35 protein-coding genes and 4 pseudogenes are annotated in these 42918 nt (G+C 56.1%); 24 read left to right on the top strand and 15 right to left on the bottom strand.

Going from position 1 to position 42918, the window contains the following annotated elements; all coding sequences use genetic code 11:
* Positions 1–176: 176 nt before the first annotated feature.
* Complete coding sequence (gene orn, locus HA48_RS15565) at positions 177–725, bottom strand: oligoribonuclease (RefSeq protein WP_128602139.1); 549 nt, start codon at positions 723–725, stop codon at positions 177–179.
* A 102-nt stretch (positions 726–827) separates the two neighbouring features.
* On the opposite strand from orn, the pseudogene rsgA reads away from it, so the two are divergent.
* From rsgA to mscM, 3 genes and pseudogenes are all read left to right on the top strand, one after another.
* A pseudogene (gene rsgA / locus HA48_RS15560) lies at positions 828–1876 on the top strand (small ribosomal subunit biogenesis GTPase RsgA).
* A 93-nt stretch (positions 1877–1969) separates the two neighbouring features.
* Entirely contained in the window at positions 1970–2866 is an 897-nt protein-coding gene (gene asd / locus HA48_RS15555; protein ID WP_128602138.1) for an archaetidylserine decarboxylase, read from the top strand.
* Between the two features lie 15 nt (positions 2867–2881).
* The gene (mscM, locus tag HA48_RS15550; RefSeq protein ID WP_128602137.1) at positions 2882–6217 is read left to right on the top strand and encodes a miniconductance mechanosensitive channel MscM; all 3336 of its coding nucleotides are present in this window, start codon (positions 2882–2884) and stop codon (positions 6215–6217) included.
* Positions 6218–6265: 48 nt separating this feature from the next.
* Here mscM and mdh read toward each other — a convergent pair.
* Positions 6266–7200, bottom strand: a pseudogene (gene mdh / locus HA48_RS15545) (malate dehydrogenase).
* Positions 7201–7621: 421 nt separating this feature from the next.
* Here mdh and argR point away from each other — a divergent pair.
* The 4 genes and pseudogenes from argR to yhcN (HA48_RS15525) all read left to right on the top strand — a co-directional run bounded on the left by argR (position 7622) and on the right by yhcN (HA48_RS15525) (position 9567).
* A pseudogene (argR, locus tag HA48_RS15540) lies at positions 7622–8090 on the top strand (transcriptional regulator ArgR).
* A gap of 489 nt (positions 8091–8579) precedes the next feature.
* Entirely contained in the window at positions 8580–8843 is a 264-nt protein-coding gene (yhcN, locus tag HA48_RS15535; RefSeq protein ID WP_128602136.1) for a peroxide/acid stress response protein YhcN, read from the top strand.
* A gap of 88 nt (positions 8844–8931) precedes the next feature.
* On the top strand, positions 8932–9198 hold the full coding sequence (locus HA48_RS15530) for a YdgH/BhsA/McbA-like domain containing protein (RefSeq protein ID WP_128602135.1): 267 nt from the start codon (positions 8932–8934) through the stop codon (positions 9196–9198).
* A 102-nt stretch (positions 9199–9300) separates the two neighbouring features.
* Entirely contained in the window at positions 9301–9567 is a 267-nt protein-coding gene (yhcN, locus tag HA48_RS15525) for a peroxide/acid stress response protein YhcN (protein ID WP_128602134.1), read from the top strand.
* Positions 9568–9626: 59 nt separating this feature from the next.
* Here the strand turns inward: yhcN (HA48_RS15525) and HA48_RS15520 are convergent, their stop codons facing one another.
* The 5 genes from HA48_RS15520 to aaeX form a co-directional block, all read right to left on the bottom strand.
* Entirely contained in the window at positions 9627–9896 is a 270-nt protein-coding gene (locus HA48_RS15520) for a barstar family protein (protein WP_128602133.1), read from the bottom strand.
* A 16-nt stretch (positions 9897–9912) separates the two neighbouring features.
* The gene (locus HA48_RS15515) at positions 9913–11367 is read right to left on the bottom strand and encodes an NAD-dependent succinate-semialdehyde dehydrogenase (RefSeq protein ID WP_128602132.1); all 1455 of its coding nucleotides are present in this window, start codon (positions 11365–11367) and stop codon (positions 9913–9915) included.
* Positions 11368–11478: 111 nt separating this feature from the next.
* Positions 11479–13431 carry a p-hydroxybenzoic acid efflux pump subunit AaeB gene (aaeB, locus tag HA48_RS15510; protein WP_128602131.1) on the bottom strand — a complete coding sequence of 651 codons (1953 nt, stop codon included), beginning with the start codon at positions 13429–13431 and terminating at the stop codon, positions 11479–11481.
* An 11-nt stretch (positions 13432–13442) separates the two neighbouring features.
* Positions 13443–14372, bottom strand: coding sequence for a p-hydroxybenzoic acid efflux pump subunit AaeA (aaeA, locus tag HA48_RS15505; protein WP_128602130.1), 930 nt, complete (start codon positions 14370–14372; stop codon positions 13443–13445).
* Positions 14373–14381: 9 nt separating this feature from the next.
* Complete coding sequence (gene aaeX / locus HA48_RS15500) at positions 14382–14585, bottom strand: p-hydroxybenzoic acid efflux pump operon protein AaeX (protein ID WP_021508145.1); 204 nt, start codon at positions 14583–14585, stop codon at positions 14382–14384.
* 264 nt (positions 14586–14849) lie between these two features.
* On the opposite strand from aaeX, the pseudogene aaeR reads away from it, so the two are divergent.
* A pseudogene (gene aaeR / locus HA48_RS15495) lies at positions 14850–15766 on the top strand (HTH-type transcriptional activator AaeR).
* Between the two features lie 338 nt (positions 15767–16104).
* Here aaeR and tldD read toward each other — a convergent pair.
* The 8 genes from tldD to csrD form a co-directional block, all read right to left on the bottom strand.
* Positions 16105–17550: a metalloprotease TldD gene (gene tldD / locus HA48_RS15490; protein WP_128602129.1), complete on the bottom strand. Its 1446-nt coding sequence runs from the start codon at positions 17548–17550 to the stop codon at positions 16105–16107.
* 64 nt (positions 17551–17614) lie between these two features.
* The gene (gene yhdP / locus HA48_RS15485; RefSeq protein ID WP_128602128.1) at positions 17615–21433 is read right to left on the bottom strand and encodes an AsmA2 domain-containing protein YhdP; all 3819 of its coding nucleotides are present in this window, start codon (positions 21431–21433) and stop codon (positions 17615–17617) included.
* Positions 21434–21478: 45 nt separating this feature from the next.
* On the bottom strand, positions 21479–22948 hold the full coding sequence (rng, locus tag HA48_RS15480; protein ID WP_128602127.1) for a ribonuclease G: 1470 nt from the start codon (positions 22946–22948) through the stop codon (positions 21479–21481).
* Positions 22938–23531 (bottom strand): Maf family protein, encoded by a 594-nt coding sequence (locus HA48_RS15475; RefSeq protein ID WP_128602126.1) that lies wholly within the window; start codon positions 23529–23531, stop codon positions 22938–22940. Before HA48_RS15475 ends, rng begins: the two co-directional genes overlap by 11 nt.
* 8 nt (positions 23532–23539) lie before the next feature.
* Positions 23540–24028 (bottom strand): rod shape-determining protein MreD, encoded by a 489-nt coding sequence (gene mreD / locus HA48_RS15470; protein ID WP_128602125.1) that lies wholly within the window; start codon positions 24026–24028, stop codon positions 23540–23542.
* Positions 24025–25059 carry a rod shape-determining protein MreC gene (gene mreC, locus HA48_RS15465; RefSeq protein ID WP_128602124.1) on the bottom strand — a complete coding sequence of 345 codons (1035 nt, stop codon included), beginning with the start codon at positions 25057–25059 and terminating at the stop codon, positions 24025–24027. Before mreC ends, mreD begins: the two co-directional genes overlap by 4 nt.
* A 147-nt stretch (positions 25060–25206) precedes the next feature.
* Entirely contained in the window at positions 25207–26250 is a 1044-nt protein-coding gene (gene mreB / locus HA48_RS15460) for a rod shape-determining protein MreB (protein WP_003855260.1), read from the bottom strand.
* A 310-nt stretch (positions 26251–26560) separates the two neighbouring features.
* Positions 26561–28507, bottom strand: coding sequence for an RNase E specificity factor CsrD (csrD, locus tag HA48_RS15455; protein ID WP_128602123.1), 1947 nt, complete (start codon positions 28505–28507; stop codon positions 26561–26563).
* A 31-nt stretch (positions 28508–28538) separates the two neighbouring features.
* Between csrD and HA48_RS15450 the strand changes: the two genes are divergently transcribed.
* From HA48_RS15450 to HA48_RS15375, 16 genes are all read left to right on the top strand, one after another.
* Positions 28539–28775 carry a hypothetical protein gene (locus HA48_RS15450; RefSeq protein ID WP_128602122.1) on the top strand — a complete coding sequence of 79 codons (237 nt, stop codon included), beginning with the start codon at positions 28539–28541 and terminating at the stop codon, positions 28773–28775.
* A gap of 30 nt (positions 28776–28805) precedes the next feature.
* On the top strand, positions 28806–29810 hold the full coding sequence (gene msrP, locus HA48_RS15445) for a protein-methionine-sulfoxide reductase catalytic subunit MsrP (protein ID WP_128602121.1): 1005 nt from the start codon (positions 28806–28808) through the stop codon (positions 29808–29810).
* Entirely contained in the window at positions 29811–30413 is a 603-nt protein-coding gene (gene msrQ / locus HA48_RS15440) for a protein-methionine-sulfoxide reductase heme-binding subunit MsrQ (RefSeq protein WP_128602120.1), read from the top strand.
* Between the two features lie 232 nt (positions 30414–30645).
* On the top strand, positions 30646–31098 hold the full coding sequence (gene aroQ, locus HA48_RS15435) for a type II 3-dehydroquinate dehydratase (RefSeq protein WP_128602119.1): 453 nt from the start codon (positions 30646–30648) through the stop codon (positions 31096–31098).
* 21 nt (positions 31099–31119) lie between these two features.
* The gene (gene accB, locus HA48_RS15430) at positions 31120–31590 is read left to right on the top strand and encodes an acetyl-CoA carboxylase biotin carboxyl carrier protein (protein ID WP_128602118.1); all 471 of its coding nucleotides are present in this window, start codon (positions 31120–31122) and stop codon (positions 31588–31590) included.
* An 11-nt stretch (positions 31591–31601) separates the two neighbouring features.
* Positions 31602–32951: an acetyl-CoA carboxylase biotin carboxylase subunit gene (gene accC / locus HA48_RS15425; protein ID WP_128602117.1), complete on the top strand. Its 1350-nt coding sequence runs from the start codon at positions 31602–31604 to the stop codon at positions 32949–32951.
* 71 nt (positions 32952–33022) lie between these two features.
* On the top strand, positions 33023–33265 hold the full coding sequence (locus HA48_RS15420; RefSeq protein ID WP_128602116.1) for a YhdT family protein: 243 nt from the start codon (positions 33023–33025) through the stop codon (positions 33263–33265).
* Positions 33255–34700, top strand: coding sequence for a sodium/pantothenate symporter (panF, locus tag HA48_RS15415; protein WP_128602115.1), 1446 nt, complete (start codon positions 33255–33257; stop codon positions 34698–34700). The genes HA48_RS15420 and panF overlap by 11 nt, the downstream gene beginning before the upstream one ends.
* Positions 34701–34711: 11 nt before the next feature.
* Entirely contained in the window at positions 34712–35593 is an 882-nt protein-coding gene (gene prmA, locus HA48_RS15410) for a 50S ribosomal protein L11 methyltransferase (protein ID WP_128602114.1), read from the top strand.
* 179 nt (positions 35594–35772) lie between these two features.
* Positions 35773–36501, top strand: coding sequence for a carbonic anhydrase (locus tag HA48_RS15405; RefSeq protein ID WP_128602113.1), 729 nt, complete (start codon positions 35773–35775; stop codon positions 36499–36501).
* A gap of 311 nt (positions 36502–36812) precedes the next feature.
* Positions 36813–37778, top strand: a complete 966-nt coding sequence (gene dusB, locus HA48_RS15400) for a tRNA dihydrouridine synthase DusB (RefSeq protein ID WP_128602112.1) — start codon at positions 36813–36815, stop codon at positions 37776–37778.
* Positions 37779–37802: 24 nt separating this feature from the next.
* A complete protein-coding gene (fis, locus tag HA48_RS15395; protein WP_003855228.1) occupies positions 37803–38099 on the top strand; it encodes a DNA-binding transcriptional regulator Fis in 297 nt (98 codons plus the stop codon).
* Positions 38100–38627: 528 nt separating this feature from the next.
* Positions 38628–39653 (top strand): amino acid ABC transporter substrate-binding protein, encoded by a 1026-nt coding sequence (locus tag HA48_RS15390; RefSeq protein WP_128602111.1) that lies wholly within the window; start codon positions 38628–38630, stop codon positions 39651–39653.
* A gap of 66 nt (positions 39654–39719) precedes the next feature.
* Positions 39720–40898: an amino acid ABC transporter permease gene (locus HA48_RS15385; RefSeq protein ID WP_128602110.1), complete on the top strand. Its 1179-nt coding sequence runs from the start codon at positions 39720–39722 to the stop codon at positions 40896–40898.
* 15 nt (positions 40899–40913) lie between these two features.
* Positions 40914–42014, top strand: a complete 1101-nt coding sequence (locus HA48_RS15380; RefSeq protein ID WP_128602109.1) for an amino acid ABC transporter permease — start codon at positions 40914–40916, stop codon at positions 42012–42014.
* Between the two features lie 8 nt (positions 42015–42022).
* Positions 42023–42784, top strand: a complete 762-nt coding sequence (locus tag HA48_RS15375) for an amino acid ABC transporter ATP-binding protein (RefSeq protein ID WP_128602108.1) — start codon at positions 42023–42025, stop codon at positions 42782–42784.
* Positions 42785–42918: the final 134 nt, after the last annotated feature.

Below are 42918 nucleotides of genomic sequence, written 5' to 3'. Positions count from 1 at the left end.
CGCTGCGTGTTGACACTGTACTGCCTGCATACCGCTGTAAATTCTTCACCGGTACGGGGTGCGCATTATACGAGAAATCTTTTCCGCCGCAAGCGTTCAAAAGCAAAATTTTGCGCTTTCTGCGCGTTTGCTGCTTTAATCGGCAACCTGATGATTTCCTGCGCACCCGCTGCACACTACAGCTGCAGGAAGTGCTCGCGATAATAGGCCAGCTCAGCAATGGATTCACGAATATCATCCAGCGCCTGATGCGTTCCGGCTTTTTTGAAGCCTGGCAGAATGTCTGGCTTCCAGCGGCGCGCCAGCTCTTTCAGCGTGCTGACATCCAGATAGCGGTAGTGGAAGTATGCCTCCAGCTCGGGCATGTACTTAAACAGGAAGCGGCGATCCTGGCCGATGCTGTTGCCGCAGATAGGCGACGTGTTGGCAGGCACCCACTGCTGCAGAAATTCCAGGGTGGCCCGTTCCGCTGCCCGGTCGTCGTGCTGACTGGCTTTAACGCGATCAACTAAACCGCTGCCGGTATGCGTCCGCACGTTCCAGTCATCCATCAGCGCCAGCTGGGCATCAGACTGATGTACTGCCAGCACCGGCCCTTCGGCCAGAACGTTGAGGTTAGCGTCCGTAACGATCGTCGCGATCTCAATAATACGATCGCGTTCCGGATCCAGACCGGTCATCTCCAGGTCGATCCAAATCAAATTGTTTTCATTTCCCGCTGTCATGCGTGCTCCACTCGTTGCCAAAGTCGTCATTAGCCTGCTTTAAGGTGTATCATAGACGTTTTGCCCAGCGGGGCGAAGCCTGGCGAAAGCCTGAGAGGATGCGTGAGCAAAAATAAACTGTCGAAGGGTCAACAACGTCGCGTAAGCGCTAACCATCAGCGTCGTCTGCAGCAACGGAGTGAAAAGCCGGAACCGGATGACAGCCTGTTTGGGGAAGCGACCGAAGGCGTGGTGATCAGCCGCTTTGGCATGCACGCAGATGTCGAGGATCATGCCGGCGCCGTACATCGCTGCAATATTCGCCGTACTATTCGCTCGCTGGTCACCGGTGACCGGGTGGTGTGGCGCAACGCCAATGAAAACGGCGGCAAAGGGATTGTTGAAGCGGTACATGAGCGCCGGACCGTACTGACGCGCCCGGATTTTTATGACGGCGTAAAACCGATCGCAGCCAACATTGATCAGATCATTATCGTCTCGGCGATCCTGCCGGAGCTGTCGCTCAACATTATCGATCGCTATCTGGTTGCCAGTGAAACGCTGGGCGTTGAGCCGCTGCTGGTGCTGAACAAAACCGATTTGCTGGATGATGAGGCGCGCGCGTTTGTCGATGAGCAGATGGATATCTATCGCCACATTGGTTACCGCGTGCTGATGGTATCCAGCCATGCTAAAGACGGACTGCGCGATCTTGAAGCGGCACTGACCGGGCGCGTCAGCATTTTTGCCGGGCAGTCGGGCGTAGGTAAATCCAGCCTGCTGAACACGTTGCTCGGGCTGGATGTCGCCGGCAGTGAGATCCTCACCAACGATGTCTCTGATGTCTCCGGCCTTGGCCAGCACACCACCACGGCTTCGCGTCTATATCACTTCCCGCACGGCGGCGACGTGATTGACTCACCCGGCGTGCGCGAGTTTGGTTTATGGCACCTTGAGCCGGAACAAATTACCCGCGGCTTTGTCGAATTTCGTGAGTTTCTTGGCAGTTGTAAATTCCGCGACTGCAAGCACGATAACGATCCCGCTGCGCCATCCGCGAGGCAGTTGAGAACGGGATTATCGATATTTCGCGCTTCGATAACTACCACCGGATTCTTGAGAGTATGGCGCAGGTAAAAACGCGTAAAAACTTTTCCGCCAGCGAAGATTAACGAGTACAACGGCACAGTCGCCAACAGACCGGGGCACTGCTACAATCCGCCCCCTTTTGTATAAACCCAACGTTACTAAGCCAGGAGGCAACGGTGTTTGATCGTTTTAAACTCGGCCTGAATCATATTCTGCCTAAAAAGGCGCTAACCGAACTTGCCGGTTGGGGTGCCAGCCGTCGCGCTGGCTGGCTGACCAAAGCGGTCATCGACGTGTTTGTCTGGTACTACAAAGTCGATATGGCGGAAGCCAGCAAGCCGCATACGGGCAGCTACCGTACGTTCAACGACTTTTTTGTGCGTCCTTTAAAAGAGGGTGCGCGTCCGGTCGATCCGGATGCCTCTCTGCTGGCGCTGCCTGCCGATGGCGCAATCAGCCAGCTGGGACACATTGAAGGCGATCAGATCTTTCAGGCTAAAGGCCACCACTACACGCTGCAGGCACTGCTGGCAGGTAACGACGACCTGGCGGAAAAGTTTGTTGATGGCGAGTTTGTCACCACTTATCTTGCGCCGCGCGATTATCACCGCGTGCACATGCCGTGCAACGGCATCCTGCGTGAAATGACCTATGTGCCGGGCGATCTCTACTCGGTAAATCCGCTGACCGCGCGCAACATTCCTAATCTGTTTGCCCGTAACGAACGCGTGATCTGCGTGTTCGATACCGATCACGGTCCTATGGTACAGATCCTCGTTGGCGCGACCATCGTGGGCAGCATTGAAACCGTATGGGCCGGCACCATCACGCCACCGCGTGAAGGCGTGATCAAACGCTGGCGCTATCCGTCAGCAGAGCATGATGGCGCCGTTGTGCTGCTGAAGGGCCAGGAGATGGGCCGCTTTAAGCTGGGATCGACCGTGATCAACCTGTTTGCGCCTGGCCGCGTGAAGCTGGCCGAGAGCCTGGAAGCCGAAAGCAAAACCCGCCTTGGTCAGCCGCTGGCTATCGCCCTGCCACAGCCTGGCGAAAGCGCCCCGCTCGCCGACTAACCGGAAAACACCGCCGTGCGCCCCTCTCTTCTCCTGCTGCTGAGCCTGATGCTCAGCAGCCCGGCTTTTGCCGCCTCCGTTCCGCAAGCCAGTCAGCTCAAACAAGATCTGGATGCGGCCAAATCCGCCAAAAGCACGCCAGCGCAGACCGAACAGGTACAGGCGCTGGAAGCCGCCATCAACTTCCTCTCTGAGCGGGATGAGTCGCTGGAACGCGCGAAGCAGTATCAGCAGGTTATTGATGACTTCCCGCGGCTGGCGCGTGAGCTACGGCAGCAGATTGCTACGCTGACGGAGACCAGTAAACCGGTACGCAGCAACATGAGCAATGCCGAGCTGGATCAGGAGATTCTGCAGGTCAGCAGTCAATTGCTGGAGGAGGGGCGCCAGGCGCAGCAGGAGCAGGATCGCGCACGCGAGATCAGCGATTCGCTGTCGCAGCTGCCGCAGCAGCAAACCGATGCCCGGCGGGCAATGGCGGAGAGCGATCGCCGCGCGCAGGGTGCCTCCGCCGCTGCGTCACCTGTCGCGCAGGCGCAAATTTACGCCCGTCAGGCTGAGACCGCCGCCAATAAAGCGCGCGTCGATGAGCTGGAGCTGGCGCAGCTCTCGGCAAATAATCGTCAGGAGCTGGCGCGCATGCGGGCTGATGTGCATCAGCGCAAAGCCACGCAGCTGGATAACTATCTGCAGGCGCTGCGCAATCAGCTCAATAATCAGCGTCAGCGCGAAGCCGAACTGGCGCTGGAGCGCACAGAGCAGCTGGCGGAAAATAGCGGTGATCTGCCCGCTGCCATCAGCGATCAGTTCCGGGTAAACCGCGAACTCTCCACCGATCTCAACCAACAGGCACAGCGTATGGATCTGGTGGCGTCGCAGCAGCGGCTCGCCACCAATCAAACGTTGCAGGTGCGTCAGGCGCTAAGCACGCTGCGCGAACAGTCACAATGGCTGGGCGTATCGAACCTGCTCGGTGAAGCCCTGCGTGCGCAGGTGGCTCGCCTGCCGGAGATGCCTAAATCGCAGCAGATCGACAGCGAAATGGGCCAGCTGCGCGTGCAGCGTCTGCACTATGAAGATCTGCTGGAGCGCCAACAGGCGCTGCGCCATGAGAAGCAGCCTGACGGCACGCCGTTTACCAGCGAGCAGACGCGCATTCTTGAAGCGCAGCTCAGGACCCAGCGCGAGCTGCTGAATTCACTCATCTCCGGCTGCGACACGCTGATTCTGGAGATCACCAAACTCAAGGTCTCCAACACTCAGTTGCAGGATGCGCTGGTGGAAGTGAAAGAGGCGACGCATCGCTATCTGTTCTGGACCGCAGACGTCAGCCCGATGGGCCTCAAGTACCCGCTGGAGGTTGGCCGCGATCTGTCACGTTTGCTCTCTCTGGATACGCTCGGCCAGATGGGTAAAGCGCTGGCGATGATGTTTACCAATAAAGAGACGGTGCTGCCAATTATCGGGGCCATACTGCTGGTGGGCTTTAGCATCAGCTCACGCCGGCACTACAACGCCTTTATGGCCCGTTCAGCAAGCCGCGTGGGCAAAGTGACGCAGGACCGCTTTAGCCTGACGCTGCGCACGGTGTTCTGGTCCATTCTGGTTGCCGTACCGTTGCCGGTGCTCTGGGCCGCGCTGGGCTTCGGCCTGCAGCACGCCTGGCCCTATCCGTTTGCGGTGGCGATTGGTGATGGTATTACCGCCACGCTGCCGCTGCTGTGGGCATTTATGATCAGCGCCGCTTTTGCCCGTCACGATGGCCTGTTTGTGGTGCACTTCCGCTGGCCGCAAACCCGGGTCACGCGCGCCATGCGCTACTACTCGCTGACGGTCGGCCTGATTGTGCCGCTGATCATGCTGCTGATCGCTTTCGCTAACCTCGACGATCCGCAGTTCTCCGGCACGCTCGGTCGCCTGTGCTTCATTCTGATCTGCGGTGCACTCAGTATTGTTACCGTAAGCCTGAAGCGCGCCGGCATTCCGCTCTATCTCGATAAAGAGGGCAACGGCGAGAACTTTGTTAACCGGATTTTGTGGAATCTGATGATTGCCATCCCGCTGGCGGCGGCACTGGCCTCGTGCATCGGTTATCTGGCGACGGCGCAGGCGCTGCTGGCGCGCCTGGAGACCTCCGTAGGCATCTGGTTCTTCCTGCTGGTGGTGTATCACATCATCCGCCGCTGGATGCTGATTCAGCGCCGCCGCATTGCCTTTGATCGCGCCCGTCAGCGCCGTGCCGATATGCTGGCCAACCGCGCGCGCAGTGAAGAGGAGAAAGAGCAGCAGACGGCAGCCAACACCGATACGGTGGAGATCGAGGAGCCGGTTATCGATCTCGATGAGATCAGCGCCCAGTCGCTGCGGCTGGTGCGGTCGATTCTGACGCTGATCGCGCTGGTCTCGGTGATTGTGCTGTGGTCGGAAATTCATTCGGCGTTCAGCTTCCTGGATAACATCCCGCTCTGGGATGCCAGCACCACGGTGCAGGGCGTTGAGAGCGTGCAGGCGATTACGCTGGGCGCGGTACTGATCGCCATTCTGGTGTTTATCATCACCACACAGCTGGTACGTAACATGCCGGCTGTGCTGGAGCTGGCGCTGCTGCAGCATCTCAGTCTGTCACCCGGCACCGGTTACGCCATTACCACCCTGACCAAATATGCGCTGATGCTGATTGGCGGGCTGATTGGTTTTTCCATCATTGGCGTTGAGTGGTCGAAGCTGCAGTGGCTGGTAGCAGCATTAGGTCTGGGGCTGGGCTTTGGTATGCAGGAGATTTTTGCCAACTTCATCTCCGGCCTGATTATTCTGTTTGAAAAGCCGATTCGTATCGGCGATACCGTCACGATTCGCGATTTGACCGGCAGCATTACCCGCATCAATACGCGCGCGACCACCATTACCGACTGGGATCGCAAAGAGATTATCGTGCCCAACAAGGCCTTTATTACCGAGCAGTTTGTTAACTGGTCGCTATCGGATTCCGTGACGCGTGTTGTGCTGACCATCCCGGCGCCGGCACAGGTGAGCAGCGAAGAGGTAACAACCGTGCTGAAACAGGCCGCAGAGCGCTGCACCTACGTGCTGGATACGCCGCAGCCCGAGGCGTTTCTGGTGGATCTGCAGCAGGGTATTCAGCTGTTCGAACTGCGCGTGCACGCCGCAGAGATGGGGCACCGTATGCCGCTGCGCCATGAGCTGCATCAGCTGATTCTGCGCGGCTTTGAAGAGCACGGGATTGAGATGCCGTTCCCGCCGTTCCAGGTACGGATGGAGACGCTGGGGCGCAAAACGCCGGCCGGCAATAGCACTTCATCGAGTCAGACGTTTAAATCTGGCGGTCTGTAAAACGAAAACGCCCGGCACAAAGCCGGGCGTTTTGGTCTCTGCGAACGGTTATTTCACAAACGCTTCGCCCTGCTCAATATCTTTTTTCAGCGTATCCAGCATGCCATTCAGGGCCTGCTGCTCGAAATCACTCAGGGCCCCAGCGGACGACGCTCGGCAATACCTGATTTGCCCAGCAGCAGCGGCTGCGAGAAGAAGCGCGCATATTCACCCTCGCCTTCAACGTAAGCACACTCCACCACATTGGCTTCACCTTGCAGGGCACGCACCAGGGATAAACCAAAGCGCGCCGCGGCCTGGCCCATCGAAAGGGTAGCCGATCCGCCACCCGCTTTAGCCTCAACCACTTCGGTGCCGGCATTCTGAATACGCCGGGTGAGATCGGCCACTTCCTGATCGCTGAACTGAACACCTTCTACCTGTGACAGCAGCGGCAGAATCGTCACGCCGGAGTGTCCACCCACAACCGGGACTTCAATCTCAGTTGGCTGTTTCCCCTTCAGCGCTGCCACAAAGGTGTTGGCGCGAATCACGTCGAGCGTCGAGACGCCAAACAGGCGGTCCTTATTATACACGCCCGCTTTTTTCAGCACTTCAGCTGCAATCGCCACGGTGGTGTTTACCGGGTTAGTAATAATACCAATCAGCGCCTCAGGCGCGGTCGTGGCAACCTGCTCAATCAGGTTACGTACGATACCGGCGTTGACGTTGAACAGATCGGCACGGTCCATACCCGGTTTACGGGCTACGCCGGCTGAGATCAGCACAATATCGGCACCCTGCAGCGCAGGTGTGGCATCTTCACCACTGAAGCCTTCAACGTTTACGGCAGTGGGGATATGGCTGAGATCGACAGCCACGCCCGGCGTTACCGGGGCGATATCGTAAAGTGAGAGGTCTGAACCTGCGGGTAATTGCGTTTTAAGCAGCAGAGCGAGTGCCTGGCCAATACCACCAGCTGCACCGAGAACGGCAACTTTCATCCTGAACTCCTTATTAAGGTGGGGCAGAGATATGCCGAAAATCCATCAGGTTACGAGTTTAATCAACTTCACAGGCGATAGCGACACAGCTGTCGCGCAATAACATTACGCCGCAATCGGCTCCCGAGACATCTCTCCTTCAGAAGTCGCCTGAATGATCCAGTCGCAGCCAGAAGACTATGGACGGCAATGATCATCGATTTTGTTGTTACCACATCAATAATATAACAACTTTGCAACCTTCGCTCTGCGCGCCAGCGCGCGATTTTGGTGCAAGATAAAATTCTGTTATTATGCCCGCCCCGCAGCACGATGCCGCGAATCGCTCATCAGAGTCATTGCATAAAAATTCATCTAAATGCATAATAATTTATCTGCCGTGGGCCTGTTGCCTGCTGCAACCCTCTTTTATTGGTAGCTTATGCGAAACCCATCAAAACAAGACGACCTGATCAAGGCGTTTAAAGCCTTATTGAAAGAAGAAAAATTCAGCTCCCAGGGCGAAATTGTGCAGGCGCTACAGGAAGACGGCTTCGAGAACATCAACCAGTCGAAGGTTTCTCGTATGCTGACCAAGTTTGGCGCAGTACGTACCCGCAATGCGAAAATGGAGATGGTCTACTGCCTGCCCGCCGAGCTGGGCGTGCCGACGACCACCAGCCCGCTGAAAAATCTGGTGCTGGATATTGATTACAATGACGCGCTGGTGGTAATCCATACCAGCGGGTGCCGCGCAGTTGATCGCCCGTCTGCTGGACTCTCTCGGCAAAGCGGAGGGTATTCTCGGCACTATCGCGGGTGATGACACCATCTTCATTACGCCGGCGCGAATGTTCACCGTGAAGCAGCTGTACGACGCCGTGCTGGTTTTATTCGAACAAGAGCTATAAAACCCTGCTTACTGCCGGCAGCCTGGCTGCCGGTTGCCTTTCCTCTATACGTATTTCCCCGATTTACACGTATTAACTCTTTGTTTAATCACATGCTTTTGCATATAGCCTGTTGTTATCAGCGCCCATCCCTATTGGTACGACCTTTTAGCCTCTTTAACCTTATGCGCTATTTTACGCTGCTTTACATATTTTGCTCAGCCTTTTTCCCTGGGTATGACGCACCAGCCAGCGCGATCGCCCATGATCTTTCGCACAAAAAGATAATTTGATGCAGATCATTGTTTTTACAAATAAATAGCCGCTTTTGGTTAAGGTTTAGTCGTTTTTAATAACTTCAGGTTCTAAAAAAGTGCCATAAGGATAAAGAATAACAACCAAACATTATTAGCCGAATATTAATTTCATGTGTGATTAGATCTATACTTCTTTTCGTGATGCAAATCACACTAACCATAAAGAGAAAAACAGCAGACGAGGAAAAATACCATGAGCATTAAAACTACTATCGCAACTTTGAGTGTTCTATCTGTTCTGTCATTTGGTGCATTCGCAGCAGATTCTATTAATGCCGAACAGGCGGCGAATCTGCAGTCCGTCGGTACCATCAGCGTTAGCGGCATTGGCGGTGCGCCGATGGATATCCATCAGCAGCTGAACGCGAAAGCTGATGCGCAAGGTGCTAAAGCCTACCGCGTAATTGAGGCCTACAACGACAACAGCTATCACGCGACCGCTGAACTTTATAAATAAGGTTCAAATTAAGCGCAGTGTGAACGGCAGCCCTTTTGAGAGGCGTTTGCCCCTCAGGTTGCCCGGTAAAATTTCAGGAGAGTGAATCATGAAAACTACATTATCTGTTGCTGTATTGAGCCTGGCTTCCGTGCTGTCGTTCGGTGCCGGCGCCGCTACCCTGGTGACCAATACCCAGGCCGAAAATCTGCAGCCGCTGAACCAGACCATTAGCGTAAGCGGCGTGGATGGCGATCAGACCAACATCCGTCAGGTACTGTCACAGAAAGCGGATGCTCAGGGTGCCAGCCACTACCGCATCATTGAGAACAATCAGGACAACACGTTCCACGTGACGGCTGAACTCTACAAATAACCCAAACTGTATATCCGGCAGACGTGCTGTAGCCGGTAGAGATCGACGACCCGCTTACCCTCTTTGTGCCGCAGGTTGTTGATTGAAATGAGGAGACGAACAATGAAAATCAAAACAACCATCGCAACTGCTGGCCTGCTTTCTCTGATCGCATTTGGCGCGTCTGCCGCGCAGCTGGTGACCGATGAAGCAGCGCAGAATCTGCAACCTACTGGCCAAACCATCACCATTAGCGGTACCGGCGGTTCGCCTATGGATTACCGTGCGCAGCTGTCGCAGAAAGCGGATGAGCAAGGTGCCAACGCGTACAAAGTGATTGAAGCGCGCACCGGTGACAGCTACCACGTAACCGCAGAGCTGTACAAATAATTCCTCGTCAATACTGACGAACCCTTTGGCCCCGCCGTGCGGGGCCCTTTTTGGTTCTGTTACTGAATATTAAAGCGGAGCTGGCCCTCCAGCTCCTCTTCAGCTTCATCAAACAGTAAAATCAGCGCACCATAGCGGCGTTTCTGCCCTCTTCCCAGGTTGACGAACTCAATATCCAGCGGCAACGGCAGTTGCTCACCAATAATCACCTCCCAGAGATCGTCAAGATCGTTAATGGCCAGATCGGCCAGGGCAAAACGATCGCTAAACTGCCGGTAGAAATGCGCCTGATCGACAATTTCATCGAAGTCGAAACGCTCGCGTCTCATGGTAACGCCCTCTTACTTATGCCAGCCCGCCAAGGTGCAGCGCTTTCACTTCCAGATACTCTTCCATGCCGAGTACCGAACCTTCACGCCCCAGTCCTGACTCTTTCACGCCGCCAAACGGTGCCAGCTCCGTGGAGACCGCGCACTCATTGATACCGATCATTCCGGCTTCCAGCGCCGCTGATACGCGGAATACGCGCTGCAGATTCTGTGTATAGAAGTAGGCGGCCAGACCATATTCGGTGTTGTTCGCCCGCGCAATGACATCCGCCTCGTCATCAAAACGGAAACAGGCGGCAACGGGTCCAAACGTCTCCTCCTGCGCCAGCTGCATGCCTTCATGGGCATCGGCAATTACCGTTGGCTGCCAGAAGTTGCCGCCGAGTGCGTGGCGCTCACCACCGGTCAGCAGCCTGCCGCCTTTACTGATGGCGTCCTTAACGTGCTCCTCCACCTTCTCCAGCGCAGAGGTGGCGATCAGCGGACCGACTACCACCCCCTCTTCCATGCCATTGCCGACTTTCAGTTTCCCCACGGCTTCGGCCAGCTGATTAACGAAGCGATCGTAGATGGCAGTGTGTATATAGAAACGGTTTACGCTCACGCACACCTGACCGGCGTTGCGGAATTTGTTCGCAATCGCACCCTGGACGGCAGCATCAATATCGGCATCCTCAAACACGATGTAAGGTGCGTTGCCGCCCAGCTCCATAGAGACTTTTTTCATGGTTTCGGCGGCGTTGCGCATCAGCGTTTTACCGACTGCGGTTGAGCCGGTGAAGGAGATTTTGCGGACCGCGCTGGAGGCCATGATGGCATCGCTAATGGCGTGCGTATCACCCGCTACCGCATTGAGCACGCCGTCTGGCACGCCCGCTTTCTGGGCCAGCGCTACCAGCGCGAAAGCACTCAGCGGCGTATTATTCGCCGGTTTGATGATACCGGTACAGCCTGCCGCCAGCGCCGGCCCGAGCTTGCGCGTTAGCATCGCCATCGGGAAGTTCCACGGCGTTATCGCTGCAACCACGCCAATCGGCTCGCGCGTTGCCAGAATGCGCGACCCCGCCTTCGCTGGCGGAATGATTTCACCGTTGGCACGTTTTGCCTGCTCGGCAAACCACTGAATAAAACTGGCAGCGTATTCGACCTCTCCCTCCGCCTCCTTCAGCGGTTTGCCCTGCTCAGCCGTCATCAGCTCGCCGAGCCAGCGTTTGTTTTCGATAATGAGCTGATACCAGCGCTGTAAGATTTCAGCGCGCTGTTTGGCGGTCTGGTCACGCCAGGCGGGGAAAGCGCGTTGCGCAGCGGCAATGGCCTGTTCAGTCTCTTGCTTACCGGCTTTCGCTACCTGCGCCAGCACCTCACCGGTAGCGGGATTGGTGACATCAAAGGTTGCGCCAGCGTTATGCCACTGGCCTGCGGCGAAATAACCGGTTTTAAACAGTTCGTGTTGTTGCAGAGAGGTGGACATCATTATTCTCCTGTCAGTGAACATCCTGTCAGGAAAGTATAGATGGCAAAGTTAGCGCAATTTGTGTCAGCGTGGCATCAACAAGGCCGCTGCGCCTGGCAGCGGCCAGTTTCAGATTTGGATGAGCGTGTTCTGGTACTTATCCAGCATCATTGAGAGCCGTTTCACCGGCTCAGTCACGCTGGCAGGTGCCGCATACTGCTGTAGTTTATCCTGGTAGACATCCAGCTCACGCAGCAGCTGCTCAAAGTAGTGGCGCCGTTTATCATCGCTGCCGGCCGAGATAACCCGATCAGCGGTGTAACGCAATTGGCGGTGATAAGCGGACAGATCGGCATTAACCGGTACTTCAGCATTGCGCAGCCGCTGGTGGCCAATAATCAGCGTTAGCGCGATACGGTACTTATCAATATCGCCCGGGAAGAGATTGAGCAGCAGGAACAGCTGTTGATACAGCGCCGGCAGATGGTTTTCCCGGCGGCGAGCCTGATTGGTGGTCAACGCCGCCACGGCCGCATACATAAAGCGATTCAACAGTTTGCGCCCGGTGCGCGCCTTGGATTTATCGCGAATCAGCAGAATGACCATCATCGCCACAAAGCTGCCAATCCACTGGCCGAGGGCGTTATCCAGGAATACGTTGAACTCAAATTTCATCGGGTTATCCAGCACCAGCACATTGATGGTACCGATCAGCGCACCGAGCGTACCAATCTGGCGCCGCTGTACGAAGATGCCGCCAATGAACCCGAGCAGGCCGATCGCGATGCATAATAACAACGCACTCTGCTGAGTCGCGGGCAGAATGTAGATGAAGTAGAGCATGCCAAGCGGCACCGCAAAGGCCATGCCGTAGAAGAAGTCTTTCGCCATCATCAGCGGGTTTGGCATACGCATCGCCAGGGCAGTGATCACCGCCAGCATAACCATGCAGCCGCTGCCCGAGGTCCAGCCGGTATAGAGCCAGAACAGCGAACCGAGCGCGGTGGCAACAAAGGTTCGAATACCGTTGATCATCGCATGATGCGTTTCCGCCGGACGCGCCTGAATCACCACTTCACGCTGCAGAATACGCTCTTCCAGTGCGGTAATGCGGCTATTGCTCTTCACGCCATTGATCAGCAGCAGATACTCCGTGGCGGCGCCCACCCAGCTGGCAACCGTCATCGGCACCGTTTTGCTGCTGACGCCAATGACGCGGCGCATCACCTTCATGCGTTTATGAACGTCATGTACGCTGCTGACCTCTTTCTCCAGCAGCAGGCGATACTGCGGAGGGATATAGTCCGCGCGCGAGTTTTGAATCAGGAAGGTCTCTGCCGCCTGTGTAATCAGCGTCAGCGAGAGCGTGTTCAGCATCTGCAGGCGCCGGCTGGTGTTCTGCCAGCGGGAAGACTCCATCATTAGCTGACTGCGCATGCCGTTGAGCGCCGTGGTACGCCGCACCAGCGCGCTCCAGGCTTTATCCACTTCCTCTTTATCTTCGTGCGCCACGCACAGCTGCAGCAGTTTGTAGTGTGCCACCAACAGTGCATCCACTTCGGCATCAATCACTTTTTTGATCGAGCGCGGTGAAAACAGCATATCCGCGAGGATGGCACACAGGATGCCCAGCACAATTTCGCTACAGCGCTCCACCGCAAACTGCGGCGCCAGGGTTAATCCTCCGCTGGCGTCTGCCGTGACGACGATAATCAGCGCGGTATAACCGGCGAGACCAAGCGCATAGGAGTTTTCGACTTTAATCAGTGAGGAGAGCCAGACGCACATGCCCGCCCACATACAGCACAGCAGCAGCATGACCACCGGTGCACGCACGGTGGCAATCATGATGGTAAGCGCGGCGATACAGCCGATAAAGGTGCCGATGATGCGCAGAATACCGCGATAGCGCAGTGCGCCAGAGTAGGGATCGCCCCCGGCGGCAAAGGCGGTGCCTCCGGCCACGATACCGGCCGTCATTACCGCCCAGCGCGGCGTTTCCAGATTGAAGTGAAAACCAATCATCAGCGCGGCAACCAGCGCAAATGTCAGCTTTACCGGGAAACGCAAAAACTCAATCATAACGGCCTCGCTTAACCAAACTCGCGCAGGCGGTTAAAGAACTGCGCCAGTGGCGACACTTTGGTTTGACGATCCTGCTCACCGGTTATCACCACGGTTGCCGTTGTGCCTGCCGGGAAGCGGTTGCCGGGCTGGTCGTCGAGGCGAATACGCACCGGCACGCGCTGCGCCAGACGCACCCACTCCAGGTTGGAGTCGATTGTCGCCATACCTTTGCTGTCTACGCTGCTGCTGCTGTTCGTCACGCCCGCTGCCACGCTGTCTACGGTGCCACGCAGCACGGTATTGCTGCCCAGCGGCGTAACCTCTGCGCGGAAGCCCGGACGCACGCCATCCAGCTTAGTCTCTTCCATATAAGCCAGCACGTAGAACGAGTGCTGCTGTACCAGCGCCACGGCAACGGAACCGCGCGTAATAAACTCGCCCTGGTAGACATTGAGGTTGGTGACCCAGCCGTCGGACGGGGCTTTGATCGTGGTGCGATCGAGATCAATCACAGCCAGATCGCGCGTGGCGATCGATTTTGCCAGCTGATGTTCGCTGGTTTGCAGATCGCTGTTTGATTGTTCGATCGCCTCGCGCGACATTGCGCTGGTACCAAGCTGGTTACGACGCGCCGCTTCACGACGTTTTTCGTTTACCAGCGCCTGGTAATATTCGACATCCGCCTGGGCTTGATCCAGCGCTTTCTGATAACGCGGACGGTCAACGATAAACAGCGTGTCACCCTTTTTGACCAGCTGGTTATCATGCACCGGCACGTCGGTGATCAGGCCGGTCACGTCCGGCGAGATCGCCACCACATCGGCGGAGAATTTGGCGTCACGCGTCCACGGTGATTCGGTATAGAACACCCAGGCGCGGAAGATGATCACGATAGCGATGATGACCAGCAGGAGCGTAATCGCGTAGCGCGCGATTTTTCTTATTAGCGCTTTCACTTAAAAACCTCAGACGAATAAACGGGATACAAGGTAAAACACACAGCAATACAGCGCTGTGTTAAAAAGTGCCGGATGCCACACCAGATCGTAAATTCCGCTGGGGGTCAGCACGCGTTTCACCAGCCAGAACAGCGCCAGCGAAACCAGTAGTTCAATGAAGATGGGCGGAAAAGACAGCCCGAATACGACAAATACCGGAAGCACACTCATTTCGGTTCCTTAGTTCGACCTTGCCGGATTGCACCGATACCTTTCCCAGCCCGCACACCTTGCGGCGTGAGGTTTGATGAACAGGAGATGGTAGAGAGACTGATGGCAACATTCAGGCCGCGTTGAGCTAATCATAGCGTATCATCGGATAAAACACGGCCGTGTTAAGGTGCGGTGAACAGACCCAGCGTGCGTATAGTAACGCGCTTGACTATACGTTTTCTACATATTGTGAGCTAAATCACTTTTTAGTCAGAGTAAACAATGGAACGACTGAAAGGCATGTCCATTTTCGCCAAAGTGGTTGAATTAGGTTCATTTACCGCGGCGGCGCGTCAGCTTCATCTGAGCGTTTCGTCTATCAGTCAGATCGTGGCCAAACTGGAAGATGAGCTGCAGGTCAAGTTGCTGAATCGCAGTACGCGCAGCCTTGGCCTGACCGAAGCCGGCAAGATTTATTATCAGGCTGCCGCCGGATGCTGGCGGAAGCGAGCCAGGTGCACGAACAGCTTTATGCGTTTAACAATACGCCGATCGGCATTTTACGCATCGGCTGCTCATCGACCATGGCGCAAAACGTTCTTTCGGCGATGACCAGTGAGATGCTGCGGGAGTATCCCGGCCTGAGCGTCAATCTGATGACGGGGATTCCGGCACCGGATCTGATTGCCAACGGGCTGGATGTGGTAGTACGCGTGGGCGAGCTGCAGGATTCTAATCTGTTTTCGCGTAGGCTGGGCGCAATGCCCATGGTGGTGTGCGCCGCGAAGAGTTATCTCGCCCAGCATGGCACACCGGAGAAGCCGGGCGAGATCGATAACTTCTCCTGGCTGGAGTACAGCGTACGGCCGGATAACACGTTTGAGCTGGTCGCTCCGGAAGGTCTGGTGACGCGCCTGACGCCACAGGGGCGTTTCGTCACCAATGATTCGCAGACCCTGATTCGCTGGCTGAAAGCCGGTTGCGGTATTGCCTATGTACCACTGATGTGGGTGATTGATGAGATCAATGCCGGAGAGATCGATATTCTGTTTCCACAGTACCACTCCGAACCCCGTCCGGTGTATGCGGTATATACCGAGAAGGATAAGCTGCCGCTTAAGGTGCAGGTGTGTATCGACTATCTTACCGAGTACTTTAAACAGGTGGCACGGCAGTATCAGCAGCATCGGAAAAGCTAAGACTGGTGCACCACGCTGTCAGGGCCGCCAGCGCCGCAGCTAATGTGCCCGGTACATACACTGCGCCGTACTCGTCAGGGCATGTAGCTGCTGCTGTTGCTAAGGGCTATCCGCAGCGCTGAGGCTTTTACGTTGGGCCAGGAGCTACGCGCATGGATGCGCGTAGCAGACCGGGCCGGTCAGGAGGACCGATCCCGGTCGGTCCGTCGGCACGACGTGAACGCCGAAGGCACCGCATTAGCGGCGCGAGGACTGCCCGGCAACAGCAGCAGCTGCTTGCCACGCACAAAAAAGGCCGCCATGAAGGCAGCCTTTTATACATGATGCGGAGAGTAAGCTTACGCCGTACCGCCCACGGTAATTTTATCCAGCTTCAGGGTTGGCTGGCCCACACCAACCGGCACGCTCTGGCCCTCTTTACCGCATACGCCAACGCCTTTATCCAGCGCCAGATCGTTACCCACCATCGAAATCTGCTGCATCGCTTCAATACCCGAGCCGATCAGCGTCGCGCCTTTCACCGGTTTGGTCACTTTGCCGTTCTCGATCAGATAGGCTTCAGACGTCGAGAACACAAACTTGCCGGACGTAATATCCACCTGACCACCGCCAAAGTTTGGTGCGTACAGGCCGTATTCCACGCTTTCGATGATCGCCTGCGGCGTTGATTTACCTGCCAGCATATAGGTATTGGTCATGCGTGGCATCGGCAGGTGTGCATAGGACTCACGGCGACCGTTACCGGTTGGCGGCACGCCCATCAGGCGCGCGTTGAGCTTATCCTGCATATACCCTTTCAGCACGCCATTCTCGATCAGCACATTGTACTGCCCCGGCACGCCCTCATCGTCCACTGCCAGTGAACCGCGCAGGCCTTCAATGGTGCCATCATCGACCACGGTGCAGAGCTCTGAAGCGACCAGTTGCCCCATTTTACCGCTGAACACAGAGGTTTCGCGGCGATTAAAGTCACCTTCCAGACCGTGACCCACCGCTTCGTGCAGCAGCACGCCCGGCCAGCCGGCGCCCAGTACAACCGGCAGTGCACCCGCCGGTGCCGCTACTGCGGAAAGGTTTACCAACGCCAGGCGCACCGCTTCGCGTGCCCAGGCATCAGCTCGCACATCGCCGCTCTCATCAGCAAGGAAGAATTCGTACCCGGTACGCGCACCGCCGCCGCTGGAGCCGCGTTCGCGCTTACCCTGATCCTCCACCTGCACGCTGATCGACAAACGCACCAACGGACGAATATCTGCAGCCAGCGTACCGTCGGTAGCCGCCACCAGCACCTGCTCATACACGCCGCTCAGGCTGGCGTTAACCTCCTGCACGCGCGGGTCAGCGGCGCGCGCCACCTGATCAACGCGATGCAATAAAGCAATTTTATCTTCGCGCGTCAGGCTATCGAGCGGATTGACCGGCGCATACAGCGAGCGATTCATCACCGCCGACAGGGTGTGCGCTTTGCCGTTGCCCTGCTCGCGCACAATGCTGCGCGCCGCTTCGGAGGACTGACGCAGCGCATTCAGGGTAATCTGGTCGGCGTAAGCGAAGCCGGTTTTCTCACCGCTCACCGCACGTACGCCCACACCCTGATCAATATGATACGAGCCATCTTTAATGATTTTATCTTCCAGAACCCAGGATTCATGGAAGCTGGACTGAAAATAGAGATCGGCATAATCCAGACGACGTTCTGAAAGCTGCCCTAACAGGGAAAAAAGGTCCTGCTGATTAATGCTGTTCGCAGCTAGTAACTGCTCACTTACCAGATTCAGAGTCATCGTTTCTCACTCATTATGTGCTCGGATAGTCATAGCCTGCGGCAATTCCCCGGCGGCGTCAAATTCACTTCTTATCGGTATCACGCGGTTTGCGCAGCACTTCATTGATTTCTGGTTTATCCAGCGGCCCGCTGATGTGATAGCGCAGCAGCGAAATCTTATTCCACAGCGGCCCCAGCACTTTGCTGGCAGCAAACACCGCCGCCCCCACCACCGGGTTAATGACAAACGCAGTTGCCACACCAACTGAGGCAGAGATTTCCGGCGCGACGACCGCTTCCATATCGATCTGGCGTTTAACTAAATCAACTTTCCCCTGCATAGCGATGTCAGCCTCCAGGCCGTCCACCAGCAGGTTATCGGTACGCATCACACCGTTTTCAATCCACGCGGTGCCATTTATGGAGTCGAAATAGAAACCGTCGCTAAAGGTATCGTTAAAATCAAATCGCAGCTTGCGCAGCAGCGCATCGAAACTCACCAGACGCAGCAGCTGACCGGCGCGGCCGGTATTCACATCGGCAATCTGGCCTTTGCCAAAGTGCGTTTTCAGCGTGCCGCTCAGCGTCTCTTCGGAGGGCTGCCACGGCGTCGCACGCCAGTGCAGATCGTAATCGACCTTAAACGGCGCATCGCGCAGCGGCGTATTCATGCCAAACCAGTTGGTGGCATCGTTAATGTTGCCGCCACTCAGGCTGCCTTTCAGTGAGGTACGCTGATCGCCAGGCTTATTCACCCATTCACCATTCACTCTCAGCGTTGAGCTGCCGGTATTCACGCTGCCGTTAGTAAGCGCTAACGTATCGCCCTGCGGTTGCAGTGTGGCTTTAAGATGACCGAATTTCTGTCCGCGCAGCCAGCACTCATCGCAGTTAAGCTGCAGTGCCGGCCAGCTGCTGAAATCGATGCCGCTATCGCCGCTAAACGGTGAACTGCCGCTGCTTTTACCTTTATCCGTCCACTCAGGATTGTAATAGAGGTAGTTCAGATCGATCTGCCACGGTGCACGGTGCGCGGTTTTGAGGCTGCCGCGCAGTTCACGGCTCTCCAGCTGCAGCTGCGTGTTGCCGGTCGGGCCTTGGGTCACGGTGGCGTTCACATCATGCCACTGCTGTCCGCCCAGCGTCAGAGCGGGCGTCCGCAAAATCACATCGCCCGGCAGGAGCGCGCCACCCACTTCGGTCTCGCCCTGTGCATTGCGCGAGCCACCGCCGCCGGCCATCAGGCCGAGCCAGGCTTCGCCATCCATCGCCGGCAGATTAAGCACCATGCCACGGCTATCGGGCAGCTTCGGCGTGCTTTTCGCATCATTCAGCCAGATGCCGCGATCAACGCGCAGCTGCGGCTCCAGAAGCCAGCGACTGTTAAAGCGATGATGTTCGCGCACGCTACCGCTGAGCGTAAAGCTGTTAAGATCGCCGCTGGCATTAATGGCGACGGGCAACGCTTCGCCAGCCGCTTTATCCAGTGGTGCAGGTAAGTGACTACTTACTGATTTGCCATCACCCTTGATATCGACCTGATAATGCGCGCCACCTTTGTGCGGCAGCGTAATATCGACATTGCCCTGCCACGGCAGGTTGCCCGCCAGCTTACTGCTGACTGCTTCCGGCAGCGCCTTCAGCTTCGCCAACTGCCAGTCACCCAGCAATTTAACGTTAACCCCGAAATCGTCAGGACGCTCCGTGGTGGTAAAACTTACGCCGGTTGGCTGTCCGAACCAGTTGGCCTGCATCTCTTCACTCTCCAGGTTCCCGTTGTTGTAACGGAAGCGCCCGGTGAGGTTCTCCAGCGTGGTGTTCAGCGGCTTGATATGCAAGCTGTTATTGTTCATCACCACGTTGCCGCTGGCGTGTACCCGCTCGCCATCCAGCGGAATATCCAGGTTGAGTTTACCGCGCACGTTACCGCCAATCTGCAACTGCTGCAGCGCGGCGCCAAGCGTCTCTTTCAGCGGTGTCTGATTAAAGTAGTCAGCGATATCCTGCCCTTCACCGCTCAGGTCGCCATCGATAATCAGCTTCTCTTTGAGGTAATCCGGGATCACCGCGCTTACGTTACGCGCATCAACCTTGCCCAGTTTCGTCTGTTCCGCCTTCATCCACAGACCGTCGTTAACGAAGTCGAGATCGATATCCAGGTTTTGCAGGGCTGGCCAGCCCGGCTGGAACTGATACGTGCCATTGCGCAGCGGCACCGTCACTTCAAACAGGCCATCATGGTGTTTAAACGGGAACAGCCGCGGATCGCCGGCGAACAGCAGCGTCGCATTATCCACCTGGCCGCCTTTAATCGCTTCGCTCAGATAGTGGGTCAGATTGTGGCCCATCAGCGGCGTCGGGAAATAGCGCCAGGCGTCACCGGCGTCCGTCACGCGAATGCCCGCCAGAATATCCAGCCGCGGTGCTTTACCGATGTTTTGCTGATAGCGAAAATCGCCGCGCGCCCACAGGGAGCGCGCCTGCACATCCAGCTGATGACCATCAAGAGTCAGGCCGTTGCTGTCGTTTTGCCAGTTGAGCTTGCCGGTGATCTGCTTAATCTGCAGCGGCGCCTGGAACATGTCACCGTACGGCACCTCCGCTTCGCCCATCGCCACATCCAGCAGGCCATTACTTACGCTGCCGCTTGCCGTCCCGCTCAGATGGCTGATGCCCGGCAGTAATTTCCAGTGCTGCCATGACATATCGCGCCACTTCGCCTGCAGACGCGTTTGCTCTGGCTGCGCCAGCGGTATGTCCAGCGCCAGCGCGTCAAGGTAACCGCGTGGCTGCAGTGCGCGCCAGTTATCCAGCAAGGTGGGTGAAAGTGGAGTAAACAGCGGTACCAGCGGGGCCAGCCGCTGCAGATCGAGCCGGGTCGCGCGTACGCGAAGCTCCGCCCCGCTCTCTGCGCCCATCATCTGTTTATTTTCCGGCTTCCACAGCAGCGAGAAGTGACCGGCATCCCAGGCTACGCCATCGGTACTGATGCGGGTTTGCGGTACGGCCAGGCTCCAGCCATTCTGGAAACGTGCCAGATGCGCGGTCAGGCCATCAACCTGCAGCTGATGTTCGCCCTCTTCACCACGCCAGCGCGCACCGCCCTTGCTCAGCAGCAGATCGCCGGCGTAAACATCACCATCCCGCAGATTCACCCACGCGGCAAGGCTGAAACGGGCGCTCTCCAGGCTGGTATTGTCGCGCAGCCAGCGACCAATCCACGGACGCACATCAACATCGTCCGCCTGCATCCAGATGCGTCCCTCATTCAGCAAGCCATTGGCATCGTTAAGATCGAGACGAACCTGCACCACACCGTGCTGGCCGGTAAAGCTCGACAGGCTCACCTCGCCTTCGGCGCGATGGCGGTTCTGCTCGTTTAGCCATGTCAGGCGCGGAATCGCCAGCTCAGCGTGCTGGCCGGATGGCGTCAGGAAACGGATGCGGCTGTCGCGCAGGTCAAAGTGGTCGAACTGACGCAAAAACAGATCGTTGATTTGCGCCGGTTTAAAACTGTTTGTCTTTTCATCACTGGTGAGCAGCGGACGGTTGGTTGCCAGCTGTAGCTGCCAGAAGGTGAGATCACGGAACTGCCAGCGCCAGTGCAGCAGCGACTGCCAGATATTCAGCGCCAGGTTAACGCGACCAATGTGAAGCTCGCCCTCCTGCTTCATATCAATACGCAGATCGCGCACCTGCAGGGTTGGACCAAAGTTTTCCCACTTGCCCTGCAGCTCGCTGGCGTCCACGGTGACGCCGCTGACGCGGGAGAGAGTCTGCAGAATATCGCTACGATAGTTGTTGAGATGCGGCATCGCCAGGCGCAGCCCGCTGACCAGCAGCGCCACAATAACAATGATTGCGGCAAGCAGCAGTAATAGAATCCCCGGCAACCGCCTCACACACCTCTCCTTGCTGTCCGTTGGGTTACGGCGTTTAGCTCATGATTACATCATGACGACGTCAAACTGCTCCTGAGTGTAGAGCGGTTCAACCTGCACTTTGACCTGTTTGCCGACAAAAATTTCCACTTCCGCCAGCGCATGGGACTCTTCGCCCTTCAGCGCTTCCCCCACCGCCGGTGAGACATACACCAGGAAGCGGTCAGAGTCGTAGGCGTGATGCACGCGAACTATTTCACGCATGATCTCATAACAGACGGTCTCCACCGTCTTCAGCGAGCCGCGCCCTTTACAGACCGGGCAATCCGCACACAGCACATGTTCAATACTTTCACGCGTACGTTTACGCGTCATCTCCACCAGGCCAAGCGCGGAGAACCCGTTGATACCGGTCTTCACCCGATCTTTGCTCAGCGCGCTCTCCAGCGAATGCAGCACGCGACGACGGTGATCGTCGTTACTCATGTCGATAAAATCGATGATGATAATGCCGCCCAAATTGCGCAGCCGCAGCTGACGGGCAATGGCCTGAGTCGCTTCGATATTCGTATTGAAAATGGTTTCATCGAGATTACGATGACCAACAAACGCGCCGGTGTTGATATCTACCGTGGTCATCGCTTCCGTTTGATCGATGATCAGGTAGCCGCCGGATTTCAGCTCAACCTTGCGCTCCAGCGAGCGCTGAATCTCGTTCTCTACATCGAAAAGATCGAAAATCGGCTGTTTGCCGCTGTAGAGCTCAAGCTTACTTGCCATCTCCGGGATGTACTCGCCGGTGAACTCCACCAGCAGGTCGCAGGTCAGGCGTGAATCTACCCGAATGCGGTCCAGCGCCGCGCCGGCAAAATCGCGCAGCACGCGCTGCGCCAGCGCCAGCTCGCCGTACAGCAGGCAGCGCGTCTGATTACGCTTTTTGCGCTCGCTGACTTTAGTCCACAGACGCTTAAGGAACGCGGCATCCTGTGCCAGCTCCTCTTCGCCAATCCCTTCGGCGGCAGTACGAATGATAAAGCCACCCAGATCGTCACAGTAAGCGGCTACCACCGCTTTCAGCCGTTCGCGCTCAGCTTCACTTTCAATACGCTGAGAAACGCCCACGTGCGAAGCACCCGGCATAAAGACCAGATAACGCGACGGCAGAGTGATGTCAGTGGTCAGGCGGGCGCCTTTAGTGCCCAGCGGATCTTTTACCACCTGCACCATCAGATCCTGGCCCGGACGCACCAGCTCGGCGATATCGCGCACGATAAAATTCTTTTTCTCATCACCCGCGACGCACTCCGTGTGCGGCATGATGTCAGACGCATGCAGAAACGCGGCTTTATCCATGCCGATATCCACAAACGCCGCCTGCATGCCCGGCAGCACACGGCTGACGCGCCCTTTATAAATATTGCCCACAATGCCGCGTCGCGCTTCGCGCTCAATGTGGATCTCCTGCAGAATGCCGCCATCAATATAGGCAACACGGGTTTCAGAAGGTGTTACATTCACCAGCAGTTCAGCCGTCATCTTGTCCCCTTAACGCACGCAGCGACTGAAAATGGCTCAGCAGCTCACCGGTTTCCACCAGCGGCAGACCTACTACGGCGTGATAACTTCCATTAATCCTGCGCACGAAATTGCCGCCAAAGCCCTGTATGCCATACGCACCGGCTTTATCCATCGGCTCGCCACTGGCGATATAGTGCGCAATCTCCCCGGCACCGATCGTGCGGAAAGTCACATCCGTGGTCACCAGACAATCGAGTTCGCCCTGTGTATCCGCCAGCGCCACCGCGGTCATCACCTGATGCGTGTGTCCGGAGAGTTTGCGCAGCATCTGCGCGGCATGCGCTGCATCACGCGGTTTCTCCAGCACTTCGCCGTTGAGCACCACGATGGTATCGGCACCCAGCACCGGCAGGTCCTGCGGCGCCACGCGCACGCCCGCACGCGCCTTATCCTGCGCCAGGCGGCGTACGTAAGCTTCAGCCGCTTCATCCGGCTGACGCTGCTCTTCCACTTCGGTGATCAGGCGCTCAAAGCGCAGGCCAAGCTGTGTTAATAGCTCACGCCGACGCGGTGAGCCAGAAGCCAGGTACAGGGTTATCATTGTATTCCTTACTGAACGGCAAACTGACGGCGTATCTTTCTCATTAATAAGAATAGCCAGGGCCACAGAATGCCGTCGACTACGCTACTCCAGAAGATTTCCGGGCGGAAAGAGATGTCGATCACCAGGAATTCCGCCCAGAAAACAATCACATCCACCGCCAGCGACAGCACCATAACCATTAATGCCTGCTGCCACAACGCCAGATTTCGGAATAGCTGAAATTTGAAGGCCACCAGATACGCGATAATGCTGAAGGCCAGCGCACGCACGCCGAGCGTGGAGCCGGCAATCAGGTCCATCAGCGCGCCAAGCACAAAGCCCGTGCCAACATTCACGCGGTGCGGTAACGCCAGTACCCAGTAGATAAGAATCAGCAATAGCCATGACGGCCGGAACATATAGAGCTGTTCCGGCCAGGGCATGATTTGCAGGATAAGAGCAATCAGAAAGGACAGCCAGATAACCCAACGTCCCTGGCTGCGATAGCGACTCAAGGCTGGCCTCCGCGTACGTTCGCCGGCGTACCCTGCGAACGGCCGTTAGCGGACGGCGACGGTGGTCCCATTTGCTGACCCTGCTGCATCGCGGCGGGTGCCGGTGGCCCCATCTCCCCGGCGGGCGGCAGGACCTGCGGCATCATCTGCATCAGGCGTTCGTTGGCCACCCGGTGCACTTCGTCCGGCGCCATCGGCATTTCACCGTTTTTATCCGCGCCCCACAGCAGCAGCAGATAGCGCAGGCGCTGCAGGCCAGCGGTCGGACGCGCCTGGATTACGGTATAGGCACGTTGCGTATCGACTTTCACCGATGAGACCACGCCAACCGGATACCCTTCCGGGAAGCGACCGCCTAAACCAGAAGTCACCAGCACATCGCCCACGCGAATATCGGTGTTACCAGGCAGATGCTCCAGCTGCAGATCCTCGCTACAGCCGTTACCGGCGGCAATAACGCGAATATCGTTGCGCAGCACCTGAATCGGCAGCGCATGCGACGCATCACAGATCAGCAGCACGCGGCTGGTCAGCTGACCGACCGCAACAACCTGTCCGACCACGCCTTTATCGCTAATCACCGGCTGACCTTCGTAAACACCGTTTACGCTGCCTTTGTCGATGACTACCTGATCGGTATAGGGATCGGTGCCGGTGGAGATCACCTGCGTCACCATTTTGTGCTCATCCTGACGCAGCGGTGAGCCGAGCAGCTCACGCAGACGCGCGTTCTCCTGCTTGTATTGCCCCAGCATCAGCAGGTCGCTGTTTTTCAGGAAGAGCTCACGGCGCAGCGCTCTGTTCTCGAGCTCCAGCTGCTGGCGTGACGCCAGCGTTTCGGAAACGCCGTCAAGAAGCTGTCGTGGGCCGTTTGCCAGAAAGTAAAATGGACTGACCGACGTGTCCAGGTAGTTGCGAATCTGGGAGAAGGTGCTCACGCGGCTGTCAGCGATGATAATCGCGATAGCTACAATGACCGCCAGAAAAAGGCGCAACTGCAGGGAAGGCCCCCTGCTAAAAATCGGCTTCATAAATTCTGCGTGTTCCTCGACATCAGGGAAGAAGCGTTAGTCGCATGACTAACGCCTCCAGGGCTGGACGCTGTTCGCCGTCGTGCGCAGCATCGCCTAAGGCGCTATTCCCTGCGCAATTTGACCACGGTCGCAGCCGTTGAGGAGTTACTCCTCGCTGAACAAATCGCCGCCATGCATGTCGATCATTTCCAGGGCTTTACCGCCACCGCGCGCGACGCAGGTCAGCGGATCTTCTGCCACCACTACCGGAATCCCGGTCTCTTCCATCAGCAGACGATCAAGGTTACGCAGCAGTGCGCCACCACCGGTCAGAACCATGCCGCGCTCGGAGATATCAGATGCCAGCTCCGGCGGGCACTGCTCCAGCGCTACCATCACCGCGCTCACGATGCCGGTCAGCGGCTCCTGCAGCGCTTCCAGAATTTCATTAGAGTTCAGCGTAAAGCCGCGCGGGACGCCTTCTGCCAGGTTACGACCGCGCACTTCGATTTCGCGGACTTCGTCGCCCGGGTAAGCAGAACCGATCTCATGCTTGATACGCTCCGCAGTCGCTTCACCAATCAGGGAACCGTAGTTGCGGCGTACGTAGTTAATGATAGCTTCATCGAAGCGATCGCCACCAATACGTACAGAAGAGGAGTACACCACGCCGTTCAGGGAGATAACGGCAACTTCAGTGGTTCCCCCACCGATATCGACCACCATCGAACCGGTCGCTTCGGATACGGGCAGGCCGGCACCGATAGCGGCAGCCATCGGCTCTTCAATCAGGAACACCTCACGTGCGCCTGCGCCCTGCGCAGATTCACGAATCGCACGGCGCTCAACCTGGGTAGCACCAACGGGTACACACACCAGTACGCGCGGGCTTGGGCGCATAAAGCTGTTGCTGTGCACCTGCTTGATGAAGTGCTGGAGCATCTTCTCGGTGACGAAGAAGTCGGCGATCACGCCGTCTTTCATCGGACGGATAGCGGCGATGTTGCCAGGCGTACGGCCAAGCATCTGCTTTGCATCATGACCGACAGCCGCTACGCTCTTTGGCGAGCCGGCACGATCCTGACGGATGGCAACCACAGAAGGCTCGTTCAGCACGATGCCTTGTCCTTTTACGTAAATCAGGGTATTGGCAGTACCCAGGTCAATGGACAAGTCATTGGAAAACATGCCACGAAATTTTTTAAACATACTAAGGGATAATCCTGCAAGCTGGGGGCGGAAAATAAAATCCGCCTACTTTACCAACCACGCGAAGCCGCTACAAGGCGCAAAAACGTTCTGCTTCGGTGAAAAAATATGCTGATGCGTTTTTCAGGTCAGCGCGCTGCGCATCCGTCGTTGTTAAATGGCGCTAACCGGCACTTTTAAACGCAAATTCACCGGCATGAGCGGGTGAATTCCGACATAAAATCTAACATTTCCGCCCACCAGGGGAACCGGCTGAGCGTATCCTGACGCAGAAAAATGGCTGCCTGCAGGCAGATCCGCTACCGAAGGGCTAAATACGGTAACGTTGTGAGTGCTTCTTGACGTTACTGTTGACCGGTAGTGAAGGCGCAAAGAAGTCGCCCTGACCGCCTGACACCCCTAATCCTGCCAGGGTTTGCCATTCGGCGCGCGTACGCACGCCCGCAGCAAACACCCTGGTTGGCGTGGATGTACATACCTCCAGCAAACTCTGCACAAACAGCTGATTTTCTGTACGACGCTCAATGTTGCGCACCAGGCCCGGATCAAGCTTAATCACCTCAATCGGGAGCTGTTTGATATACGCGCTGCTCACCACCGTTAATCCGGCCTGATCCACCGCAATACGGCAGCCAAATGCCGCCAGCATCCGAAAAACCGGCATTAAGCGATTGATGTGTTGACAGACATCCGCCTCTGCAAGTTCAAATAAAAATCGCCTGCGTTGCGATTTATTGCACTGCAATAGCAGTTTTTGTAGCCAGACCTGGAAGGGGCGCTGCAGAAGCGAATCGATGTTCAGCGGCAGCGCCAGGGTCTCATCCGGCCACACTTCAGAGAGCGCAGCAATACGCGTGACCAGCTGGCGATCCCAGCTTTCTGCCAGCCCCAGCTGCAGCACCAGCGGCATAAACTCGCCGGACACCACCTCTTTATCGCCATCAAACACGCGCGCCAGCATTTCACGATGGTGAACCTTCCCGTCCAGCAGCACGGCCGGTTTCTGATACAGACGCGGGCCGCCGCGGTTGAGCGTATTTTCCAGCAAGGTACGCCAGCGCACGCTGCCGCGCCCCATATCCAGCGCGTTGCCCTCGCCCACTGACCAGTTATTGCCGCCCTGCAACGCAGCACGGCGCGTGGCCAGCTCGACATCTTCCATGACCTGCGGCACGCTCTGCCCGCTGTGCCAGGCGCTGATGCCGATGTGAATCAGATCGTCACGGTCAATCATGCGCATGGGCGGCAGAGAGTCCACGGCGTTGACCAGCTGATCGGCGATGCTGTTGGCCTCTTTCAATGTACGGTGCGGCAGCAGCACGGCGAAGTCACTGCGGAAATAGCGCGCCAGCAGCGCACCGGGATAGCGCAGTACAAAGGTAGAGAGCATGTTGATCAAATCAAACAGGTACTCCTCCACCAGCGTCGGGCCGAGGGTTTCATGCAGAGTATCGAGATCCGGCAGGCGCACCATCATCACCACGCCGTGCGTACCCACATCTTCCTGATCCTCCAGTAGCGTGGCCAGTTGGTTATCAAAGAACAGGCGGTTGTTTAGCCCGGTGCGCGAATCCTGTGCGGCAAACGTACGGATCAAGGTATCGATACGCAGCCGCTGTTCGCCGGCTTCCTGAAGATCGCTGAGCAAAGTATCAATGGCACGACTGGCTTTGGGCGGCCACTCCGCCACCGCGTCGCTGCGCGGTATGCGATCGCCAGCCAGAATACGCTCGGCGCGCGCCTCCAGCCGCTCCATGTGCTGCCAGCGCCGGTTGAGCCAGCGGTGCGTCATCACCAGCAGCGCCGACATAATCGCCACCACGGTCAGAAGCACGACCAGCGTATAAGCGCCGGTAAAAGAGCGAAACCAGGTTTTAGCGGGATCAAGTACTACTACGCGCAGTGAGAGGCCGGGCCCGTGCATCAGCGGAATGTCGAACTGGATAAAGCGGTTTGGCTCATCCTCCAGCATTGGATTTTCATGGCGGGCCAGCTGGAAAATGGTGCTGTTGCCATTGTGCAGCTCAATTTGCTCCGCGTTGATTACGGGCATCAGACGCGTCAGCCATTGTGCCAGCGACTGCGGCGATTGCGTCGCCAGCGCTCTGTCTACCTCGGTCGCCAGCGTCTGTACGCGATTTTCCACGCGCTGCTGCGAAAGCCAGATAAAACTAAAAGCGCAGCCTACCAGCATGAGTAACATCGCCAGCAAGCTTAATAATGTAATAAACGCAGAAAACTTAGTTGTTAATCGCATCCCTGTGCCTGTATCACTGCGGTTATGAACGGTGTCAGCCGTCCGCGCCAGCCCTGATGGCGCAAACCTGAGCAAAATATCACAAATAACCGTGCAGATCAGCGCCATCCCGGCAGCAATATTGCCGAAGCGCGAGTATAACGGTAAAGATTGCGCCACTGACTTTCGCTCCGGCTTTTTCGGCCTATTCTCAACAGAGCGTATGAGCCAGGAAATTTCATATTTTGCCCGCGAAAATGGCATGACGGGCGGCACTTTAGCATGCTGAACGCAGTTACTTTATTCGCCGGAGAACACCATGAAGTTCAATCGCCCTCTTACCGAAGCTGATGTTACACCGGAAAGCATCTTTGCTCTGCGCCGCCGTCAGGTACTGAAAGCACTGGGGCTGGGTGCCGCAGCCGCTGCGCTGCCTGGCGCTGCGCAGGCCGACGTGCTGAGCTGGTTTAAAGGCAATGACCGTCCGCCAGCGCCGGCCGGGCGCGATCTGCAATTTACCAAACCGGCCGCCTGGCAGGCTGATTTACCGCTGACGCCCTTTGATAAAGTGTCCGGCTACAACAACTTCTATGAATTCGGCCTCGATAAAGCCGACCCGGCCGCCAACGCCGGCACGCTCAAAACCGATCCGTGGCAGCTGCGTATTGAAGGGGAAGTCGCCAAACCGCTGACGCTGGATATGGATGACATCTTTAAACGCTTTGCCATGGAGCAGCGTATTTATCGGATGCGCTGCGTCGAAGCGTGGTCGATGGTCATTCCATGGGTAGGTTTTGAACTGAATAAACTGCTGAAGCTGGCTGAGCCCACCAGCAATGCGCGTTACGTTGCCTTCCAGACGCTCTATGCGCCTGATCAGATGCCGGGCCAGAAGGATCGCTTTATCGGCGGAGGGCTGGACTACCCTTATGTGGAAGGTCTGCGGCTGGATGAAGCGATGCACCCGCTCACGCTCCTGAGCACCGGTGTCTACGGCAAAGCGCTGCCACCGCAAAATGGCGCCCCCATCCGCCTGACGGTGCCGTGGAAATACGGTTTTAAGGGCATTAAATCGATCGTTAAAATCACCCTGACGCACGATCGCCCACCGACGACCTGGAGCCAGATCGCGGCCAATGAGTACGGCTTCTACGCTAACGTTAATCCGCATGTGAATCATCCACGCTGGTCGCAGGCCACGGAGCGCTTTATTGGCTCAGGCGGTATTCTCAACGTCGAGCGCCAGCCTACGCTGCTGTTTAACGGTTACGCCAAAGAGGTGGCTTCGCTCTATCGCGGCCTCGATTTACGGGAGAACTATTGAGTGCGCCTGACCCTTCGCCATATTACTGTACTCAAAGTGGTACTGCATCTGGCGGCCTTTCTGCCGCTGGTTTATCTGTTTATGGCAGCCATTCAGGGCTGGCTGAGCGCCGATCCGGCGAAAGATATCCAGCACTTTACCGGCAGAATGGCGCTTAAGTTGCTGCTCGCCACGCTGCTGGTTAGCCCGCTGACGCGCTACCTGAAACAGCCGCTGCTGATCCGCACCCGCCGCCTGCTTGGCGTATGGTGTTTTGCCTGGGCCAGTTTGCACCTCACCAGTTACTACCTGCTGGAGCTGGGCTACGATCATCTGCGCTTGCTGGGCAGCGAAATCCTGTCGCGACCTTATCTGTTACTGGGGATGATCAGCTGGGTGGTGCTGTTTGCGCTTGCCATCACCTCTTTTCAACGCGCGCAGCGCAAACTCGGCCGGCGCTGGCAAACCCTGCATAACGGTATCTATCTGGTGGCGATCCTCGCGCCGATACACTATTTGTGGTCAGTAAAAGTCTTTTCACCGCAGCCGTGGATTTATGCGCTGTTAGCGCTGGTGCTGTTAGGCTGGCGTTACAATAAGTTACGCAGACTCTTCTCCCGATAACTTCTCTGCGGTTGTGTTCCTGCTGCGATTTCTGTTAAAACGTGTGGCCTTCGGGCCGCTCCGGATCAACTTCGCAGATAAGACCAGTATTTTGCTGCGAATTGCCTCGAAACGGATATAATGCCCGGCTTTATTGCAAGCGAAGTCTTCTTTTTCACTCTGAAGAGTGACAAATGAAGGATGTCGCGGTATTTTACGCGATGCCTCACTGATTGCAGGAGATAGCCGCAAGATGGCGCACAAATTTCACATACTGCTGTTGAACGGACCCAACCTGAACCTGCTGGGTACGCGCGAGCCTGACAAGTATGGTCACACTACGCTGGCGCAGATTGTCAGCGATCTGACGCAGCAGGCCGATCAGCACCATGTGAAATTGAGTCATTTGCAATCGAACGCAGAGTTCCAGCTGATTGATCGTATCCATGAAGCCCGTGGCAATGTGGACTACATCATTATCAACCCGGCTGCGTTCACGCATACCAGCGTTGCGCTGCGTGATGCCCTGTTGGCGGTAAGCATTCCCTTTATTGAGGTGCATCTCTCTAATGTGCATGCACGCGAACCGTTCCGACATCACTCCTATCTTTCCGATGTATCCACCGGCGTCATCTGTGGACTTGGCGCAGATGGATACTCGTGGGCTTTACAAACGGCAGTAAAACGCCTGTCACATTCCAATTAAACAGAGTACGGAACCACACTCATGGATATTCGTAAAATTAAAAAACTGATCGAACTGGTTGAAGAGTCCGGCATCGCAGAGCTGGAGATCTCCGAAGGTGAAGAGTCCGTTCGTATCAGCCGTTCACCTGCCAGCATGGGTTATCCGGTTATGCAGCAGGCTTATGCTGCGCCAATGATGCAGCAGCAGCAACCTGCGCTGGCAGCGGCAGTCGCGCCGGCAGCCGCACCTGTTGAAGCGGCAAAACCAGAAATGAGCGGTCATATCGTGCGTTCACCGATGGTCGGTACCTTCTATCGCACCCCAAGCCCGGACGCGAAAGCCTTCGTGGAAGTGGGCCAGAAGGTCAACGCGGGCGATACCCTGTGCATCGTTGAAGCGATGAAAATGATGAACCAGATCGAAGCCGATAAATCCGGCGTTGTGAAGGCGATCCTGGTGGAAAGCGGCCAACCGGTTGAATTTGACGAGCCGCTGGTCGTCATCGAATAACGAGGCGAAGCATGCTGGATAAAATTGTCATTGCTAACCGTGGTGAGATCGCCCTGCGCATTCTGCGTGCCTGCAAAGAGCTGGGCATCAAGACTGTTGCGGTACACTCCACGGCAGACCGCGACCTGAAGCACGTGCTGCTGGCAGACGAAACTGTCTGCATCGGCCCGGCGCAGTCGGTCAAAAGTTATCTGAATATCCCGGCCCTGATCTCTGCTGCCGAAATTACCGGCGCAGTTGCGATCCACCCGGGTTACGGCTTCCTCTCTGAGAACGCCGATTTTGCCGAGCAGGTTGAGCGCTCCGGCTTTATCTTCATCGGTCCAAAAGCCGACACCATTCGCCTGATGGGTGACAAAGTGTCTGCGATTACCGCGATGAAGAAAGCGGGTGTACCAACCGTACCGGGCTCCGACGGCTCGCTGACCGAGGACATGGATAAAAACCGTGCCATCGCGAAGCGCATCGGCTATCCGGTCATTATTAAAGCCTCCGGCGGCGGCGGCGGTCGCGGTATGCGTGTCGTACGCAACGAGAAGGATCTTGAGCAATCCATTGGCATGACGAAAGCGGAGGCCAAAGCGGCTTTCAATAACGACATGGTCTACATGGAGAAATTCCTCGAGAACCCACGCCATATCGAGATTCAGGTGCTGGCCGACGGCCAGGGCAACGCCATCTATCTGGCAGAACGTGACTGCTCAATGCAGCGTCGTCACCAGAAAGTGGTCGAAGAAGCGCCTGCGCCAGGCATCACGCCGGAACTGCGTCGCTATATCGGCGAGCGCTGCTCTAACGCGTGTGTTGAGATTGGCTATCGCGGTGCGGGTACGTTCGAATTCCTGTACGAAAACGGTGAGTTCTACTTCATTGAGATGAACACCCGTATTCAGGTTGAGCATCCGGTTACCGAGATGATCACCGGCGTGGATCTGATCAAAGAGCAGCTGCGTATTGCTGCCGGTCAGCCGCTGTCGATCAAACAGGAAGACGTGATTGTACGCGGTCATGCGGTTGAGTGTCGTATCAACGCCGAAGATCCGAACACCTTCCTGCCAAGCCCGGGCAAGATTACCCGTTTCCACGCGCCAGGCGGTTTTGGCGTGCGCTGGGAATCGCATATCTACGCCGGCTACAGCGTGCCGCCGTATTATGATTCCATGATTGGCAAGCTGATCACCTACGGTGAAAACCGTGATGTGGCGATCTCGCGCATGAAAAATGCGCTGGCGGAGCTGATCATCGACGGCATTAAGACTAACGTCGAGCTGCAGATGAAAATCATGTCCGACGAAAACTTCCAGCAGGGTGGCACCAACATCCACTATCTGGAGAAAAAACTCGGCCTGCACGAGAAGTAAGCGTAGCGCAGAGTCATGCAGAGGCCGGTTAATCCGGCCTTTTTCATTTTTGTTACCTTTGAGGTTGCATAATGGATGGGCGTTTTTTACAAGCGAACAAAGAGGCGCGCTGGTCGTTATATCTGACGCTGGCGTATCTTGCCGTGTGGGGCGTTTCTGCCTGGCTTGGTGGCACCCAAAGCGGGATAACCGGTTTGCCGCTGTGGTTTGAGCTCTCCTGCGTGTTTGTTCCCCTGCTGTTTATCGGCCTGTGCGGGCTGATGGTGCGTGTGGTGTTCCGCGATATGTCGCTGGAGGATCGCGATGGAAACTGAAATCATTCTGCCTCTGCTGGCGTATCTGGTGTTGATCGCCGGGCTTTCGGTGTTTGCCATGCGCAAACAGCGCCAGGGCAACTTCCTCACCGAATATTTTCTGGGCAGCCGCTCCATGGGCGGATTTGTGCTCGCCATGACTATCACCACCACCTATATCAGCGCCAGTTCGTTTATCGGCGGGCCCGGTGCAGCCTATAAATATGGTCTTGGCTGGGTATTGCTGGCGATGATTCAGGTGCCTGCCGTGTGGCTGTCGCTGGGCGTGTTGGGGAAAAAGTTCGCTATTCTGGCGCGCCGCTACAATGCGGTGACCCTTAACGACATGCTGTATGGCCGCTATCGCAGTCCGCTGCTGATCTGGCTGGCGAGTATCGCCCTGTTGGTGGCATTTATCGGTGCGATGACGGTGCAGTTCATTGGCGGCGCGCGTCTGCTCGAAACTGCGGCCGGCATCCCTTACGATACCGGCCTGCTGATTTTTGGCGGTACCATCGCGCTGTATACCGCCTTTGGCGGCTTTCGTGCCAGCGTGCTTAACGACGCGATGCAGGGACTGGTGATGCTGGTGGGCACTTTTCTGCTGCTGTTTGCGGTGATCCATCAGGCCGGCGGTCTGGAGACGGCCGTGACCAAATTGCGCACAATCGATCCACAGCTGGTCTCGCCGGAAGGCGTAGGCAATGTAATCAACCCGACTTTCCTTAGCTCGTTCGCGGTGCTGGTCTGTTTCGGGGTGATCGGCCTGCCGCACACGGCGGTGCGCTGTATCTCCTATAAAGACAGTAAAGCGATGCATCGTGGCATTGTGCTGGGCACAATCGTGGTGGTGGTGCTGATGCTGGGTATGCATCTGGCGGGTGCACTGGGCCGGGCGATTATCCCCGACCTGACCATTCCGGACCGGGTGATCCCTACGCTAATGATCACCGTACTGCCACCGATGGCGGCGGGGATCTTTCTCGCTGCGCCGATGGCGGCGATCATGTCCACGATAAATGCGCAGCTGCTGCAATCCTCCGCTACGCTGATCAAAGATCTCTACCTGCGTATTGCGCCGCAGCACAGCGAGAACGAAGCACGTCTGCGGATGATTTCAGGCACGATTACCTTTGTGCTCGGTCTGCTACTGCTGCTGGCGGCGTGGAATCCGCCGGATATGATTATCTGGCTGAACCTGCTGGCGTTTGGTGGCCTGGAAGCGGTATTCCTGTGGCCGCTGGTGCTGGGGCTGTATTGGGAGCGCGCTAATGCCGCCGGTGCCCTCAGCGGCATGCTGGCAGGTGCTGGCTGCTATACGCTGCTTGCCGGTCTGCACATTGAACCCTGGGGTTTCCACCCTATCGTACCGTCTTTGATCTTAAGTCTGCTGGCCTTCCTGGCAGGCAATTTGTTTGGCAGCTCGCCTGACGCGCGCGACGCTGCACTGGAATAAAGAGAACCGCTATGCCATGGATTCAAATTAAAATTAACAGCACCGGCGAGCACGCCGAAACCCTCAGCGATGCGCTGATGGATGCAGGTGCTGTTTCCGTTACCTTTCAGGATACGCACGATAACCCGGTCTATGAACCGCTGCCGGGTGAAACCCGCCTGTGGGGCGATACCGATGTAATTGGGCTGTTTGACGCCGAAACCGATATGGATGACGTAGTGGCGATGCTGAGCCAGCACCCGCTGCTGGGATCAGCGTTTCGCCATAAGATCGAGCAGATCGAAGATAAAGACTGGGAGCGCGAGTGGATGGATAACTTCCACCCGATGCGTTTCGGTGAGCGTCTGTGGATCTGTCCGAGCTGGCGGGATGTGCCCGATCCGGATGCAGTCAATGTGATGCTGGATCCCGGCCTGGCCTTTGGCACCGGCACGCATCCGACGACGTCGCTGTGCCTGAGCTGGTTGGACGGCCTCGATCTGCAGGGCAAAACCGTGATCGATTTCGGCTGCGGTTCGGGGATCCTCGCCATTGCTGCCCTGAAGCTGGGGGCTGCGCAGGCGATCGGCATCGATATCGATCCGCAGGCGATCCAGGCCAGCCGCGATAACGCCGAGCGTAATGGCGTGGCCGATCGTCTCTCGCTCTATCTGCCGCATCAGCAACCCGACAATCTGCAGGCGGATGTCGTGGTGGCGAATATCCTGGCAGGCCCACTGCGTGAACTGGCGCCGCTGATTAGCGTGCTGCCTAAATCCGGTGGCCATCTCGGGTTGTCAGGCGTGCTGGCCAGCCAGGCAGAAGCGGTATGTGAAGCTTATGCGGATCGCTTTGCGCTGGATGCCGTGGCGGAGAAAGAGGAGTGGTGCCGCATCACCGGCGTGCGCCGCTAAGCTTTACTGCGGTCAGCCCATGCTGGCCGCAGCCCACCCGAGACCTGTCTCAAAAAACCTGCTCTGCCGTTTCTTTACACTCGAATCATTACACTCCTGCCCCAGGCGATAGCGCTATCCCTGTTACCGGTGCCCCATGCGGTGCCTGACAATGATAAATCGCTTAGTGAATCGTGATAATGAAAATCAAACACTCTTTGTTCGCCCTGCTCCTGGCAGCGGCGCCTTATGCTCACGTTCAGGCTGCCGCCTGGGATTACGCGCAACCCCAACACTGGGGCGATCTCTCTCCGGATTTCCACCTTTGCAAACAGGGCGTGAACCAGTCACCCATTGATATCCGTCAGGCAGTTTACGCCAGGCTGCCTGCGCTGGCGCTGGAGCTGCAGGCGCGCCAGGCAGCGATTGTTAATAATGGCCATACTGTGCAGGTCAATCTGCAGCAAGGTGATACGCTGAAACTGGATGACGAGACCTTCACGCTCAAACAGTTTCATTTCCATACCCCGAGCGAGAATCTGATTGATGGCAAACGCTATCCGCTTGAGGGCCATTTTGTTTTCAGTAATCAGCAGCAGCAGCTGGCTGTAATTGGGGTGATGTTTGTCACGGGAAGCGCGAATCCGGTGCTGGGTACACTGCTTGATGCGCTGCCCGCGCAGGTTGATCAGTCCGCCACGCTGCAGGAGGATGTAGACATCACGTCACTGCTGCCTGTCGATCGCCACTACTTCCGCTTTAGCGGTTCACTGACGACACCGCCCTGTAGCGAAGGCGTGCGCTGGCTGGTGATGAAGCAACCTGTATCAGCTTCTGCAGCGCAGCTACAGGCTTTTAGTGTGGCACTGGGTGCACAGGGCAACAGCCGTCCTGTTCAGCCGCTGTATGGCCGTCTGGTTGTCGAGTGATGCAATCTCCACCAGCAACCTGATAAAAACAGGTCGCTTTTTCGCCTGGATACCGCCATTTCTCTGGTTAATTGAGGGAAGTGGCGTTTTTTATATTGTGATTTCGCGCATATTTTTAGAAAAACGTTTGGTCACAATTTCGGCGTATTTTTTTAATTAACTGAATTATAAAGAGTATTGCTAAAAGCCCGCTCTGTGACCCTGATTCCCCTGCTTTTTTACGGCGCATTGTTCAAAGTTTGGCCTTTCATCTTCCTGAAAAAATGCGTAATATACGCCGCCTTGCGAACAGTTAGGGTCACTTCTTTTTCATGCGCATTGGACACCATCAGCTACGTAATCGACTCATTGCTGCACCTATGGCCGGAGTTTCCGATAAGCCATTTCGCACGCTATGTTACGAGAACGGCGCCGGCATGACTGTCTCCGAGATGCTGTCATCAAACCCGGAAGTTTGGGCCAGTGACAAATCGCGGTTGCGTATGGTGCATAGTGACGAGCCCGGGATTCGTGCCGTGCAGATTGCCGGTTGCGATCCTGATGAGATGGCTGCCGCCGCGCGCATTAATGTGGCGTCAGGCGCGCAGGTTATCGATATCAATATGGGCTGCCCGGCTAAAAAAGTGAATCGTAAGATGGCTGGCTCAGCGCTGCTGCAGCACCCGCAACTGGTGGAGTCTATCCTCCGTGCGGTGGTGAACGCAGTGGATGTACCGGTTACGCTGAAGATTCGCACCGGCTGGGACAAAGAAAATCGTAATTGTGTAGAGATTGCCCAATTGGCTGAACGCTGTGGCATTCAGGCTCTGACCATTCATGGCCGCACGCGCGCCTGTTTGTTTGAAGGGCATGCTGAATACGACAGCATTCGGACAGTTAAGCAGAGCGTCACCATTCCGGTTATCGCGAATGGTGACATTACTGACCCGCACAAAGCCAGAGCGGTGCTCGACTATACCGGAGCCGATGCTCTGATGGTTGGTCGCGCTGCTCAGGGAAGACCGTGGATCTTCCGGGAAATCCAGCATTATCTGGACACAGGGGAGCTGCTGGCACCGAAGCCGCTGGCTGAAGTGAAGCATATGCTGATTGGACACATACGGGAGCTGCACGACTTTTACGGTCAGCGCAAAGGATACCGTATTGCCCGAAAACACGTTTCCTGGTATTTACAGGAAAGTGCTCCTGACGACCAGTTTCGGCGCACATTCAACGCCATAGAGGATGCCAGCGAACAGCTGGAGGCGTTGGAGGCATACTTCGAAAATCTTGCGTAAACGAAATAAAGAGCTGAAAGAACTATGTTCGAACAACGCGTAAATTCTGACGTACTGACCGTTTCTACCGTTAACTCACAGGATCAGGTGACGCAAAAGCCTCTGCGTGATTCGGTTAAACAGGCACTGAAGAACTATTTTGCTCAACTGAACGGTCAGGATGTGAGTGACCTGTATGAGCTGGTACTGGCTGAAGTCGAGCAGCCTCTGTTGGACATGGTGATGCAGTATACCCGTGGCAACCAGACCCGTGCAGCCCTGATGATGGGTATCAACCGTGGTACTCTGCGTAAGAAGCTGAAAAAATACGGCATGAACTAATTGTTCGTTGCTGCGATAACGCCAGCCTTAGGGCTGGCGTTTTTGTTTGTGCGTCTGATGCATAGCAACGCATGAAACAATTGTCGTCAAAATGGTAACGATAGTTGCAATTCCCTGCGTGATTTCCCGCCTCTCTTAGCGCCTGAAATTGCCCTGATATCGGGCGCGATTTGACTTTTGTTGCACTCTGTTCCCCCAATGGCCGTGATCCTGAACCGGTTCAGCGGTAAACCTGCCCTGCTATACATCCCTTCCATGAGCGTTAGCTCACACTGCTTCCATATAGTGAAACTTTTTGCACTATTTGTGATCGTGGCGACTCGTCATGCCGCCTTTTGGTGCGCGATAGTAGCCGTGACTTTCCGGATACTTCTGCTTGTGAGCAGATATTTCCGGTGAATTCAGGATTCTGTAAACCTGGCATCAGCTTTGCAGAGTTGTGGATGGCTCAGGCCATAGAAAGAGATAAGCGCACAGTAAAGTGCGCGCAAACATAACAACACACGATATCGCCACACAGGATGCTTTATGAAAAAGATGATGCTTTCCACTCTGGTCGCTGCAGCCTCGCTGTTTGCCGTTGCCCAACAAGCGCATGCCGGCACAACGCTGGATGCCATTAAGAAGAAAGGGTTTGTGCAGTGTGGTATCAGCGATGGTTTACCGGGGTTCTCCTATGCTGATGCCAGCGGTAAATTTACCGGTATCGACGTCGATGTCTGCCGCGCTGCAGCGGCCGCCGTTTTTGGTGACGCCACAAAAGTAAAATATACCCCGCTGACGGCCAAAGAGCGCTTCACTGCCCTGCAGTCGGGTGAAGTGGATATCCTCTCGCGTAATACCACCTGGACCTCCTCGCGCGACGGCGGCATGGGCTTCCTGTTCGCCGGTGTGAACTACTACGACGGCATTGGCTTCCTGACGCATCAGAAAGCGGGCCTGAAAAGCGCCAAAGAGCTGGATGGGGCCACCGTATGTATCCAGGCCGGTACCGATACCGAGCTGAACGTCGCGGACTACTTCAAAACCCATAAAATGCAATATACGCCGGTCACCTTTGACCGTTCTGACGAATCTGCGAAGGCGCTGGACAGCGGCCGTTGCGATACCCTCGCCTCCGATCAGTCACAGCTTTATGCCCTGCGTATCAAGCTTGGTAAGCCAGAAGAGTTTATTGTCCTGCCGGAAGTGATCTCAAAAGAGCCGCTGGGCCCGGTGGTGCGTCGCGGTGATGATGACTGGTTCACCATCGTGAAATGGTCCCTGTACGCCATGCTGAATGCGGAAGAGATGGGAATCAGCTCGAAGAATGTGGATGACATGGTGGCGAAACCTACCACGCCAGATATGGCGCACCTGCTGGGTGCAGAAGGCGACTTCGGTAAAGATCTCAAGCTGGATAATAAGTGGGCTTACAACATCATTAAACAGGTGGGTAACTATCAGGAAGTGTTCGATCGCAATGTGGGTAAAGATAGCGCGCTGAAAATCGCGCGCGGCCAGAATGCGCTCTGGAATCAAGGGGGCATTCAGTACGCACCACCGGTTCGCTAAGGTTTTTCTGCCAGTCGGGCACCGCTTTCTGCGGTGCCCACGCGTATTCTTCACTGAGGTTTCAACATGTCGCAACGCCCAACCGTAAAAAGGGATTTTTCATTCGGTAATCCTACGGTTCGCGCCTGGCTTTACCAGATTCTCGCGATTGTGGCAGTGGTCGCTGTAGTGGGTTATCTCATCCACAACACAGTGATCAATCTTGCTAATCGCGGCATTACTTCCGGCTTTGGCTTTCTGGAGCGCAGCGCCGGTTTCGGCATCGTTCAGCATCTGATTGATTACACCGAGGGCGACACCTACGCACGCGTATTTATGGTGGGGTTAACCAATACCCTGCTGGTATCTGCGCTTTGTATCGTGTTTGCATCAATCCTCGGCTTCGCTATCGGCCTGGCACGTTTATCCGATAACTGGCTGCTGCGTAAACTATCGACAATTTATATTGAGACGTTCCGTAATATTCCACCGCTGCTGCAGATCTTCTTCTGGTACTTTGCCGTGCTGCGTAACCTGCCAGGCCCGCGCCAGGCACTGAACGCTTTCGATCTGGCTTTTGTCAGTAACCGCGGCCTGTATATGCCGTGGCCCGGCTATGCCCCGGGTACCTGGCCGTTCATCATCGCGCTGGTGCTGGCGATAGCTGGCAGCCTGGCTCTCTTCCGCTTCAACCGTAAACATCAGCTGAAAACCGGAGAGCTGCGTCGTACCTGGCCTGTTGCAGCCGGCTTGATCGTGCTGCTGCCTTTGATTGCGCATACGCTTTTCGGGGCGGCAACGCACTGGGATGTGCCGGAACTGCGCGGTTTTAATTTCCGTGGTGGCTTCGTCATGATTCCGGAGCTGGCTGCGCTAACGGTGGCTTTATCGATCTATACCTCTTCATTTATTGCAGAGGTGATTCGCGCCGGCATTCAGTCCGTGCCGCACGGCCAAAGTGAAGCAGCGCGTTCTCTCGGCTTACCTCACCCGGTAACGCTGCGCCAGGTCATTATCCCCCAGGCGATGCGCGTCATTATTCCGCCGCTTACCAGCCAGTATCTTAATATCGTTAAGAACTCCTCGCTGGCAGCGGCCATTGGCTATCCGGATATGGTGTCATTGTTTGCAGGCACGGTGTTGAACCAGACCGGGCAGGCGATTGAAACGATTGCGATAACCATGGCGGTTTACCTGATTATCAGTTTTACCATTTCATTACTGATGAACCTCTATAACCGCAAAATTGCGCTGGTTGAGCGATAAGAGAACGGGAACATTATGTCTGTGACCACACACGAAACACCCCCGGTGGCCAATAATCCGCTGAACAAGGTCTGGCTTTGGGTGCGCAAAAATCTTTTCTCCAGCTGGCTTAACACGCTGCTCACGCTGTTCAGCCTGTGGATTATCTGGAGCGTGATTCCGCCCGCCCTTAACTGGCTTATCTTTCAGGCAAACTGGATAGGTGAAACCCGGGCTGACTGCACCAAAGAGGGCGCATGCTGGGTGTTTATCCACGCCCGCTTTGGCCAGTTTATGTATGGGCTTTATCCTCATGAGCTGCGCTGGCGTATAAATCTGGCGCTGGTGATCGGCTTACTGTCGATCATACCCATGTTCATTAAATCGATGCCGCGCCGTGGCCGTTATATCGCCTGCTGGGCAGTGATCTATCCAATCGCTGTCTGGTTGCTGATGTATGGCGGCTACTTCGGACTGGAACGCGTGGAGACCCGCCAGTGGGGTGGCCTGACGCTAACGCTGATTATCGCTTCCGTCGGAATTGCCGGCGCGCTGCCGCTGGGCATTTTGCTCGCGCTCGGGCGGCGTTCAAAAATGCCTGTCGTACGCACATTATCGGTGATTTTTATTGAGTTCTGGCGCGGGGTACCGCTGATCACGGTGCTGTTTATGTCATCGGTGATGCTGCCGCTGTTTATGGCCGAGGGTACCACCATCGACAAACTGGTGCGGGCGCTGGTCGGGGTAATTCTTTTCCAGTCAGCATACGTTGCTGAAGTGGTGCGCGGCGGTCTGCAGGCCCTGCCAAAAGGACAGTATGAAGCCGCTGAATCCCTGGCTCTTGGCTACTGGAAAACGCAGGCGCTGGTGATTTTACCGCAGGCGCTCAAGCTGACTATACCCGGTCTCGTCAACACGATTATTGCGCTGTTTAAAGATACCAGTCTGGTGATCATTATCGGCCTGTTTGATCTGTTCAGTAGCGTACAGCAAGCCACCGTCGATCCCGCCTGGCTGGGCATGTCGACAGAGGGCTATGTGTTTGCCGCGCTGGTCTACTGGATTTTCTGTTTTAGCATGTCGCGCTACAGCCAGTATCTGGAGAAGCGCTTCCATACCGGGCGTAAATCGCACTGAGGTTTTATATGACACAAGCAATGACAAATGCGGCTAACGCTATGATGATTTCGCTCGAAAACGTGAATAAATGGTACGGGCAATTTCACGTGCTTAAAGATATTAATTTACAGGTGAAACCACGCGAACGTATCGTGTTGTGCGGGCCTTCTGGCTCCGGAAAATCGACCACGATTCGCTGTATCAACCATCTGGAAGAGCATCAGCAGGGGCGTATCGTGGTTGATGGTATTCATCTGAATGATGACGTGCGTAACATTGAGCGCGTGCGTACTGAAGTCGGCATGGTGTTTCAGCACTTCAATTTATTCCCGCACCTGACCGTATTGCAAAACTGTACGCTGGCCCCTGTGTGGGTGCGCAAGATGCCAAAAAAGGAAGCGGAAGCCCTGGCGATGCACTATCTGGAGCGCGTACGTATTGCCGAGCATGCGCATAAGTTTCCCGGCCAGCTTTCCGGAGGGCAGCAGCAGCGCGTAGCCATTGCACGGTCGCTGTGTATGAAGCCTAAAATCATGCTGTTTGATGAACCCACTTCAGCGCTTGATCCGGAAATGGTGAAAGAAGTGCTCGATACCATGATTGGTCTGGCAGAAGATGGCATGACAATGCTGTGTGTAACCCATGAGATGGGCTTTGCGCGTACCGTTGCCGATCGGGTGATCTTTATGGATCGCGGTGAAATTGTAGAGATGGCACCGCCAGAACAGTTCTTCGCTAATCCGCAGTCGGAACGTACGCGAGCATTCCTTTCGCAGGTTATTCATTAACTTTAAAAACTAACAGAGGCCTCTGTGCAGTATGGCAGAGGCTTTTTTTATGACCCTTCGCAGGCCATGAGAGATAACACAATGCAGAACTGCAGATACAAAAAAGCCCTGAACAGATGTTCAGGGCTTTCGTG

Origin of the sequence: Pantoea wallisii, from assembly GCF_002095485.1 — a bacterium.
GTDB classification, from domain to species: Bacteria; Pseudomonadota; Gammaproteobacteria; order Enterobacterales; family Enterobacteriaceae; genus Pantoea; species Pantoea wallisii.
The sequence above is the reverse complement of the archived record's forward strand: the minus strand, read 5'-3'. Positions and strand labels throughout refer to the sequence as shown.

What these genes read in the sequence shown, in the direction of transcription:
- mreC (WP_128602124.1), bottom strand. Translation starts at nt 25,059, where the DNA reads ATGAAGCCGATTTTTAGCAGGGGGCCTTCCCTGCAGTTGCGCCTTTTT.
- yhcN (WP_128602134.1), top strand. Translation starts at nt 9,301, where the DNA reads ATGAAAATCAAAACAACCATCGCAACTGCTGGCCTGCTTTCTCTGATC.
- aaeX (WP_021508145.1), bottom strand. Translation starts at nt 14,585, where the DNA reads ATGAGTGTGCTTCCGGTATTTGTCGTATTCGGGCTGTCTTTTCCGCCC.
- rng (WP_128602127.1), bottom strand. Translation starts at nt 22,948, where the DNA reads ATGACGGCTGAACTGCTGGTGAATGTAACACCTTCTGAAACCCGTGTT.
- yhcN (WP_128602136.1), top strand. Translation starts at nt 8,580, where the DNA reads ATGAGCATTAAAACTACTATCGCAACTTTGAGTGTTCTATCTGTTCTG.
- HA48_RS15475 (WP_128602126.1), bottom strand. Translation starts at nt 23,531, where the DNA reads ATGATAACCCTGTACCTGGCTTCTGGCTCACCGCGTCGGCGTGAGCTA.
- fis (WP_003855228.1), top strand. Translation starts at nt 37,803, where the DNA reads ATGTTCGAACAACGCGTAAATTCTGACGTACTGACCGTTTCTACCGTT.
- HA48_RS15380 (WP_128602109.1), top strand. Translation starts at nt 40,914, where the DNA reads ATGTCTGTGACCACACACGAAACACCCCCGGTGGCCAATAATCCGCTG.
- HA48_RS15375 (WP_128602108.1), top strand. Translation starts at nt 42,023, where the DNA reads ATGACACAAGCAATGACAAATGCGGCTAACGCTATGATGATTTCGCTC.
- panF (WP_128602115.1), top strand. Translation starts at nt 33,255, where the DNA reads ATGGAAACTGAAATCATTCTGCCTCTGCTGGCGTATCTGGTGTTGATC.
- HA48_RS15385 (WP_128602110.1), top strand. Translation starts at nt 39,720, where the DNA reads ATGTCGCAACGCCCAACCGTAAAAAGGGATTTTTCATTCGGTAATCCT.
- msrP (WP_128602121.1), top strand. Translation starts at nt 28,806, where the DNA reads ATGAAGTTCAATCGCCCTCTTACCGAAGCTGATGTTACACCGGAAAGC.
- aroQ (WP_128602119.1), top strand. Translation starts at nt 30,646, where the DNA reads ATGGCGCACAAATTTCACATACTGCTGTTGAACGGACCCAACCTGAAC.
- HA48_RS15390 (WP_128602111.1), top strand. Translation starts at nt 38,628, where the DNA reads ATGAAAAAGATGATGCTTTCCACTCTGGTCGCTGCAGCCTCGCTGTTT.
- aaeB (WP_128602131.1), bottom strand. Translation starts at nt 13,431, where the DNA reads ATGATTGAGTTTTTGCGTTTCCCGGTAAAGCTGACATTTGCGCTGGTT.
- HA48_RS15530 (WP_128602135.1), top strand. Translation starts at nt 8,932, where the DNA reads ATGAAAACTACATTATCTGTTGCTGTATTGAGCCTGGCTTCCGTGCTG.
- tldD (WP_128602129.1), bottom strand. Translation starts at nt 17,550, where the DNA reads ATGACTCTGAATCTGGTAAGTGAGCAGTTACTAGCTGCGAACAGCATT.
- HA48_RS15515 (WP_128602132.1), bottom strand. Translation starts at nt 11,367, where the DNA reads ATGTCCACCTCTCTGCAACAACACGAACTGTTTAAAACCGGTTATTTC.
- HA48_RS15420 (WP_128602116.1), top strand. Translation starts at nt 33,023, where the DNA reads ATGGATGGGCGTTTTTTACAAGCGAACAAAGAGGCGCGCTGGTCGTTA.
- HA48_RS15520 (WP_128602133.1), bottom strand. Translation starts at nt 9,896, where the DNA reads ATGAGACGCGAGCGTTTCGACTTCGATGAAATTGTCGATCAGGCGCAT.
- orn (WP_128602139.1), bottom strand. Translation starts at nt 725, where the DNA reads ATGACAGCGGGAAATGAAAACAATTTGATTTGGATCGACCTGGAGATG.
- prmA (WP_128602114.1), top strand. Translation starts at nt 34,712, where the DNA reads ATGCCATGGATTCAAATTAAAATTAACAGCACCGGCGAGCACGCCGAA.
- mreB (WP_003855260.1), bottom strand. Translation starts at nt 26,250, where the DNA reads ATGTTTAAAAAATTTCGTGGCATGTTTTCCAATGACTTGTCCATTGAC.
- HA48_RS15405 (WP_128602113.1), top strand. Translation starts at nt 35,773, where the DNA reads ATGAAAATCAAACACTCTTTGTTCGCCCTGCTCCTGGCAGCGGCGCCT.
- dusB (WP_128602112.1), top strand. Translation starts at nt 36,813, where the DNA reads ATGCGCATTGGACACCATCAGCTACGTAATCGACTCATTGCTGCACCT.
- accB (WP_128602118.1), top strand. Translation starts at nt 31,120, where the DNA reads ATGGATATTCGTAAAATTAAAAAACTGATCGAACTGGTTGAAGAGTCC.
- accC (WP_128602117.1), top strand. Translation starts at nt 31,602, where the DNA reads ATGCTGGATAAAATTGTCATTGCTAACCGTGGTGAGATCGCCCTGCGC.
- csrD (WP_128602123.1), bottom strand. Translation starts at nt 28,507, where the DNA reads ATGCGATTAACAACTAAGTTTTCTGCGTTTATTACATTATTAAGCTTG.